Origin of the sequence: Octadecabacter ascidiaceicola, from assembly GCF_900185015.1 — a bacterium.
In the GTDB taxonomy this organism is placed as follows: domain Bacteria; phylum Pseudomonadota; class Alphaproteobacteria; order Rhodobacterales; family Rhodobacteraceae; genus Octadecabacter; species Octadecabacter ascidiaceicola.
In genome coordinates this window covers 1-56,040 of sequence record NZ_FXYD01000002.1, presented here as the reverse complement: position 1 = coordinate 56,040, position 56,040 = coordinate 1, and the positions used below count along the sequence as shown (strand labels likewise).

59 protein-coding genes, 2 pseudogenes and 1 riboswitch (1 of these 62 only partly in view) are annotated in these 56,040 nt (G+C 54.3%); of the genes and pseudogenes, 47 read left to right on the top strand and 14 right to left on the bottom strand.

The window, feature by feature from the left end:
• On the bottom strand, nucleotides 1–586 hold the 5' portion of the coding sequence (locus OCA8868_RS05575) for a lipid A-modifier LpxR family protein (RefSeq protein ID WP_093996159.1). Its footprint begins 326 nt before the window's first position; only the first 586 of its 912 coding nucleotides appear in the window; it begins with the start codon at nucleotides 584–586; its stop codon lies off the left edge, out of view.
• A gap of 1,540 nt (nucleotides 587–2,126) precedes the next feature.
• Between OCA8868_RS05575 and dctP the strand changes: the two genes are divergently transcribed.
• From dctP to OCA8868_RS17010, 8 genes and pseudogenes are all read left to right on the top strand, one after another.
• Nucleotides 2,127–3,125: a TRAP transporter substrate-binding protein DctP gene (dctP, locus tag OCA8868_RS05565; RefSeq protein ID WP_093995600.1), complete on the top strand. Its 999-nt coding sequence runs from the start codon at nucleotides 2,127–2,129 to the stop codon at nucleotides 3,123–3,125.
• Between the two features lie 81 nt (nucleotides 3,126–3,206).
• Nucleotides 3,207–3,821: a TRAP transporter small permease gene (locus tag OCA8868_RS05560; protein WP_093995599.1), complete on the top strand. Its 615-nt coding sequence runs from the start codon at nucleotides 3,207–3,209 to the stop codon at nucleotides 3,819–3,821.
• The gene (locus OCA8868_RS05555) at nucleotides 3,818–5,110 is read left to right on the top strand and encodes a TRAP transporter large permease (protein WP_093995598.1); all 1,293 of its coding nucleotides are present in this window, start codon (nucleotides 3,818–3,820) and stop codon (nucleotides 5,108–5,110) included. Before OCA8868_RS05560 ends, OCA8868_RS05555 begins: the two co-directional genes overlap by 4 nt.
• Before the next feature lie 466 nt (nucleotides 5,111–5,576).
• Nucleotides 5,577–5,684, top strand: coding sequence for an adenine nucleotide alpha hydrolase family protein (locus tag OCA8868_RS16785; protein WP_245848062.1), 108 nt, complete (start codon nucleotides 5,577–5,579; stop codon nucleotides 5,682–5,684).
• A gap of 742 nt (nucleotides 5,685–6,426) precedes the next feature.
• Nucleotides 6,427–7,386: a dihydrodipicolinate synthase family protein gene (locus OCA8868_RS05545; RefSeq protein ID WP_093995597.1), complete on the top strand. Its 960-nt coding sequence runs from the start codon at nucleotides 6,427–6,429 to the stop codon at nucleotides 7,384–7,386.
• A complete protein-coding gene (locus OCA8868_RS05540; protein ID WP_093995596.1) occupies nucleotides 7,377–8,309 on the top strand; it encodes a 4-hydroxyproline epimerase in 933 nt (310 codons plus the stop codon). Before OCA8868_RS05545 ends, OCA8868_RS05540 begins: the two co-directional genes overlap by 10 nt.
• A 58-nt stretch (nucleotides 8,310–8,367) precedes the next feature.
• A complete protein-coding gene (locus tag OCA8868_RS05535) occupies nucleotides 8,368–9,606 on the top strand; it encodes an NAD(P)/FAD-dependent oxidoreductase (protein WP_093995595.1) in 1,239 nt (412 codons plus the stop codon).
• Nucleotides 9,603–10,643 (top strand): annotated as a pseudogene (locus OCA8868_RS17010) (proline racemase family protein). The gene OCA8868_RS05535 and the pseudogene OCA8868_RS17010 overlap by 4 nt, the downstream one beginning before the upstream one ends.
• Before the next feature lie 2 nt (nucleotides 10,644–10,645).
• Here the strand turns inward: OCA8868_RS17010 and OCA8868_RS05525 are convergent.
• The gene (locus OCA8868_RS05525) at nucleotides 10,646–11,665 is read right to left on the bottom strand and encodes an Ldh family oxidoreductase (RefSeq protein WP_093995594.1); all 1,020 of its coding nucleotides are present in this window, start codon (nucleotides 11,663–11,665) and stop codon (nucleotides 10,646–10,648) included.
• 154 nt (nucleotides 11,666–11,819) lie between these two features.
• Here OCA8868_RS05525 and OCA8868_RS05520 point away from each other — a divergent pair, with 154 nt between their 5' ends.
• The 3 genes and pseudogenes from OCA8868_RS05520 to OCA8868_RS05510 all read left to right on the top strand — a co-directional run.
• On the top strand, nucleotides 11,820–12,500 hold the full coding sequence (locus OCA8868_RS05520) for a GntR family transcriptional regulator (protein WP_093995593.1): 681 nt from the start codon (nucleotides 11,820–11,822) through the stop codon (nucleotides 12,498–12,500).
• Nucleotides 12,501–12,590: 90 nt separating this feature from the next.
• Entirely contained in the window at nucleotides 12,591–14,105 is a 1,515-nt protein-coding gene (locus OCA8868_RS05515) for an aldehyde dehydrogenase (NADP(+)) (protein ID WP_093995592.1), read from the top strand.
• 323 nt (nucleotides 14,106–14,428) lie between these two features.
• A pseudogene (locus tag OCA8868_RS05510) lies at nucleotides 14,429–14,827 on the top strand (transposase); the annotation flags it as partial.
• A gap of 194 nt (nucleotides 14,828–15,021) precedes the next feature.
• Here OCA8868_RS05510 and OCA8868_RS05505 read toward each other — a convergent pair.
• Nucleotides 15,022–15,453, bottom strand: a complete 432-nt coding sequence (locus OCA8868_RS05505; protein ID WP_093995591.1) for a glyoxalase superfamily protein — start codon at nucleotides 15,451–15,453, stop codon at nucleotides 15,022–15,024.
• Between the two features lie 114 nt (nucleotides 15,454–15,567).
• Between OCA8868_RS05505 and OCA8868_RS05500 the strand changes: the two genes are divergently transcribed.
• Nucleotides 15,568–16,374 (top strand): hypothetical protein, encoded by an 807-nt coding sequence (locus tag OCA8868_RS05500; RefSeq protein WP_093995590.1) that lies wholly within the window; start codon nucleotides 15,568–15,570, stop codon nucleotides 16,372–16,374.
• 62 nt (nucleotides 16,375–16,436) lie between these two features.
• On the opposite strand, the gene OCA8868_RS05495 is transcribed toward OCA8868_RS05500, so the two are convergent.
• Nucleotides 16,437–17,300, bottom strand: coding sequence for an IS1595 family transposase (locus OCA8868_RS05495; RefSeq protein WP_093995589.1), 864 nt, complete (start codon nucleotides 17,298–17,300; stop codon nucleotides 16,437–16,439).
• A complete protein-coding gene (locus OCA8868_RS05490; protein WP_370737985.1) occupies nucleotides 17,297–18,007 on the bottom strand; it encodes an MATE family efflux transporter in 711 nt (236 codons plus the stop codon). The genes OCA8868_RS05495 and OCA8868_RS05490 overlap by 4 nt, the downstream gene beginning before the upstream one ends.
• On the opposite strand from OCA8868_RS05490, the gene OCA8868_RS17005 reads away from it, so the two are divergent.
• From OCA8868_RS17005 to OCA8868_RS05430, 14 genes are all read left to right on the top strand, one after another.
• Nucleotides 17,891–18,343 carry an SRPBCC domain-containing protein gene (locus OCA8868_RS17005; protein ID WP_370737984.1) on the top strand — a complete coding sequence of 151 codons (453 nt, stop codon included), beginning with the start codon at nucleotides 17,891–17,893 and terminating at the stop codon, nucleotides 18,341–18,343. The two genes, OCA8868_RS05490 and OCA8868_RS17005, sit on opposite strands and share 117 nt — an antisense overlap.
• 12 nt (nucleotides 18,344–18,355) lie before the next feature.
• Nucleotides 18,356–18,718: an ArsR/SmtB family transcription factor gene (locus tag OCA8868_RS05485; protein ID WP_093995587.1), complete on the top strand. Its 363-nt coding sequence runs from the start codon at nucleotides 18,356–18,358 to the stop codon at nucleotides 18,716–18,718.
• Nucleotides 18,715–18,882, top strand: coding sequence for a hypothetical protein (locus tag OCA8868_RS16610; protein ID WP_179214790.1), 168 nt, complete (start codon nucleotides 18,715–18,717; stop codon nucleotides 18,880–18,882). The genes OCA8868_RS05485 and OCA8868_RS16610 overlap by 4 nt, the downstream gene beginning before the upstream one ends.
• A gap of 9 nt (nucleotides 18,883–18,891) precedes the next feature.
• Nucleotides 18,892–18,995, top strand: a riboswitch (TPP riboswitch).
• A gap of 56 nt (nucleotides 18,996–19,051) precedes the next feature.
• A complete protein-coding gene (gene thiD, locus OCA8868_RS05480) occupies nucleotides 19,052–19,831 on the top strand; it encodes a bifunctional hydroxymethylpyrimidine kinase/phosphomethylpyrimidine kinase (protein ID WP_093995586.1) in 780 nt (259 codons plus the stop codon).
• Entirely contained in the window at nucleotides 19,828–20,808 is a 981-nt protein-coding gene (locus OCA8868_RS05475; protein ID WP_093995585.1) for an FAD-dependent oxidoreductase, read from the top strand. The genes thiD and OCA8868_RS05475 overlap by 4 nt, the downstream gene beginning before the upstream one ends.
• A complete protein-coding gene (gene thiS / locus OCA8868_RS05470) occupies nucleotides 20,786–20,983 on the top strand; it encodes a sulfur carrier protein ThiS (RefSeq protein ID WP_093995584.1) in 198 nt (65 codons plus the stop codon). The genes OCA8868_RS05475 and thiS overlap by 23 nt, the downstream gene beginning before the upstream one ends.
• 1 nt (nucleotide 20,984) lies before the next feature.
• The gene (locus OCA8868_RS05465) at nucleotides 20,985–21,755 is read left to right on the top strand and encodes a thiazole synthase (protein WP_093995583.1); all 771 of its coding nucleotides are present in this window, start codon (nucleotides 20,985–20,987) and stop codon (nucleotides 21,753–21,755) included.
• Entirely contained in the window at nucleotides 21,752–22,348 is a 597-nt protein-coding gene (locus OCA8868_RS05460; RefSeq protein ID WP_093995582.1) for a thiamine phosphate synthase, read from the top strand. The genes OCA8868_RS05465 and OCA8868_RS05460 overlap by 4 nt, the downstream gene beginning before the upstream one ends.
• On the top strand, nucleotides 22,345–23,301 hold the full coding sequence (locus OCA8868_RS05455; protein WP_093995581.1) for a HesA/MoeB/ThiF family protein: 957 nt from the start codon (nucleotides 22,345–22,347) through the stop codon (nucleotides 23,299–23,301). The genes OCA8868_RS05460 and OCA8868_RS05455 overlap by 4 nt, the downstream gene beginning before the upstream one ends.
• A 10-nt stretch (nucleotides 23,302–23,311) precedes the next feature.
• On the top strand, nucleotides 23,312–24,247 hold the full coding sequence (locus tag OCA8868_RS05450; RefSeq protein WP_093995580.1) for an ABC transporter substrate-binding protein: 936 nt from the start codon (nucleotides 23,312–23,314) through the stop codon (nucleotides 24,245–24,247).
• Nucleotides 24,244–24,912, top strand: a complete 669-nt coding sequence (tenA, locus tag OCA8868_RS05445) for a thiaminase II (protein ID WP_093995579.1) — start codon at nucleotides 24,244–24,246, stop codon at nucleotides 24,910–24,912. The genes OCA8868_RS05450 and tenA overlap by 4 nt, the downstream gene beginning before the upstream one ends.
• Complete coding sequence (locus OCA8868_RS05440; protein ID WP_370737983.1) at nucleotides 24,909–25,610, top strand: ABC transporter ATP-binding protein; 702 nt, start codon at nucleotides 24,909–24,911, stop codon at nucleotides 25,608–25,610. The genes tenA and OCA8868_RS05440 overlap by 4 nt, the downstream gene beginning before the upstream one ends.
• Complete coding sequence (locus OCA8868_RS05435; protein ID WP_093995577.1) at nucleotides 25,607–26,260, top strand: TenA family protein; 654 nt, start codon at nucleotides 25,607–25,609, stop codon at nucleotides 26,258–26,260. Before OCA8868_RS05440 ends, OCA8868_RS05435 begins: the two co-directional genes overlap by 4 nt.
• Nucleotides 26,257–27,000, top strand: a complete 744-nt coding sequence (locus OCA8868_RS05430; RefSeq protein ID WP_093995576.1) for an ABC transporter permease — start codon at nucleotides 26,257–26,259, stop codon at nucleotides 26,998–27,000. The genes OCA8868_RS05435 and OCA8868_RS05430 overlap by 4 nt, the downstream gene beginning before the upstream one ends.
• A 486-nt stretch (nucleotides 27,001–27,486) precedes the next feature.
• Here OCA8868_RS05430 and OCA8868_RS17000 read toward each other — a convergent pair whose 3' ends face one another.
• From OCA8868_RS17000 to OCA8868_RS05415, 3 genes are all read right to left on the bottom strand, one after another.
• The gene (locus OCA8868_RS17000) at nucleotides 27,487–27,969 is read right to left on the bottom strand and encodes a TniQ family protein (RefSeq protein ID WP_093995575.1); all 483 of its coding nucleotides are present in this window, start codon (nucleotides 27,967–27,969) and stop codon (nucleotides 27,487–27,489) included.
• 515 nt (nucleotides 27,970–28,484) lie between these two features.
• Entirely contained in the window at nucleotides 28,485–29,720 is a 1,236-nt protein-coding gene (locus OCA8868_RS05420; protein ID WP_093995574.1) for an L-rhamnose isomerase, read from the bottom strand.
• 11 nt (nucleotides 29,721–29,731) lie between these two features.
• The gene (locus tag OCA8868_RS05415; protein ID WP_093995573.1) at nucleotides 29,732–31,834 is read right to left on the bottom strand and encodes a bifunctional rhamnulose-1-phosphate aldolase/short-chain dehydrogenase; all 2,103 of its coding nucleotides are present in this window, start codon (nucleotides 31,832–31,834) and stop codon (nucleotides 29,732–29,734) included.
• 184 nt (nucleotides 31,835–32,018) lie between these two features.
• On the opposite strand from OCA8868_RS05415, the gene OCA8868_RS05410 reads away from it, so the two are divergent.
• From OCA8868_RS05410 to OCA8868_RS05380, 7 genes are all read left to right on the top strand, one after another.
• Nucleotides 32,019–32,825 carry a DeoR/GlpR family DNA-binding transcription regulator gene (locus tag OCA8868_RS05410; RefSeq protein ID WP_093995572.1) on the top strand — a complete coding sequence of 269 codons (807 nt, stop codon included), beginning with the start codon at nucleotides 32,019–32,021 and terminating at the stop codon, nucleotides 32,823–32,825.
• Between the two features lie 39 nt (nucleotides 32,826–32,864).
• On the top strand, nucleotides 32,865–33,857 hold the full coding sequence (gene rhaS / locus OCA8868_RS05405) for a rhamnose ABC transporter substrate-binding protein (protein WP_093995571.1): 993 nt from the start codon (nucleotides 32,865–32,867) through the stop codon (nucleotides 33,855–33,857).
• A 71-nt stretch (nucleotides 33,858–33,928) separates the two neighbouring features.
• Entirely contained in the window at nucleotides 33,929–35,452 is a 1,524-nt protein-coding gene (locus tag OCA8868_RS05400; RefSeq protein ID WP_093995570.1) for a sugar ABC transporter ATP-binding protein, read from the top strand.
• Nucleotides 35,449–36,429 (top strand): ABC transporter permease, encoded by a 981-nt coding sequence (locus OCA8868_RS05395; RefSeq protein ID WP_093995569.1) that lies wholly within the window; start codon nucleotides 35,449–35,451, stop codon nucleotides 36,427–36,429. The genes OCA8868_RS05400 and OCA8868_RS05395 overlap by 4 nt, the downstream gene beginning before the upstream one ends.
• Nucleotides 36,426–37,406: an ABC transporter permease gene (locus OCA8868_RS05390; RefSeq protein ID WP_093995568.1), complete on the top strand. Its 981-nt coding sequence runs from the start codon at nucleotides 36,426–36,428 to the stop codon at nucleotides 37,404–37,406. The genes OCA8868_RS05395 and OCA8868_RS05390 overlap by 4 nt, the downstream gene beginning before the upstream one ends.
• Nucleotides 37,406–37,720 carry an L-rhamnose mutarotase gene (rhaM, locus tag OCA8868_RS05385; protein WP_179214788.1) on the top strand — a complete coding sequence of 105 codons (315 nt, stop codon included), beginning with the start codon at nucleotides 37,406–37,408 and terminating at the stop codon, nucleotides 37,718–37,720. Before OCA8868_RS05390 ends, rhaM begins: the two co-directional genes overlap by 1 nt.
• The gene (locus tag OCA8868_RS05380; protein WP_093995567.1) at nucleotides 37,717–39,111 is read left to right on the top strand and encodes an FGGY-family carbohydrate kinase; all 1,395 of its coding nucleotides are present in this window, start codon (nucleotides 37,717–37,719) and stop codon (nucleotides 39,109–39,111) included. Before rhaM ends, OCA8868_RS05380 begins: the two co-directional genes overlap by 4 nt.
• 885 nt (nucleotides 39,112–39,996) lie before the next feature.
• On the opposite strand, the gene OCA8868_RS05375 is transcribed toward OCA8868_RS05380, so the two are convergent.
• Nucleotides 39,997–40,374, bottom strand: coding sequence for a hypothetical protein (locus tag OCA8868_RS05375; RefSeq protein WP_179214787.1), 378 nt, complete (start codon nucleotides 40,372–40,374; stop codon nucleotides 39,997–39,999).
• A 134-nt stretch (nucleotides 40,375–40,508) separates the two neighbouring features.
• Here OCA8868_RS05375 and OCA8868_RS05370 point away from each other — a divergent pair, with 134 nt between their 5' ends.
• The 5 genes from OCA8868_RS05370 to OCA8868_RS16855 all read left to right on the top strand — a co-directional run bounded on the left by OCA8868_RS05370 (nucleotide 40,509) and on the right by OCA8868_RS16855 (nucleotide 44,920).
• Nucleotides 40,509–42,029, top strand: coding sequence for a recombinase family protein (locus tag OCA8868_RS05370; RefSeq protein WP_281253605.1), 1,521 nt, complete (start codon nucleotides 40,509–40,511; stop codon nucleotides 42,027–42,029).
• Entirely contained in the window at nucleotides 42,029–42,928 is a 900-nt protein-coding gene (locus tag OCA8868_RS05365) for a ParB/RepB/Spo0J family partition protein (RefSeq protein ID WP_179214786.1), read from the top strand. Before OCA8868_RS05370 ends, OCA8868_RS05365 begins: the two co-directional genes overlap by 1 nt.
• On the top strand, nucleotides 42,925–43,824 hold the full coding sequence (locus OCA8868_RS05360; RefSeq protein WP_093995564.1) for a plasmid partitioning protein RepB C-terminal domain-containing protein: 900 nt from the start codon (nucleotides 42,925–42,927) through the stop codon (nucleotides 43,822–43,824). The genes OCA8868_RS05365 and OCA8868_RS05360 overlap by 4 nt, the downstream gene beginning before the upstream one ends.
• 527 nt (nucleotides 43,825–44,351) lie before the next feature.
• Nucleotides 44,352–44,711 (top strand): metallophosphoesterase, encoded by a 360-nt coding sequence (locus tag OCA8868_RS16780; protein WP_245848060.1) that lies wholly within the window; start codon nucleotides 44,352–44,354, stop codon nucleotides 44,709–44,711.
• 80 nt (nucleotides 44,712–44,791) lie between these two features.
• On the top strand, nucleotides 44,792–44,920 hold the full coding sequence (locus tag OCA8868_RS16855; protein ID WP_281253593.1) for a hypothetical protein: 129 nt from the start codon (nucleotides 44,792–44,794) through the stop codon (nucleotides 44,918–44,920).
• Nucleotides 44,921–44,930: 10 nt separating this feature from the next.
• On the opposite strand, the gene OCA8868_RS05345 is transcribed toward OCA8868_RS16855, so the two are convergent.
• Together OCA8868_RS05345 and OCA8868_RS05340 are read right to left on the bottom strand one after the other, a co-directional pair.
• The gene (locus OCA8868_RS05345; RefSeq protein ID WP_143849536.1) at nucleotides 44,931–45,713 is read right to left on the bottom strand and encodes a hypothetical protein; all 783 of its coding nucleotides are present in this window, start codon (nucleotides 45,711–45,713) and stop codon (nucleotides 44,931–44,933) included.
• Between the two features lie 495 nt (nucleotides 45,714–46,208).
• A complete protein-coding gene (locus OCA8868_RS05340; protein WP_093995561.1) occupies nucleotides 46,209–47,093 on the bottom strand; it encodes a LysR family transcriptional regulator in 885 nt (294 codons plus the stop codon).
• Nucleotides 47,094–47,219: 126 nt separating this feature from the next.
• Between OCA8868_RS05340 and OCA8868_RS05335 the strand changes: the two genes are divergently transcribed.
• The 3 genes from OCA8868_RS05335 to OCA8868_RS05325 are packed head-to-tail and all read left to right on the top strand — an operon-like array spanning nucleotide 47,220 to nucleotide 48,791.
• Nucleotides 47,220–47,699: an ester cyclase gene (locus OCA8868_RS05335; RefSeq protein ID WP_093995560.1), complete on the top strand. Its 480-nt coding sequence runs from the start codon at nucleotides 47,220–47,222 to the stop codon at nucleotides 47,697–47,699.
• A gap of 23 nt (nucleotides 47,700–47,722) precedes the next feature.
• A complete protein-coding gene (locus OCA8868_RS05330; protein WP_245848059.1) occupies nucleotides 47,723–48,211 on the top strand; it encodes a nuclear transport factor 2 family protein in 489 nt (162 codons plus the stop codon).
• 37 nt (nucleotides 48,212–48,248) lie between these two features.
• Nucleotides 48,249–48,791 (top strand): luciferase domain-containing protein, encoded by a 543-nt coding sequence (locus OCA8868_RS05325; protein ID WP_093995559.1) that lies wholly within the window; start codon nucleotides 48,249–48,251, stop codon nucleotides 48,789–48,791.
• A gap of 93 nt (nucleotides 48,792–48,884) precedes the next feature.
• Here the strand turns inward: OCA8868_RS05325 and OCA8868_RS05320 are convergent, their stop codons facing one another.
• A complete protein-coding gene (locus OCA8868_RS05320; RefSeq protein WP_179214785.1) occupies nucleotides 48,885–49,250 on the bottom strand; it encodes a winged helix-turn-helix transcriptional regulator in 366 nt (121 codons plus the stop codon).
• A gap of 125 nt (nucleotides 49,251–49,375) precedes the next feature.
• Here OCA8868_RS05320 and OCA8868_RS05315 point away from each other — a divergent pair, with 125 nt between their 5' ends.
• From OCA8868_RS05315 to OCA8868_RS05290, 5 genes are all read left to right on the top strand, one after another.
• Nucleotides 49,376–50,017: an NAD(P)H-dependent oxidoreductase gene (locus tag OCA8868_RS05315; RefSeq protein WP_093995557.1), complete on the top strand. Its 642-nt coding sequence runs from the start codon at nucleotides 49,376–49,378 to the stop codon at nucleotides 50,015–50,017.
• A 1-nt stretch (nucleotide 50,018) separates the two neighbouring features.
• The gene (locus OCA8868_RS05310; RefSeq protein WP_093995556.1) at nucleotides 50,019–50,888 is read left to right on the top strand and encodes a DJ-1/PfpI family protein; all 870 of its coding nucleotides are present in this window, start codon (nucleotides 50,019–50,021) and stop codon (nucleotides 50,886–50,888) included.
• A 17-nt stretch (nucleotides 50,889–50,905) separates the two neighbouring features.
• Nucleotides 50,906–51,559 carry a DsbA family oxidoreductase gene (locus OCA8868_RS05305; protein ID WP_093995555.1) on the top strand — a complete coding sequence of 218 codons (654 nt, stop codon included), beginning with the start codon at nucleotides 50,906–50,908 and terminating at the stop codon, nucleotides 51,557–51,559.
• Between the two features lie 410 nt (nucleotides 51,560–51,969).
• Nucleotides 51,970–52,197 (top strand): 3'-5' exonuclease family protein, encoded by a 228-nt coding sequence (locus tag OCA8868_RS05295; protein ID WP_306456108.1) that lies wholly within the window; start codon nucleotides 51,970–51,972, stop codon nucleotides 52,195–52,197.
• 569 nt (nucleotides 52,198–52,766) lie between these two features.
• Entirely contained in the window at nucleotides 52,767–53,033 is a 267-nt protein-coding gene (locus tag OCA8868_RS05290; RefSeq protein ID WP_093995553.1) for a hypothetical protein, read from the top strand.
• Between the two features lie 330 nt (nucleotides 53,034–53,363).
• Here the strand turns inward: OCA8868_RS05290 and OCA8868_RS05280 are convergent, their stop codons facing one another.
• A complete protein-coding gene (locus tag OCA8868_RS05280; protein WP_093995551.1) occupies nucleotides 53,364–54,509 on the bottom strand; it encodes a M24 family metallopeptidase in 1,146 nt (381 codons plus the stop codon).
• A gap of 2 nt (nucleotides 54,510–54,511) precedes the next feature.
• On the bottom strand, nucleotides 54,512–55,660 hold the full coding sequence (locus OCA8868_RS05275) for an amidohydrolase (RefSeq protein ID WP_093995550.1): 1,149 nt from the start codon (nucleotides 55,658–55,660) through the stop codon (nucleotides 54,512–54,514).
• 194 nt (nucleotides 55,661–55,854) lie between these two features.
• On the opposite strand from OCA8868_RS05275, the gene OCA8868_RS16725 reads away from it, so the two are divergent.
• Nucleotides 55,855–56,040, top strand: a 186-nt coding sequence (locus OCA8868_RS16725) for a hypothetical protein (RefSeq protein ID WP_218822670.1), incomplete at its 3' end; no start/stop codon positions are given.

Genomic DNA, 56,040 nt, shown 5'->3' with positions numbered 1-56,040 from the left:
CCGCACCAACACGGACGAAATTCTCAACACCATATTGGGCTTCAACAAAGGGGCGCAGCGTTGTCGTTTCACTTAAGGAAACGGGGTAAGAAATCTCTGCCAAGGCGGTCGGGTAAAATGCATTGTCGACTTGGTTGGCGATAACCGAATTTGAGATGTTCGGAGCACTCACCACATCATGGAACCAATCCTGCATATCGGCCACACCGGTCTGTGGCCCAACGGCCACAACATCAACCCCAAGTGAGACATCAGCACCGCCTCGTGTGAAATGCGTATGGACGCCCGCGGACAGCGTTCCGACATAAGCGCGATCATTCGAACCGGCTCCATTCAATTCCGACGGAGCGATGATTTCGGTGCGCAAACGATATTCAAGCAAAGCGCCCGGCGCGCTCGGCGCGCGGTTTTGCCAGTCAGGGCCGCGTACGATGGAAAATGCATAAGATCCTGACCTCCAGCGATCCTCATTGTCGCCAAAGAAATCATTGGAGAATATGCGGCCATACCCAAGTGTTTCACGCTCCTGTGCAGCGGCAGGTGCAGCGGTTACCAAACTCGCACAAAGAATTCCAATCAAACGCATCGTCTTCCCCAACTTAAGGTTGTTTCGCAGACAGTAAGATAAAAGGCCGCCCATTGGCGACCCCTATCTCATTCAATTGCGACGGTGTAAATTGACCCATAGTTTACCCATTCGATAAGTACTTTTTCAAGCAAATCATAGCCCGATCCGTGACCCATCTTTGAATGTTACTCTTTGGCGTCCATAAAATACACATAGCATGTATATTAAGTCTAAGTACTATTTCTCATGAAATTTGAGCCCTCAGTTTGAGCTGATGGTTGTTTTGATGCCTTACAGCCCACGAAGTCGCCCTATCGCATCACTGAAAGTCAAAGACCGACCGCTGCGAAGTGCTCAGCATCCTGATTTTATGCCTCGAGAACCGGACGCAGGTCTGGCAATACTTCTGCAAAATTGGGGCGTTCCTGACTGTTGCAGCATCAATGCCATTCAATCGGGTATTGCCCGCAACGAATGGCGTGCAGGGATCAATGTATGCTCAATAAATTACAATTGAGCTGTCGAACCCAACAAAAGCAAGGCCAATTTGACAGATGCTCGCGATATCGTACCCGGCAGTATCGACGTCCACAGCTATGAACCTAAGATAGTCGCTTATTGGCACCTAATCTCTGCGTTTCCAAAGTAACCAAGAAAATTATCTTTTCGTCTACTCTTTGCCCGCCATTCACTCGTCGCTCCATAGGTTATGGCCTTCGGAATTGGATGAACGGTGCGTTGACGACCGGCTAGATGTACCGATCCAACAAGACTGGGCCGTTGGTTCGGCTCACAACCGCGCATTCGCTCATTTTTCAATGAATGTCGGTGTACCTCCCGGCGGGCATTCATAACACACCGTCGTTGATAGTTAACTAGATCTTGGGTGGACCTTCAGTATAAACAGGCACCCAGCTTGATTTACATGAAGGGCGGAAACCGGCCGTTTACTGCAGCTGAAACTATTCACTCACATACCAATAAAGCGGACGCAGCAGCATAAATAAATCTAAGTGGAAGTAGAAGACTTCGACGGAGCTTATTTTCGCGCCAAGGTGGACTGAGGATCTGATGAAATCACGGCCGTTCTAGTCGACTTGGAGTGGCCTGAAATCACAACGCAACGCTTTGTGACACCTAGGCTAAGGCAGGCTTATCGATGACCGAGGGTTGGTGCCTTGGTCGCCATAGTCGTGCAATAATTTCGCTAGAGTGAAAACGCATAGCATTGAGTTCTGTCCACCCCTTACCCGTCAGGAACAGCTCGATTCTTGCCGGGACTCTGACTGGTGGTCGGAACCATGGATGGTGTGAGCAGAAAATATTGGATTTTGGATATTAAATACTATAGAAGTACATTTATTGCGTTTTGGAGGAGATTGCATGTTCGGACTCGGTGATTTCTGTTTGAACCGAAATCTGTTGACAATGACGCACCTTGTTTCGCAAGTTTGTCAGAAGTCAAAATCGACGTGTCTTGCCAAAATAGCATCCCCAAAAAAGGAAGCCTAACAAGCGGCTTCCAAACCTACTGCCCTCATAACATGGAGAACTTGAGATGAAGATATTACCGAAAACCTTTGCGGCTGGTGCGATTGGCACCTTGTTGTCAACTGCTGCCTTTGCTGAGGAGATGACGCTGCGTTTTGCAGGCGTATTCCCGATCGACCATCAAGGGACAGTGATGATGGAGCAGGTTGCGGCGGACGTTGCTGCTGCTGATGTGGGCCTGACAATCGAATTGTTCCCCGCCAACCAGCTTGGCTCTGGTGAGGCCCTGTTTGAGGACGTCGCGCGCGGCAACATCGATTTGGCTGCGGCCTTTATCTATGCAGATACAGATCCCCGTCTTGAATTCTTGTCGATGCCGTTCCTCGTGGGCGGTTGGGACGACATGGATAACATCATGCGCAACATGGATTCCGAATATAATACAATCCTGCAGGAAATCACGGATGAGTATGGCGTGAGCGTCTTGGCGCAGAACCCTGAAGGGTTCGTCGGTATCGTCGCGACGCAAGAGCCAACCAACTACAACACATTCGACGACAAAGGCATGAACATCCGTGTTTGGTCTTCGAACGTAGTGAAAACCATGGTCGAAGAGCTGGGCTACCAGGCGACGACAATGGCGTGGGGGGATATCTTCCCGGCGATCCAATCGGGCATCGTGGATGGCGCGATTTGCTGCACCAAGACAGCGACATACTCGATCTTTGCGCAGTCTGATGTTGGTACGCACTTTGTTGAGTACAACTCAATCTCAGAGCTGACGTCATTTTACGCGTCTCAGCGTACTCTCGATGAGCTAAATGACGAGCAGCGCGCGGCCCTTTCGGCAGCGATGACCAAAGCGTCCGATGACTTCTTCACATACAACCGCGAAAACGACGCGAAGTTTGGAGAAATGCTTGTCGAAAGCGGATACACCATTCTGACCTTGACGGATGAAGAACAGGCTGCAATGGCTGCTCACATCCAGGAAACAGTCTGGCCCATGATGGCTGAAACCGTCGGCCAGGATATCATTGATCGTCTGCTGGCGGACAAGAACTGATACCAATAATATCAAGAGGGCCGGCGGATTTGCCGGCCCTCTTTTTGCTAGACCCAATTTATAAATAATCGGGGGGGGGACATGACAGATACACCAGAAGAACGGCCAATTATCGTTGCGAACGAGACGTTGGAAATCGAGCCAAAGATCACCGAGGAATTGCCGAGGTTCATTGGCGCGCCGATGGAATGGATGCTGGCCATCATGAAGTTAATCGTGACGTTTTCCGGTTTCCTGATGGCGCTGACATTCGGCTTGGTCGTGATCATCAGATACGGGTTTGGCGGAGACCTTTTTGCTTACGAAGAGTGGCTCTTGGCCATCAGCATCGTCGGCTTCTTTGCCGGTGCGGTTTTGGCATCAGAACGCAAGATGCACATCAACGCCGACATCTTGAGCATTGTGATCAAGGATCCCAAAAAGATTTGGTGGCGCGAGTTCCTCGTTCTAACGATCGAAGTCTTCGTAATCCTGTTTATCGTTTATGCCTGCTATGTTTCGCTGGCTGACGATTTCTCGTTCCCGCGTTTGCGCGCAACCCCGGTTCTGCGGATTCCCTTCGTGACATGGCGGATCGCGATCATGATCGCCTTTAGCTTCATGGCGATGTTCACGGCCGCATATCTCTATGTGCATATTCGCCAGGGGCTTGGCCTTCCTTTGAAATCCGATTCGGCCAAGGAGGCTGCCAAATGATCATTACTGGAAGTCTACTCATAGTCTGTTTGATGCTGCTGTTGGGCGTTAGCGTTTATGTGGCGTTTGGCTCGGTTCTCATCTTCATCGCCTTGGTCGGGGACCAGTCCGTTTCGGGCTATTTGCCCACAGGGGCGACCGGAGTCCGGTCGCTGGTCCTGCTGGCTATTCCTCTTTTTATGATTGCCGGTGGCATCATGGAGAAAGGCAAGATCGCGGCACCTCTCGTGTCTTTGGCCGAGATGTTCATCGGCCACATCAAAGGTGGGTTGAGCGCGGCGGGCGTGCTGGCCTGTGGGGTCTTCGGCTCCATTTCCGGCAGTGCCAATGCGACACTGACCTGCATCGGCGGCATCATGATGCCCCACCTAAAGGGGGCCAATTACCCACGTGGGCAATCTGCGGCGCTGATCGTATCCGCGAGCCCACTAGGCCTTCTGATCCCGCCCAGTGCATCGCACATTCTGTACGGCTGGGTCGCCCAGCAACACGTACTGAAGTGCTTTCTGTCCACGGTTATCCCCGCGATCATCCTGATTACGTTGTTGATTATCACCAACCAGTTCATGCTGCGTAAATTCGATGACATTCAGGTAAAGGACCGTCCGTCACCGTTCCTCCCGACTTTGGGTATGCAGGGGCGGCTGGCAGGCCCGGCATTGATGATGCCCATTATCATTCTGGGCGGCATTTACGGCGGTATCATGACCCCGACAGAGGCTGCGGGTATTGCTGTTGTTTATGCGATCCCGATTGCGATTTACTTCTATCGCGGCCTGACATGGAAATCTCTGGCGACCACCATCCAGGCTTCCGGAGTGACGATCGGCATGGTTATGGTCATGATCTTCATGGTTCTGATCGTGTCTGACAATCTGATCGCCCAAGGTGCTCCGGCGTTGGCCAAGCAAATGGTCTACTCGGTATCGGATAATCCAATCGTAATCTTGCTGATGATCAACGTTGTGATGATCTTAATCGGAATGCTGATGGATGATATCTCAGGCCTGCTATTGGCAACGCCGATCCTGCTGCCAATCGCACAAAGTGTTGGTGTGGATCCAATCCATTTTGCCGCCATCATCGGCGTCAATCTTGGGATGGCAAACATCACGCCGCCAACCGCGCCGCTGCTCTATCTTGGCGCGCAGGTATGTGATGTTCCTGTGTCAAAGATGCTTTGGCCAACGTTGATCTTCATCGTGTTCGCTTGGTTGCCGACGCTGATGCTTACAACGTTTGTTCCTGAATTGGCCCTGTGGCTGCCGGATTTGCTGCTCAGCCGATAGAAGCGAACTTTTGCTCTAAAAAAGAGGCGCCCCAAAGGTTGGGGCGCCTCTTTTTTTTTACAATGTTGTGCGCGGCGTCACAGACATTCTCAATCCAAACGTCCCCTGCATAAGACGGAATCAATAGGAAGTTGGGTAAGCCCAATAAATTATGGAAGATCATCATGTACGATAATATCGTTGTTGCACTGCCCTTGGAGCATGGGATCAGCCAACTGGCGCTGTCCGCAGCGCGTGCGTTAATCTCCCCTGGCGGACGCATCTCTGCCGTTCATGTCCACGAGCCGCCCAACAGTTCAATTTTAGTTTATTCGAAGAAGAGGTCGTCAAGAAATTGCACCAAGAGGCGCATCAGAAATTGACACAGCGCGTGGCAGAGGAGCCCGGCGTGTCCGCTGTATAACTTGAAGGCCACTCAGCAGGGCGCACGATCACCGAATTTACCAATACTCATGACGCAGGCTGCGTGGTCATCGCATCATACGAACCCGGTATGAAAGAGTTCTTCTTAGGCTCGACTTCCGCACTCGTAGTGCGTCACGCATATTGCGCGGTTCATGTGTTGCGAGTCTGAAAGTTCGAAAACGAAGCCGATTGGATAGAAATGGCGTCTGGCGGATCTGGGGTCTACAAAGTTCATTCTAGGGATGTCGCTAGGGTTGCTGGACCTACTGCTTGGGTGATGGGTAAAGTGACTGGTTGCATGTGTGAATTCGCGACTGTGGTCAAACTAAAATCACAAAGGCCGGCGAACTTTGCCGGCTTTTGGTTCCTCTGGGTTTTGCCTTTCGCGCGCAACCGCATGCCCAAAGTCAAACGTAGGGCAGGATAGATAATGCGATAACAAGTGCCATTCCGGCAGCAATGAAGAATACGAACTTGGCGTTTTCGCGACGATCTTGGGTCATTCTCTTTGTCTCCAGTTGGGATTGGATATTGTATTTACATGGCGACATGTATTCCTACTCCCGCAGAAGCAAAATAATAGATATTGCAACTTTGATATGCACAGAGGTCATGACTTGCATAGATCCGGGTGCGGTACAGTCACAAACTCAGGGCGACGCAACCTAGCTTGCAGTGGTATGCTGACTACCTCCTAAGTCACTATTTCTCAAATTTTGCATATTGGATTTTGGATACATTACATGTATCAATGAGGAGAAGTCAGCACTTCAGAGCAAAGCGAATCAATAAGAGCGGGAATTCAGATATCCAAGATGGGTGCTACGTACACTCGTATTTCTGAGGCTCTAAATCTGATGCTGAAAATTTGAAGAAACACAGGTCTACGACCACAAGAATCAGGAGACGATATGTCAACGAACATCTTTACGGGAACAATGCCCGCCCTCATGACGCCGTGCAAAACAGACCGGACACCGGATTTCGACGCCCTCGTTAAAAAGGGCAAGGAAATGGTCGAGGCCGGAATGTCGGCCGTGGTTTACTGTGGCTCGATGGGAGATTGGCCTCTTTTGTCCGACGAAGAGCGGATGACTGGAGTTGAGCGTCTGGTGGAAGCTGGCTTGCCCGTTGTAGTGGGGACCGGGGCGATCAACTCGAAATCTGCCGTGGCACATGCGGCCCACGCCCAGAAGGTTGGCGCAGCGGGGCTGATGGTGATCCCGCGTGTGTTGTCACGCGGGTCTTCCATCGAAGCGCAGAAGAACCATTTCGAGGCTATTTTGACAGCTGCGCCAGACGTACCGGCGGTCATCTACAACAGCCCGGTCTACGGCTTCGCCACGCGCGCCGATCTGTTCCTCGCGTTACGCGCCGAGCATCCCAATCTGATTGGGTTTAAAGAATTTGGCGGAAAGAGCGATCTGCGTTACGCAGCAGAGCATATTACGTCGAAGGACGATCAGATTACTCTGATGGTTGGCGTGGACACAGAAGTTTATCATGGTTTTGTCAACTGTGGCGCCACCGGATCAATTACAGGTATTGGTACTGCCCTGCCCAAGGAAGCCCTTCTGCTGGCCGCTTTGTCGCAGAAAGCTGCTGAAGGCAATGCGGAAGCTCGACTGCGCGCCCAAGAACTGGAGGAAGCTTTTGGTGTTTTGGCCAGCTTCGACGAAGGCACCGACCTTGTTCTTTACTACAAGTATCTGCTCGTCCTGAATGGCGAGGAGGAATACCGTCTGCACTTCAACGCAACTGATGAGCTTAATGACGCACAGCGCAACTATTGCGAACAGCAATATGCGCTCTTCAACGCATGGTTTGCGGATTGGTCAAAGCAGGGCGGGATCATCTCTGAATGCATGTAATCGACAGCCATACTGGAGGAATGCCCACACGGGTGATCCTTGATGGCGGTCCGGATCTTGGATCTGGGTCCTTGGCCAAACGTACACTGCGTTTGGCCAAGGATCACGAGGCGTTCTACAAATCGGTTCTGCTGGAACCACGCGGCCAGCCGGGCATGGTCGGGGCTCTTCTGGTTGAACCCGTTGATCCTAGCTGTGTCATCGGTGTGATCTATTTTGATGCCGAAGCGGTCTTGGGCATGTGCGGGCACGGTACCATCGGCCTGGCGGTGACGTTGGCCGAAGAGGGTCGGATCGAGGTGGGAACGCATCGGATAGAAACCCCTGCTGGGATTGTGACCGTCGAACTTCATGATACCAACACTGTCTCAGTGACCAATATTGAAAGCCGCCGAGTGGCCGCAGACGTATCGGTCGAGGTTGAAGGGTATGGAAGGGTAACCGGGGATCTGGCTTATGGAGGCAATTGGTTCTTTATTGCAGACGCTGAGCCAATCGAGGTTTCGACGGCAAATATTCAACGCCTGAAGGATTTATCCATAGCAATCCGCAAGACATGCAATGAGCGAGGAATTGGGGGGCCTCAGGGGCAGCCAGTGGATCACGTTATCCTGAGCGGCCCATCCCCGAACAGCGACTGCCTGAGGCGCAATTTCGTTCTGTGCCCGGATGGTGAATATGACCGGTCTCCTTGTGGCACGGGCAGCTCTGCGTTTGCGGCATGCCTGGCGGCACGGGGGCAACTGGACCCAGGTCAGCAGATTACTCTGAAGAGCGTGATTGGAAGCGCATATCGCTTGTCATATCAGCGGGGATCCGAAGGCGGCATCATTCCGACGTTGACCGGCGAGGCGCATATCATGGCCAAAAGCACTCTGATCTTTGCAACCGATGATCCGTTCAGGGCGGGCATCGTTCTGTAACACCCGTCGGGGCGGACTCTTCGCCTCGATGCCTAACAATCGAGCATAGGCGTTTCTCATGCCACAGAAAATTGTTGTTGTTGGTGCAGGCGTGGTTGGTATCAGCATAGCGCTGGAACTGCTCCGGCAGGGTCATTGCGTGCAGGTGATTGATCGCAAGGGCGTGGCCGCCGAAGCCTCGCGGGGCAATGCTGGGGCTTTTGCATTCTCCGATATCGTGCCCTTGGCCACTCCCGGAATCATGCTAAAGGCACCCAAATGGCTGCTGGACCCATCGGGACCACTGTCGTTGCCGCCCAGTTATGCCCACAGGATCGCGCCCTGGATGTTGCGGTTCTGGCGGGCCAGTTGGCAGGATAGGTATGAGCATTCCATCGTTGCACAAACCGCGCTGATGGGCCTTTCACGCAAGGCACTGGAACGGCAGATTGCAGGGGTTGATGGCGAAAGTCTCATTCGGCGGGAAGGGCAATTGCAACTGTTTGAAGGTGCGCGCGAGTATAAGGCCAGTTTGAAGACGTGGAATTTACGCCGCACCCATGGAATTGAATTTGAATTGCTGGAAAGTGCTAGGGCCATTGCCGAGATTCAGCCGGGTATTGATCCGCGGTTCACCCATGCAGGCTACACGCCACAGTGGATGAATGTGGTTGACCCCAAAACCTGGGTCGAACATCTGGCACAGACCTTTGTGGCACAGGGCGGTGCCATTGAAAAAGGTGATATCCGTGCGCTGGAAAACACAGCGGATGGTGTGTTGCTGACCACCTCTGATGGCGAAACCGTCGCAAGCAAGATTGTTGTGGCGTGTGGGGCCTGGTCGCATCATCTCGCACGCACTCTGGGGGACCGCATCCCGCTTGAGACCGAGCGCGGGTACAACACCACATTGCCGGATGCAGCCTTTGACCTGCGTACGCATCTTACCTTTGGCGGGCATGGCTTTGTTGTCAGCCGCATCAATGATGGTGTGCGTGTCGGCGGCGCTGTTGAGTTGGGCGGGCTGAAGATGGCCCCGAATTACAAACGCGCCGATATCCTGCTCAGGAAAGCGGCACGCTTCTTGCCAGACCTCAAGACCGAAGGTGGCAAGCAATGGATGGGATTTCGTCCCTCGATGCCGGACAGCCTACCGGTCATCGGAATATCGCAACGTGCTGGCAACGTAATCTATGCCTTTGGCCACGGGCATCTGGGCCTAACTCAAGCAGCGGGGACCGCCGAGTTGGTGGGGTCGATCATCAACGAGAAGGCTCCATCAATTTCGATTGCACCCTATGCTCCAACGCGTTTTTGAAGGAATCACCGACGCGTATCAGGAAAATCATACATGTTATCTCGGCCCACGCAGAGGGTGAGGTCGGCGATGTGACTATGGTTGCGTTGCGCCGCCGCCCGGCGAAACCTTGTGGAAACGACTTAGCTTTGTCGCCCGGGATGAGACTCTGCGAAGCTTTGTGCTCAATGAACCGCGCGGCGGGGTGTTTCGCCATGTGAACCTGCTGGTGCCGCCCAAACATCCCCAAGCCGATGCCGCCTTTATCATCATGGAGCCGGAAGATACGCGGCCAATGTCGGGATCAAATTCGATTTGTGTCTCGACAGTTCTGCTTGATGCCGGGCTGGTTGAAATGCACGAGCCCGTAACGGAGCTTCAGCTGGAGGCCCCCGGCGGGCTGGTCATGGTACGGGCCGAGTGCAGAGGTGGCAAAGCTGAACGGGTTTTTGTGCAGAACCTACCCAGTTTTGCCGACAAGTTCGATGTGCCGCTGGAGCTGCCGGGATTGGGCACCCTGACCATCGCGATACCGCCGATGGCGGGGCCAGTTTCGTGGTGGTTGATGCCGCATCCGCGGGGTTAGAGATTGTCGAGGCAGAGGCCAAAGACATTGCTCGCTGCGGCGTAGCGATCAGCGATGCGGCAAATGAGCAGTTTGGGTTTACCCACCCCGGGTTTCCCGATTGGGGTCACATCTCATTCTGTGCGTTTTGTGGTGTGTTGAGCCAGCCAGGAACCGGCCGACAGGGAAATCAACTGTGGCCATCCAGCCGGGCAAGATGGATCGCCTGCCAACCGGTACTGCAGAGTCTGCCCGCATGGCGTTGATGGCGGCCAAAGGACAGATGCAATTTGGTCAAACGTTCAAGGCGGTATCGATCATCGGATCATGTTTCATAGGGCATATCGTTTATCAGGCGCAGGTGTGAGAACGCTCCGCCATCATTCCTGAAATCAGCGGGCGGGGCTGGATCACCGGCCCGCACCAACATATGTTGGACCTGTCCGACCCATGGCCTGGCGGATCTCGTCTGAGCGATACCTGGGGCGCCTAAGCTCAGTCGTCGCGCAGGGATAGCAGTTCGTTGTACAGAGCCTCGGGAATCTCGACATATCCACGCTTTAAATTGCGCGCCCGGGCAGCAAAACGTCGTTGCGAGGGCAGGCGTGCGCCCTGATCAATGATGTCAGCGAACAGTCGTTCCGCCCGCGCGTCGTTTTCTGCGACCTTACCGTTGCTGAACTGCACCGGGTCAAAGGCCAGAATGATCTCACCATGGTATGGTGCGCCCGCCGCACCACCTGCAAATTCCATGCTTTCAAGGCTGGTCATATCATCAATCAACGGGCCCGCCAGCAATTCGATCATAACGGATAAGGCAGATCCTTTGTAGCCACCAAAGGTCAGCATCGCGCCATCCAGTGCAGACTGCGGATCAGTTGTAGGATTTCCATCCCTGTCGATTGCCACACCTGCTGGCAGTGGTTTGCCCGCACGTTTATAAAGCTCAATCTCACCTCGCGCAAAACCGCTAGTGGCAAAATCAAACGTGAACGGGTCCTGACCCGAGCGCGGCCAGGAAAAGGCCAATGGGTTGGTGCCGAGGCTGCCGCGCGTCCCACCGGCTGGCGCGACCCAGGAATGACTCGGAACCATGGCCATCGCCGCCAGACCGGCAGCGGAAAGCCTTTCGACTTCAGGCCAAAGCGCTGAAAAGTGAAAACAGTTGTTGATGGCCATAGCGGCGATCCCGTGATGGCGGGATTTCTCAACCAGTGCCGGCAGGGCCTTTTCAAACGCCAACAGAGATATGCCACCTCGTGCATCCACTTTGACCACCGCATTGTCCGAATGTGCGACATGAGGCAGTGCGTGGCCGTCTACCTTGCCCGCTAGCATCGTCTGCGCACACATGATCAGCCGAAACAGGCCATGGGACTGACAATCGTCCAACTGACAGGCATAGAGCATTTCAGTGATAGCAGCAGCGTGGGCGCGCCCGTAGCCAACATGGCTCAAGATCGATAGACTCAGGGTTTTGATTTCTGACAGGCTTATCTGTTTTGAACTTGTCATGCTGATTATCCTTGCCTGGTGTCAATATGGATATTGGATGCAATGATTCATTGTACGAGTTCAACCAATTTCCATGCACAAAATAACTTCAATATTGATATACACAGTGGACCTAGGATACTTTGCATCCAAAATACAATTGAAAGACAGCATCATGGCAGCCAGTCGGGCATTCAAGAAACTGAGCTTACCAGAAATGATTTCTGATGATCTGCGAGATCGAATTCTAAGTGGTGATATCGCGGAAGGGGAAGCTATTCGGCAAGAGTTGCTTGCTGAAGAATACGAGGTCTCTCGTATGCCGGTGCGCGAGGCGCTTAAGCGGCTCAGTGCTGAAGGGCTGATCTCGTGGGAAAACAATATAGGCGGTTCAGTCGTTAAACACTCGTTGCGCGAAATCGGTGAGATATTCGATCTGCGGGCTCTGATCGAAGCCGACCTGTTTCGCCGCGCAATCCCAAACATGACGTCTGTTGATTTTGAACGATGTGAAAAAATTCTGGCGGATATGGAAGGATCCTACGCATCGGATGATGTAGGCCAATGGGGGCAGCTCAACCATGATTATCATGCGGCCCTATATGCTGCCGCCGACCGGCGATTGACCGACGATTTGCTGGCACGGATAAGTATACATTCCGACCGCTATGTCCGCATTCATCTGAGCGTGATGAAACAACGCGACCCCGCCCGCAAAGAGCATCGAAAGTTGCTGGCATATGCCATAGAAGGCGACGTGGTGAGCGCAGGCGAACTGCTTGAAAAGCACATTTCTCGAACCAAGAACGAATTGCTGGAAATGGTGGCAGCTCAAAGAAGCCAAAACGGAGCGTAGCGGAACGACGCACGCGATACGGCCTTGCACTTTGAGATATTATATTGGATACAATATCCATAACTAGCTCTTTCTGGAAGCGAGACCGAGATGAACTTTACGCCACACGGGAAACATCTGATTGCAGGAAACTGGACATCGGGCGACGCAATTTTTTCGTCCAGCCCAGCCCATGGCCCCAGCCACGACTACGCCGTCGGGCGCGTTGAGGATGTGGATGCCGCAGTTCAGGCCGCCGAAGACGCGTTTTGGGACTATGGCTACTCTTCCCGTGAAGTCCGCGCAGAATTCTTGAACACCATCGCTGACGAGATCGAGGCACGCGCCGCCGCCATCACTGAAATCGGCACGCAGGAAACCGGTCTTCCCGAAGCCCGCTTGCAAGGGGAACGGGGGCGCACAACAGGGCAACTACGCCTGTTTGCTTCTCACATTCTGGCAGGGGACTATCTGGATCGCCGCCACGACGGCGCACTGCCGGACCGACAGCCTCTGCCGCGCCCGGACTTGAAGATGGTCCAACGCCCGATCGGCCCGGTTGCCGTGTTCGGGGCCTCGAACTTTCCATTGGCGTTTTCCACAGCCGGTGGTGACACAGCCGCAGCACTTGCCGCTGGATGCCCCGTTGTTGTCAAAGGCCATTCGGCCCATCCGGGCACCGGCGAGATTATCGCCGAAGCCATTGCAGCTGCCATCCGAAAGTGCAACCTGCAACCGGGTGTCTTCAGCATGATCCAGGGCGGCAATCGCGCGGTTGGCGCAGCTCTTGTTCAGCATCCATTGATCAAGGCTGTTGGATTCACCGGCTCTCTGGCAGGCGGACGCGCTTTGTTCGATCTATGCGCTTCGCGCCCGGAACCCATTCCGTTTTTTGGGGAGCTCGGGTCGGTCAATCCGATGTTCATCCTGAATAACGCCCTACACGCACGCGGAGAAGCCATCGGTAAGGGCTGGGCCGCTTCGCTTAGCATGGGTGCCGGACAATTTTGCACCAATCCCGGAATCGCGGTTGTTTGTGCAGGTGAGGCTGGTGAAGCATTTGCAACAGCTGCGTGTCAGGCGTTAGGCGATGTTACAGCGCAAACTATGCTGACAGACGGAATTGCATCAGCCTATCGTGATGGTCAACGGCAGATAGCTGAAACCAGCGGCGTGCAGGAATTGCTTGTGTCGATGTGTGACCAGCGCGACGCAACGCCTTACCTGTACCGTACAACAGCCAAGAACTGGTTGAACAACCACGCGCTGGCAGAAGAAGTGTTTGGTCCGTTGGGCCTCATCGTCGAAGCAGAAAACGAAGCCGAGATGCGAAAAATCGCTCTGAGCTTGCAAGGACAATTGACCTGCACACTGCATATGGACGACTCTGATCTGCCAGCAGCAGCGGCATTGATGCCGATCTTTGAGCGAAAGGCCGGGCGTATTCTTGCAAACGGCTTCCCGACCGGGGTCGAGGTGAGCGACACAATGGTTCACGGCGGGCCCTACCCTGCATCGACAAACTTCGGCGCGACTTCCGTTGGAACTTTATCGATCCGCCGCTTCCTGCGTCCGGTCTGCTACCAGAACCTGCCAGCAGAATTGGTACCTGAACGCCAAGCCTAACCGGTTTCTTCCCGAATACCCGGAAACTATGCCATCCAGACCGGTTGAGGTGATAATGAAGTGGCCGCGTTGCTTGCACCGCGCGGCCACTTCTCCATTGTCGGCCCGCAAATTGCTAAGTTTCGCAGACTTGGCTTGAGTTCGCAGCCTGAACGCAGGCGGACATCCCGCCAAAGAAACATTCGTGTGCGGCTCTGGATCCAAAGGGTGGCTTGAATCACACTGGGATCCAAGCGTCCGAACGGCTTATTTTGTTGAAAAACTCTTCTTGATCGATGGGGCATCCGCTGATTCAATTCCAATATTGGTTGGGAGATTTAGGGATGCTGGGACCAAAGCAGGAAGCACAGGCGGTGCTGTTCTATGAGTTCTCTCTGGAAGATCTTGTCCCGCAAGATCACCTGATACGGCCGATTGATCGGTTCGTCGATTTGAACGGTATCCGCCAGTACTTAAGTCAGTTTTATAGCCACACGGGCCGCCCTTCCATCGATCCCGAGTTACTGATCTGCATGCTTTTGGTGGGCTACTGTTTTGGCATCCGGTCCGAACGTCGCTTGTGTGAAGAGGTTCATCTCAACCAGGCATATCGCTGGTTCTGCCGTCTTGATTTGAGTGATCGCGTGCCTGACCATTCGACGTTTTCCAAGAACAGGTACGGGCGCTTCCGAGAGAGTGATCTGCTGCGACATCTGTTCGAGACGACAGTTGCGCAGTGTATTTAGGAAGGATTGGTCAGCGGCCAACGCATGGCGATTGACCCTGCGTTTGTTCCTCCCGCGCAGTGAACCAGCAAGACCGAGAGTGTTACAAGGATAACCCCGAAAAGCCTAAAATAGATCTAGATGTCTGACCCGGCGCCTGATTTGCAAGCGCCGGGTACATTTTGCGTAAAGTGACAGAGCAGCTGCCCGCCCTACCCAAGGTCGATTTGAAGGTGCGGCTCCCAGTCGCTGGTGCGTTCCACTGAATGCCCCTTCGGACCAACCGTACCACGTATCCGTTTTCGAAAATTCGAGAAGCTCTCGAAAGAAACAACATCAACCGGTTCATTCAAATCCAGCTCGACCCGAAACCATCCCGGCTTGAGTTGCCGTACACTGACAACCGTCGCAGAAAAAAACTGTGACAGATAGGTTCCGCTTACCTTCTCGCCGACACTCCATCCCTTTGGTGCGCCGTTTCCGATCGCTGCCAGCATGGTATTCCAATCGCGAAAGCCATGTTGATGGGCAACCTGTTCCAGCGATTGGGCATGTCCAATGGCGGTTCCATTTGAACCTTTCGCCAAGCGAAGCTTTTTTGCCAGGTCCTTTGCCTGAGCAACAGTCGGATATTGTTCAGTCATCGTGCCACTCCTTTCTCGGTGTGGAAAACTCCAAGCAATAGGTCGTTTCTTTTGGGGCCTATCCCCTCAACATACGTATGGACTCAAGGAAAGGAATCGTGAGATGAGTGACGAATGGGAAATGACGTTCAGCCTGTCAATCAAAGGAGCGCGGGGGGATTCTCTCGCGCTTGGACTAAGGCAAAAAACCATAAGCTTGTCGCCACTTTGGTCGGAGGGCTTGTAATGGTCCCCGTCATCGTAGAGAAAATTACAGTTCCTCTAGATATATTTGAGTTTTTTGGATGGCTGGCAATGTCGGCACCAAACTGGCCTTCACAAACGTGGTTCCCTTGGGCTGCTGTAGTTTTGAATATCTTAGCTTGTGTCTTTTTATTTCGAATAATGTTCGCACGTGAGCATCGAGAACTTACATTGAGTGATCGAGTGGCAAATAATGAAAGACAAATGCTTGATGCAAAGTTAGAGAAATACAACGAGAATCTTGAACGCGTATTTAGCTATGTTACGATAGCCCATGAGATTGACGCCCTTCGAGATTTTGAAATGCGTTTATTCCAACACCGAAACCATATTTATAACATCACAAGGAAGGGCGACTTGGCTTTCAGAGATGCACGAATGTCTGATCTTGAGGCGAAAATCTCCTCAAACTCTGGGTTTGTGGCCATAGCGCGGTCTGACTTGGAAAAGGTGTCTGGCTGGACAGACGAAGAAAAGATTATCGTAGACTTTAGCAAGGTAGAGAGTGAAGTTTTGGATGAAAAGTTTGTAAATTGGAATGCTAGGGTCAATCACCTAATGAGGGTTGTATCAAGAAGAAGATTGGAACTGTCTGGTTTAGCAAGAGATGGCCGCAAAAATTTGATTGGAGATACCGAAGGTGCCGAATCTGAAAACCGCCCGAAAAGGCAAGATTGAAGAGTTCATTAAAGAACACGAGGCCGATCCAGACGGCGACCTCGACAAGCTTGATGCGCTGATTAAGCGTCCAACTCAGGGAAGCGAGAAAGCAACTCAGCCAACATCGATTCCGGCTTCATCCGACGATTAAAGCGGTATTCACATTCCTTGGCGTACTTCCAGAGGTGCTTGTCTGAAACATAAATGTGAGTGCCAGCGATGGTGCGCTTGAGTTGAGCAAAGAACCCTTCGATTGAGTTTGTCGTCTCGCCAGCATCACCGACATACTGGCCTTGTGAGTGGTTCACTGTCTTGTGGTCATAGGCACCTGCAAGAGAGTTGTACCCGCGATGCTCGTCCGTATTGACGACAGACCCGAACTCGACGTGATCCACAACGTGACGGGCCAGTGTGCCGCCCTTACGATCTGGTATGACCTCAGTGACCAACTCACCGTCGCGCTCTAGCATTCCCAGCACAACAGCCTTGCCCTTGCCGACCTGCGCACCCTTTTCATAGCCGCCTACGAAGGTCTCATCGACTTCTACCGTGCCACTTAGCATTCCGTCACCATCAATTCCGGCCATATGTTCGCGGATGAGGTGCGCCATGCGCCACGCGGTCTTGTAGGTGACGCCAAGTTGACGCTGCAATTCCTTCGCAGCCACTCCGTTGCGTGTCGTGGTGAAAAGAAAGATTGCGTAGAACCAAAGCTGCAACGGTGTGCGGCTCTTTTCAAAGATTGAACCCACCATTGGGTGGATGTGGTGGCCGCACCACTGGCAGGAAAACGCCTTCTCTGACTTGAGTGGATACCACTTAGCCGCACGCTCACACTTAGGGCATTCATGCCCCTGACCGAAGCGGACGTTGAACAAATGCTCAAGGCAAGCTTCGTCTGTAGGGAACTGCTGAAAGAACTGGCGTACATTTGTCTGTTTCATGCATTATAGATAGGTTTTGCCTTACCGTATGTCAAGGGGATACACCCCTTTCTTTTTGCAGTCGTCAAAAGCACGCCAAAGGTGAGCACCAGCAAGGCCACTTCTGCAATTGGACCTGCAAACCAAATGCCGCTTTCTCCAAACCAAATTGGCAGCAAGAAGGTCAGCGGAATTGCAAACAAATAGGTCTTGCTTAACCCAAGAACCGCCGCTTTCGCCGCCGATCCAATGGCCTGAAAATAGGTGGCAACCATCATCAACGGTCCGGCAAGGAAAAACGCGATGGTCAAAACAGGCAGGATACGCGTGACTTCGGATATGACAGGTTCGCTGTCTACAAAGGCACGCGCGATTTGACCAGGGGGTATCATCAAAACGGCTTGCATGGCGGCGCAATACAGCAACGCAATCCCGAGCGCCATCTTCAGACTCGCATCAGAGCGCGACCACAAATTCGCCCCATAATTGTTCCCGGTGATCGTCTGCATCGCAAAGGACAACCCCAATAGCGGAAGGAAGACAAAAGTCATAACTCGGGTGATGATGCCATAGGCCGTAATCGTGTCGGCATAGCCAGGCTGCCCAACCCATTGCAGCGAGATGATGATGGCGGCAGACCCAAGCGCAACCCCGAACAGGTCTACGATGCGCTTACTGGCCAAATCAAATTGTGGTGGAGCAACGAGGTTTCCTTTGAACGCGACCATTTCACGATTGGGTTCGGAGAGACCAAGAAATCGTTTCGCACTGCAACCCCAGACTATAACGAAGCTGGATACGAGATTGTCTGGAAATGTACACAAGCCAATCTGTTGCACCCAGAAGTCCAGACACCTAACGAGTGGGTTGGCACAAATATCATCTGGGCGATTGAGCCGCATCCCTCTGGCGCAAAAATCACTATGACCCATGATGGGCTGAATGAAGCTCTGGAGTGTTTCGATATCTGCGCGCAAGGCTGGGATTTCTTTTTCCTCGACAGCTTGAAAGGCTATCTTGCCACCGGACAGGGAAAGCCCTTTACTTCTCTGCAGGCTGTATAAGGCGAACCTCAGATGCAACTCACCCAACCGGATCAAGCGCAACAACAGGCAGTTTTCAGAGCCGTGTCCGACCCGACCCGACGATCAATTCTTGTCCAGCTTTCGGAGGAGGATATGACAATCGGTGACATTGTAGAGCAATACAGTGTCACGCGAACAGCCATCAAAAAGCATCTCACTATTCTTGAGGAAGGTGGGTTGATCTCGGTCCGGAAGATTGGCCGAGAGCGTCTTAATTCTCTTGAGCCTTTGGGGCTCAAGAGAATCGACAATTGGCTCCGGCATTTCCACGAGTTCTGGGAAGAGCGCCTGAACAAGTTGAAAGAGGTTGTCGAGGCCGAAGAAAAGGCAAGGCCAGAAAGAAAGTCGAAATGACGCGCCAAACAATCGTCAGCTCAGTGTTCATCAAATCCGAACCGCAAAACGTATGGCTCTTCCTTGTCGACAAAGACAAGTTGGGGGAATGGTACCACCCTGCTTCGAATGATCTGGTAGTGGGTCAAGACTATCCGTTTGACGCGTCTGTGCGATCAAGTTAATCGTACTTTCAATATCTGTTGGGGTGCCCATATCCGGGCTGAGATGCACAAGCTGCAAACCCATTGAACCTGAACCGGTTAGGACCGGCGGAGGGAACAGCTTGCGGACCTTGCACCCGTTATGGCCTGCGCCCTTTACCATCCTGCCCCCTAAACCAAGGGCCACGACATGGCAGCTAAGGCGTTAACGATTGCTGGGTCCGACTCTAGTGGTGGGGCTGGCATTCAGGCGGACCTCAAGGCGTTTTCGGCGATGGGTGTATATGCTGCTTCGGTTGTGACGGCGGTTACCGCACAGAACACGAAAGCTGTTACAGCCATCCATCCGATCCCGGAAGACGTCGTTGCGGCGCAGATCAAGGCCGTTCTGGATGACATCCAGATTGACGCGATCAAGATCGGGATGCTGGGGACACCGTCGCTGATTGCAGCGGTGGCGGATGCGCTGGCGGGCTATGATGGGCCAGTTGTACTTGATCCAGTGATGGTTGCTAAATCAGGTGATACGCTGCTGGCCGATAGCGCGATAAATACTTTGAAATCGTCGCTTTTCGCACGCGCGACCCTGCTTACACCTAACCTACCCGAAGCGGCGAAACTGGTTGGCGAGGGCAGCACGCAGTCACAGGCGAACGCCCTTCTGGAACTTGGCGTCGGTGCGGTTTTGATGAAAGGCGGACATGCAGACGGAGAGACTTGCACCGATCATCTTGTCTCGCAAACGGGAACACAGGACTTTTCGGCCCCACGTGTGAACACTCGCAACACCCACGGCACAGGATGTTCCTATTCTTCGGCCATCGCTGCGGGCTTGGCGCAGGGAATGGCTTTGAACGATGCGGTATCGCGTGCCCACACGTGGCTATACCACGCGATCTTGCATGCGGATAAATTGCACGTTGGACAAGGCCATGGGCCTGTTCACCACTTTCACGCGCTTTGGAAATGAGCGGCCCTTTCACCATCATTGGTGGCGGTGTGTGTGGCCTTGCCATGGCTGCCGAACTGTCGTCACGCAGCGCGCAGGTCACGGTCATTGATCTCAAAAGCGCGCCTGGCGATCATGCCTGTTCTTGGTGGGCCGGCGGCATGCTGGCGCCCGATTGCGAAGGGGTGAGCGCAGAGCCCGAGATCGTGAGCCAAGGCCGCAAAGCCGCAAGATGGTGGGAAAGCCAAGGAGGCACCGTGCATCACGAGGGCACGCTTGTTGTCGCGCTTAGTCGCGATCAAAGCGATCTGGCAACCTTTGCACGCCGTGCGCCGACCGCGACATCTCTGTCCAAAACGCAGATCGCTGACCAAGAGCCGCATCTGGCTGAACGCTATTCCAAGGCGCTGTTTTTGGCAGATGAGGGGCATCTTGACCCCCGCGCGACTCTCACTGCTCTGCATGCCAGGTTAAAACAAAGAGGCGTGCGTTTTGGCACTGATATTGCGGGCCGGGTGATTGACTGCCGTGGCCTTGCTGCCCGTGACACCCTCACAGATTTGCGCGGCGTGAAAGGCGAGATGCTTGTGGTGCGCTGCCCTGACATTACACTTTCGCGCCCCGTCCGGCTGCTACATCCGCGGTTCCCACTGTATATCGTGCCTCGCGGCGACGGTGTTTTCATGCTGGGTGCCACCCAGATTGAAACGGGCGAGCGCACCCGCGCCACCCTGCGGTCCGCAATGGAACTGATGTATGCGGCCTACGCCCTGCACCCGGCGTTTGGCGAGGCAGAGCTGCTGGAGATCGGCGTCGATGCACGGCCCGCCTTTCCAGACAACCAGCCACGTATTCGGCGGATTGGGGATGTGATTTACGCAAATGGCCTGTTTCGGCACGGTTTTCTGCTTGCGCCTGCATTGGCGCAGATGACGGCGGATTTGGTGCTGAACGGCAAGATACCGGAGGTTTGGTATGAAGATCATCGTGAACGGTGAGACACTTGAGATCGGCGCGTCCACGCTAGCGGCGCTGCTGGAGGACCTTGGAAAGGGCGAGGCCAAGGTGGCCACTTCGGTCAACGAGGCGTTTGTGCCCAAGCATCAGCGCACAGATCACAGCTTGCACGAGGGGGATCGCGTCGAAATCGTCGCCCCCCGACAAGGAGGATAGAATGCCTACATTTTATGGCACCGAAGTGACATCCCGACTAATGCTGGGCACCGCGCAATACCCGTCGCCTGCAATTCTGGCGGATGCGTTTCGCCTTTCCGGTGCGGGGATCGCGACGGTGTCTGTGCGGCGCGAAGCTGGTGGCGATCAGGCGGGGCAGGATTTCTGGGCGTTGATCCGCGATCTGGGCGTTGCGGTGCTTCCCAACACGGCAGGTTGCTATTCCGTGCGCGAGGCCATCACCACGGCACAGATGGCGCGGGAGCTGTTCGACACCAACTGGATCAAGCTTGAGGTCATCGGCCACGCCGATACCTTACAACCTGATCCCTTCGGTCTGATCGAAGCCGCGGCACAACTGGCGGGGGACGGATTTGAGGTTTTCCCCTACTGCACCGAAGATCTAGTGCTGTGCGAACGGCTGGTTGAGGTTGGCTGCAAAGTTTTGATGCCATGGGGCGCGCCCATCGGCACAGGGCTGGGCCTAAATAACATCTACGGGTTGCGCAGCTTGCGGGCGCATTTTCCCGACATTCCTTTGGTCGTCGATGCGGGTCTCGGCCTGCCGTCCCAAGCCGCCCACGCGATGGAGCTGGGCTATGACGCCGTCTTGTTGAACACCGCCGTTGCAAAGGCGGGCGATCCTGCTGCGATGGCGCAGGCCTTTGGCCTTGCCGTAGAAGCTGGCGCGCTGGCCGCCCGCGCCGACCCGATGGACGCGCGCGATATGGCGGCCCCGTCGACACCCGTCTTTGGAAAGGCCATGCTATGACGTTACCGCGTTTTTACCCGATTTTTGACGATGTGGCGTGGCTGCGGCGCATGCTGCCTTTGGGGGTAAAGCTGGTGCAAATGCGCCTCAAAGACAAAACCCAAGACGAACTGCGCGCTCAGTTGACCAAAGCCCGTGATCTATGCACGGTCCATGAGGCGGTGCTGGTGGTCAATGATCACTGGCAGCTGGCAATCGAGCTGGGCTGCGACTGGGTCCATCTGGGCCAAGAAGACCTTGATGAGGCGGATGTTGCGGCGATCCGTGCAGCAGGTCTCAAGCTTGGTATCTCGACCCATGATAAGGCCGAACTGGCCCGCACGCTGGCGTTGGCACCTGACTATATCGCGCTTGGACCGATCTATCCGACGATCCTGAAAAAGATGAAATGGCATCAGCAGGGTATTGAGAAACTCAGCGTGTGGAAAGATCGTGTGGGTGATATCCCTCTTGTCGCCATTGGCGGAATGAGAACGGACCGCGCACATGGGGCTTTTGATGCCGGGGCGGATGTTGTCTCGGCAGTTACAGATATTACGCTGCACGACGATCCTGAGGGCCGCGTTAAGGAGTGGCTTGAGGTCTGCGGATGAGCCGTTATACCCGCCAAACGGCAGTCTTGGGGGAAGGCGTGCAAGCCCGCCTTTCAAGCGCGTCAGCACTTGTCATCGGCGGCGGCGGTCTGGCGGCGCCTGTAATGCAATACCTCGTGGGCGCGGGCGTCGGACATATCCGACTTGCGGATGCAGATGTCATAAGCCTGTCCAACCTGCACCGCCAAACGCTGTTCCGGGAGGCGGATATCGGCTTGCCAAAGGTCGAAGTGATTGCCACGGCGATGTCCGCATTGAACCCTGACACCACAGTTGAACCCATTCACCAGCGCGTCGATCCAGCGAACATTACAGCCCTTAGTCAGGGCATGACGCTGATCCTTGATTGTGCAGACAGTTTCGCGGTCAGCTATATTGGGTCCGATCATTGCCTTGCAACTGGCCAACCGCTGATCAGCGCCAGCGTGGTCGGTCGCGACGGATATGTCGGTGGCTTTTGCGGCGGCAAACCTGGTCTGCGTGCTGTTTTTCCAGATCTGCCGGACCAGCTTGGGTCTTGTGATACGGATGGCGTGCTGGGGCCAAGTGTCGGTGTGATCGGTAGTCTTCAGGCGCAGATGGCAATGGCGGTCCTGACAGGCGATATGCAAGGTTTGGGGCAGCTTGTGACCTATGATGCCGCCACGCTACGGTTTGGCGGGTTCCGCTTTGACACGGCTGCTGATCCCGTGCCGAACCCCGCCTTCATTACCCCACGCGACATTGCCGGAACCGATTTTCTGATCGACCTGCGCGCGCAGGGTGAGCCGGGCCCTGACCTGACGCACGCAACACGCCATGTCGTTTCCGATTTTGGACCAGATGGCCCCACACCACACGAAAACCAACGCGCCGTTCTGGCATGTCGATCGGGCCTTCGTGCCTGGCAGGCAGCGGACCGGCTTTCACAACACTGGCAGGGCGAGATCAAACTCCTCGCGCTCGGAGGGTAAGGAGACCCATATGAAACACCTCATCACCGCCGCGGCACTACTGGTCGCGACACCGGCCTTGGCCCAAGACAAGATGACCTTGCTTTTGGACTGGTTTATCAACCCCGATCACGGGCCAATCATCGTGGCCGAAGAGCTGGGCTATTTCGCCGAGCAAGGGCTTGAAGTTGAGATTATCGCCCCCGCCGATCCGTCCGCCCCACCTAAACTGGTCGCAGCTGGTCAAGGTGATATTGCCGTCAGCTATCAACCAAGTCAGCATTTGCATGTCGCAGAAGGTCTGCCACTTATTCGGGTCGGCACTTTAATAGCGACGCCGCTGAACTGTCTATTGGTACTCAAAGACGGCCCTATTCAAGAGATCAGCCAACTGAAAGGCGGCACAATCGGCTTTTCCGTGGCCGGTGTCGAAGAAGCCGTTTTATCTGCGATGTTGGGCCGCCACGGTGTTGCGCTGGATGATGTCGAGATGGTCAATGTGAACTTCTCGCTCAGCCCGTCTCTGATGTCGGGACAGGTCGATGCGGTTATCGGTGCTTACCGGAATTTTGAGTTGAACCAGATGGAAATTGAGGGCGTCGAAGGGCGCTGTTTCTATGTTGAAGAAGAAGGTGTGCCGACCTACGACGAATTGATCTATGTGGCCAACCCTGACCGGATGGATACGGATCAAGTCCGCCGTTTCTTACGTGCGACAGAACTGGCGACACAATACATCGTCAATAACCCGGAAGCATCATGGGCGCTTTTCAAAGGCTACGCACCTGAACTGGACGATGCACTGAACGCAAAGGCATGGGTTGATACGCTTCCCCGTTTCGCCTTGCGTCCCGAAGCGTTGGATGAAGGTCGCTACACACGGTTCGAAGCCTTCCTGTCCGAGAGCGGTCTTGTAGAGGGCACGCGCTCCGTCTCGGCGCTTGCCGTGGATCTGGGTGCGGAATGAAGTACGGCAACACATTTGCGGTCTGGCGGGATAACGCCCCCGCCTGGCCAGCATATTCGCTCCATAAATTCGTGCGGGGTTTGGGTGACGGGACCCTGCCGCACGACGCCTTCTTGCATTACCTCAAACAGGATTATGTCTTTCTGATCCACTTTTCGCGAGCTTGGGCTTTAGCCATCACCAAGGCCGATACGGTTGAGGAAATGCGCTTGGCCGCGGGCACTGTGAACGGGCTGATCAACGAGGAAATCGCGCTACACATCAAGACCTGCGCGGAAGCTGGTATTGATGAGGCTACACTGTTTGCCACGCAAGAACGCCAAGAAAATCTAGCCTACACTCGCTATGTTCTGGACGCGGGTCATTCCGGCGATCTCTTGGATTTGCTGGCTGCTTTGGCACCCTGTGTCATGGGTTATGGTGAAATTGGCAGCCATTTAGCAGCAACCAAGACCTCTGACAGCTACGCAGAGTGGATCAACACTTATGCAAGCGCCGAGTATCAGCAGGTTTGCCACGATGTAGGCGTGCTCATTGACGGGGCCATTGCGCGGCGTTTGGGCAACGATCCGATGGCCAGCCCGCGTTGGGCCGCACTTCAGGCGCGGTTTGCGATGGCCACACAGTTGGAAATTGGGTTTTGGGACATGGGGCTAAATCCGTGAACCAACCACAGCGGATGACAGGATCAGCGGCGATTGATGGGACGGCGATCTTTTCACAGCTCGATTTGACCCTGACACCGGACAGCTGGACCTGCCTGCTGGGGGCAAGTGGGGTGGGAAAATCCACCGTGTTGCGCCTCTTTGCCGGTCTGGCAGAGGGTGTTACCTTTACTGGAGACCTTAGCGTTCCCGGTCGCGTTGCGATGATGGCGCAGCAGGATTTGTTGCTGCCTTGGTTGAACGTATTGGACAACGTATTGGTCGGCGCACGCCTGCGGGGGGACCGTCCAGACAAGGGCCGCGCACGTGATAGACTGGCGCAGGTTGGATTGGCTGATCATGCTGACAAATTTCCCTCGGCCCTGTCAGGTGGTCAACGCCAACGCGTTGCTTTAGCGCGCACTTTGATGGAAGACCGCGCGGTTGTCTTGTTGGATGAACCATTCTCGGCGCTCGACGCTTTGACCCGTGCACAAATGCAGGAACTGACTGCTGAGTTGTTGAGTGGCCACACCGTGTTGCTGGTCACGCATGACCCGAATGAGGCGGCGCGATTGGGCCAGACAATCCTTATCATGACGCCGTCAGGGCTTGTCAACGTAACCGCCCCCACAACTCCGATCCCGCGCGAAATAAGCGCACCAGATGTGCTGCGAGCGCAGACAGATCTTTTTGACCAACTTCGGAGACCGACATGAGTGCCAGCCAATATCTACAATCGCTTGCCGCTGAAGACTGGAAGGTCGCAACGCACCACGCATTCACCGATGCCTTGGCGGATGGCACACTAAGCCAAGAAAAGATGGCAGGTTATCTGCAACAGGATTATCTCTTTGTCGAAGGTTTTGTGCGGCTCCTTGGATCTGCCGTAGTGCACGCGCCCACTTTAGCAGACGCGGTTCCCGCAGCGCAGTTTTTGGGTTTGATTTGTGGTCCCGAAAACACTTATTTTCTGCGCTCATTTGAGGCGCTTGAGGTCACATCAACCGCCAAGCCCGCGCCTGAAACGCGCGCCCTCCAAGAACTGATGGATCAAGCACGGCAATCTGGGCGTTATGAGATCATGCTTTCGGTCCTCGTGGTTGCGGAATGGATTTACCTTGATTGGGCTACGCCGTTTGACGACCGCGCAGATGATTTGCCGTTTTGGTTCGGTGAGTGGGTTACTCTTCACTCAGGCGAAGGCTTTACGCAGGTCGTCGCCTATTTGCGTGGCCAGCTCGATATTGTTTGGGAAACGCTGGATGATACCGCGCGCGCAGAGGTATCCGCGACCTTCACGCAAGCGGTGCGCTTAGAACGTGCGTTCTTTGATGCATCCTGGGCTGGCTTTACGGTCGCCAAGTGACCGGTTGGCGCGCAGGCATTGCAGCAACCTGTCTGGTGCTGGCACTGTGGCAGGTGGTGATCTGGAGCACGGGTGTCGCACGCTTCATTCTGCCGCCGCCCGCGTTGGCCGTGCAAACAATTTGGGAAAGCCGCGCGCTGTTGGCAGAACACGCTGTCATCACGATGGCCGAAGTGCTTATCGGCCTCGCATTGGGCGCAGCACTTGGGTTTATCTCTGCCATCTCGCTGGTCGCATGGCCAACCGCCCGCGCGCTTGTGCGGCCCATTTTGGTGTTCAGCCAAGCGGTGCCAGTCTTTGCACTCGCACCACTTTTGACACTTTGGTTGGGCTTTGGGCTTTGGTCCAAGATCACGATGGCCCTGATCATCATCTACTTTCCAGTGACCTCGTCCTTTTTTGACGCGCTTATGCGGACGAACCGTGATTGGATCGGTTTGGCTAAGGTGATGGGGGCAAGTCCAGCGCGCATCATGTGGCATATCCGAGTGCCCGCTGCCTTGCCCGGCTTCGCATCTGGCCTGCGGTTGGCGGCTGTTTATGCACCGATTGGTGCGATCATTGGGGAATGGGTCGGGGCCTCGAAAGGCTTGGGTTACCTGATGCTTTTGGCCAATGGCCGCGCCAAAACCGATCTGATGTTTGCTGCCCTGATCGTGCTCGCGGTTTTGACTATCCTGCTGCACACAGCTGTGAATAAAGTGTGCGAAAAGACACTAGATCGGCCGGAAGGGTCTTGATTGGCTCACACTGAAAGCCGCTTTCATTGACTGGTCTAATTACAAATGCAGCATCAGCGAAGATGGAAAAGCCAAAAACACCTCTGTCCGCGACTTGCTTGTCCGACCTTACTGCGGCGAAGGTACGGTCTCTGTTCTGACCAAAATGACGGCCGCGAATGACCGGTACGGTGACTTGCGCTGCGATGCAACTATGAACTCGCCGCGAGTGCGCGGCAAATGCTGCATGAGCAATAGCTGCAACTGCAAAAGCCAGCTTGGTCTCGCAACTTTCGAGCCAAGGCATGGCGCGGCGAAAGGACTGTCTCGGTTCTTGTCAGAACGACGCTTGCGAACGACCGGTCTGGCGACATCTTCTGCAACGCAGCGTTTTACGTGCTGCAACTGCAACCGAAAGCTGCGTCGGCAACAAAGCCAAACGTCAATGTCGACAAAGTCCGCGCAGCAGCCTTTGAGGAACCCTGAGACGAAGGTCCGCTGTATCCACTAACTTTGGTCCGGCCTTTGCCATTCAAGTGCCCCGTTTTTGGCCATGCGTCGGACATCTGTGATGCGCAGTAGAACAGCATCAAAGAATGGTACGAGTAATAGACCGTGCTTTGGACACGTGCGTACGAAGTCCAAATACCAAAACACGCGAGGTGCGGCGAAGTACAATTCACGATCGATAGAACTATCCAATATGCATATAAGGCAAATATGCTGCGTTTGGATTTTGATGTCTTTGTTGGGGAACACCTGCCCGCCTAAACTTCTTGCCGCCCGTGTCATGGTGATTGGAGTGAACCTTTCCAATTCAGAGCGATCCGTCCCTGTGAGATCAGACAAACGGCTAGGTGTATCCTGGTCCCCTTGCCCCAATTTCAGGGCCGACAGGCCGGTTAAAGCGCCGAATGACCACAGACTATTACAACCGTTCAAAGCTGCTATTCGGGAGGCATATGTCACCGCTGGCTCATGCTCTCCCATAGGAAGAGTTAGCCCCAGTCGTCCATTATTCACGACGTCACCCACGCTTTCTTAGGGCCCTTCTGTTTGATCAGTTTGCCCTAAAGAACGACCCGCGTGTTGCCGGCCGCTCAACTGGATTGACGATCACTGCAGTGCAGCCCGTCAAACCGAACCTTCGCTGGAGTAGCAAAATTCAGGAGTTCAACAGGCTTCGAGCGCCCGCGCTTTCCGCGGACAGTTTACTCTAGCCATTACGGCACGAACACTGAGGCTCAAGACCCATAGATCGTCCTGAGGCTGTCCGGGCTGCCTAATTCAAGCTCCCAAGCAATCAGGGAACGTGACGAGCGGGCATTTCTGGCTGACCGGGGACCAGATGAACCTGCTACGACAGTCATGTTCTAGATATGTGGCCTGACCCAACATCACAGCCGAACCAAAATCATGATTGACCACAGAAGTTCTCACGCGGTTACGAATGCCACTTACATTGCGCATGCCAACGCGTTTTCGACGCGAAACTGATCATTCCATCACCGCCCGGAAACAGATCCCTGATAGTCTTCGAGTTGATTGATCAGATGCAGACCTGATGGGCAACTCATCCGCGCGCAGAACTCATCCCAAACCTGTCCAAACGGGAGGTCTTTCAATTCTTCTGTGACAACAAAGCGCTCGGTGAAATCCAAAGCGTCTTCTGCAGGCCGAAGTCGGTCAAGCGGCATGAGCAAGGCACGCAATAGCGCCTTTTGCATGTTGCGCGTCCCGATGACCCATGCCGCCGTGCGGCTGATCGTGGCGTCGAAGAAATCGAGGCCAATGTACGTCCGGTCCAGCAAGTCAGAGGCCACCAGCTCCTGCGCAATCTGCAGCACATCATCACTTTGCAGGATCACATGGTCACTGTCCCAACGCATGGGGCGAGAGACGTGCAGCAGGATTTCATCTACAAACAGCGATGCCGCACTCAACTTATCGGCCACGTTTTCGGTCGGATGGAAATGGCCCATATCGAGGCACAGCACGGTGTCGTTCTTCATGGAATAGCCCATGTAGAATTCATGGCTGCCGACTGTGCAGGCTTCCACCCCGATGCCAAAGAGCTTACTTTCGACGGCGTCCCGCATGTGGGCCCTGTCCTGTGACGGGTCGATCATCTGATCAATGGACGCTTCAAGACGGCGACGAGCGGCCATGCGATCAACGGGCGTGTCCTTATACCCGTCCGGCACCCATATGTTGTTCACGCAAATTGTGCCCAACTCCGCCCCCATCCGAGCGGCAATTTCGCGGGTCCGCTGTCCGTGTTCGACCCAGAAGTCACGGATGCCTTGATCGGGGTGCGAGAGCGTCAGGTTATCGTCAGCTTTGGCATGGGCGAAGAAGGTTGGGTTAAAATCAAGCCCGAGTCCCTGCTCCTTGGCCCAATCGACCCAGGGCGCGAAATGCTTGTATTCTATCTCGTCCCTGTCGGGGGTCTCGTCAGTGTCCAGATACATGGCGTGCAGGTTCAGACGGTGCGACCCTGGGATCATAGAATAGGCAAATTCAAGATCGGCCCGCAATTCGTCGGGGGTGCGGGCACGGCCGGGGTGGTTTCCCGTGGCTTGAATGCCGCCACCAGACGCTCCTGTTTTCTGCTCAAACCCCACAACATCATCGCCTTGCCAGCAATGCATGGAAATTGGGATGGTTTTCAGGCGCTCGATGGCGGTTTCGGTGTCGATACCCCAATCCGCGAATTGGGCCTTTGCGCTGTCATAGCTCATTCCGCCCCCTCCTAACGCGTGAATGCCTGAACGTTGCCAGCGTCCACGTTGATGATGTTGCCTGTGGACTTTGCCGACGTATCAGCGGCGAAGAAATAAGCGGCCTCGGCGATGTCTTCGGGCAGGACGGAGCGTTTGAGCATGGACCGCTTGCGATACATTTCTTCCAGCCCGTCTTTATCGGTGCCGTAGGTGCCTGCGCGCTGTTCCAGCCAGTCGCCTTCCCAGATCTTGGAGCCGCGCAACACTGCGTCAGGGTTCACCACATTGACGCGTATGCCGACCTCCGCACCCTCCAAAGCCAAACAGCGCGCAAGGTGGATCTCAGACGCCTTGGCCGTGCAATAGGCGGACGCATTGAGCGATGCTGCTAGCCCGTTTTTGGACGCCACGAAGATGATCGCGCCACCCATGTCTTGTACCCGCATCACTTTGAACGCTTCGCGGCTGACCAGGAAATAGCCGGTGCTGAGGATGTCCATGTTCTTGTTCCACAGATCGAGGCTGGTGTCCTCAACCGGTGCCGAGGAGGCGATCCCTGCATTGGAAACAAGAATATCGACGCCGCCGAACTCCACCGCGATCTCGGCATAGGCGGTTGTGACCGCGTTTTCATTGGTCACGTCCATGTTCACTTGACGCACGACGTCAGACCCAAACTGCCCTGACAGAATATCCAATGTTGAGGCCAGTGCTTCGTCATTGATGTCGGCCAACATCACGCAGGCCCCGTCCTGCAAGTAGCGTTCAGCGGTGGCGGACCCGATGCCCCCGGCACCGCCTGTTACAAGCGCCACACGGCCAGCCAATGATTTGGGCTTAGGCATGCGCTGCAACTTGGCCTCTTCCAGAAGCCAATATTCAATGTCGAATGCCTCTTGTTCGGGCAGGCCCTGATATTCGCTGACAGCGGATGCGCCGCGCATCACGTTGATCGCGTTGACGTAGAATTCGCCGCTGATCCGCGCCGTCGCTTTGTCCTTGGCAAAGGTGATCATGCCCACGCCGGGCACCAGATAGACCACGGCATTGGGATCACGCAGGGCGGGGCTGTTGCCGTGTTTGCAGCGCTCGTAGTAGGCGGTGTAGTCGTCGCGATAATCTGCAATCTGCTCGGGAAGACCCTCCAACACCTCGTTTATGTTGTTCTTTGCAGGATCGAAATTAACCACGAGAGGGCGAATTTTCGTCCGCAGGAAATGGTCTGGGCAAGATGTGCCCAAGGCCGCCAGCGGCTCCATGCTTTTTGCATTTACGAACTCCAGCACCGCATCGCTGTCGTTGAAATGCCCAACCATATGCTGATTGCCACTGACGAAACCACGGATCGCGGGCATCAAGCGCGCGGCGACAGCGCGGCGAGCGGCTTGGTCGAGGCTTTGGTGCTTTGCGCCCCCGAAGGCAAGTGAGCTTCCCGTTTCTTGTGCCAACCATTCTGTGGCCACGTTGATCACGTCGATGGTCGTATCGTAGCAGTCTTTCGCCGTATCGCCCCACGTGAAAAGACCGTGGCTTGCCAGAACAACTCCGTCAGCCTCGGGATTCTCAAGGCAGAATTTCTCAAGCCAAAGCCCCAATTCATAGCCGGGCCGCTTCCACGTCAGCCAGCCGATCCGGTCGCCGAACACCTTTTTGGTCAGTTCTTCAGAATTGGCCGAGGCCGCGATTGCGATGATCGCATCCGCATGAACGTGATCCACATGGGTGCGCGGTACATAGGCGTGCAGAGGCGTATCGATAGAGGCCGCGCGCGGGTTCAGGTTGAACGTACAATGGGGCAGGTAACCCACCATCTCGTCCTCAAATTCCACCCCGCGATAGAGCCCCTTCAGCGCACGCAGCTTATCCATATACAGGGTCGAAAAGCCGTCCATCTTGATCGACCCGATGTCGCCGCCCGATCCCTTGACCCATAAAACTTCGGCCTGCTCACCGGTCAAAGGGTCCGTTTCCATCACTTTAGCGGATGTGTTTCCGCCGCCATAATTGGTCACCCGCTTGTCCGAACCAAGGATGTTGGAGCGGTAAAGCAGCAGTTCCGATTCGCTCATTCCGGCCGCATCCACGTCGGACCAACGGTTTTCAAGCAGCTGCTTTTCGGCGGTTTTCAACATCTTTTCCTCCCTGCAGGCGCACGACCGCGCCCTCTGACTATGACAGTAAGCTGCGTATACAGGGGCATGTTGTCAATCACAAACGATCACATTCAATCATACTACGATGCAAAATGAGTGTTTGTGATTGAAAATGATTGACAGGTGACCCGAATCTGAACAACGATGATCGTGGGAGGACAAAATGCACGAGACTGAGCGCCACAGGATAATTCTATCTGCAGTACAGGACAGACCTGTCGTGACCGTCGTGGACCTTTGCGGTTTGACAGGTGTTTCCGAGGCGACGATCCGGCGGGACATCTCCACCCTTCACATGCAAAATAAGCTGCGCCGCGTGCGTGGTGGAGCCAAAGCCATCACGCCCCCGCAGTTCGTGGGCCTCGCAGGCCGGCCGTTTGCGGTGAACGAAATCCTGCGCAGCCGCGAAAAACAGGCGATTGCCCGCGCTGCGGTTGAACTTTGCGAGGATGGCGACCCGATTATCATCAACGGCGGTACGACCACTTTCCAAATGGTGCATCCGCTGGCGTCCCGCCAATGCCAGATCTTCACCAACAGCTTTCCGATTGCAGAACATCTGCTGAAGCATTCCAAGAACACGATCATATTGTCAGGTGGTGCAATCTATCGCGAGCAGAACATCATTCTGTCGCCCTTTGATAATGACGTGACCCGCAACTTTTATGCGCGCCGGATGTTCATGGGCGCGCAGGGCCTTGGACCGTTGGGGTTGATGGAGGCGGACCCTCTCCTCATCCAGGCCGAACAAAAACTGATCGGCCAGGCAGATGAACTTGTGGTGCTCGTGGACAGTTCCAAATTCGAACAGCGATCGAGCCTTGTGCTGTGCCCGTTGTCGCGGATCGACACGGTCATCACCGACGATGGCATATCCGACAAGGCGGCTGCCATGCTGGATGCCGCAGAAATTACCCTGATCGTCGCCGAAACGGGCGCCGGACAGGCTGAGGATGAGGCGGCCTCTTAACCGCTCAACGACCAAACGTACTTTCAGGGAGGAACCAAAATGAAACGTCGTACTTTCACTTCACTTGTCGCAGGCCTCAGCATGGCTGCGGGCATGATGGGTACAACAGCAATGGCGCAAGATGACATGCGCATCGCGATTGTCGTCAAGGCCCTTGGCATCGGCTTCTTTGAAGCTGCCGCAGAAGGCGCCGAGGAAGCCGCAGCAGAGCTGGGCAACGTCGAGATCATCTACACCGGCCCGACAGACACAACCGCCGAAGGCCAGATTGAGGTGATCAACAGCCTCATCGCGCAAGGTGTCGATGCCATTGCGATCTCTGCCAATGATCCCGATGCGGTAGTCCCCGCGCTCAAACGTGCCATGGACCGAGGCATCACCGTCATCAGCTGGGACTCTGGCGTTGCCGAAGAGGGTCGGATGATGCACCTCAACCCGTCCTCAACGCCCTTGATTGGTAATACAATCATCAAGCTAGCAGCCGACCACATGCCTGATGGTGGCGAAGTCGCGATCCTGTCGGCCACGACCACGTCGACCAACCAAAACGCTTGGATTGCTGCGGCAGAAGAGGTTCTGCCAAACTACCCCGGCATCGACCTGGTGGCCACGGTTTATGGCGATGACCTGTCGGACAAGTCCTACCGCGAAGCCCAAGGCCTGATGGCAACCCACCCAGACCTCGGGGCGATCATCGCGCCGACGACCGTGGGCATCCTCGCCGCCTGTCAGGCCGTGTCGGACGCTGGCAAAATTGGTGAGATCAACGTCACAGGCCTTGGCCTACCGTCAGAAATGGCAGGCTGCGTGGAAAGCGGCGCGACCGAAAGCTTCGCTATCTGGAACCCGATTGATCTGGGCTACTCGGCGACGATGATCGCCCATTCCCTCGCCACTGGAACCGACCCGAGCGGAGAAATACCGATGGGCCGGATGGGGTCTATCACGCTTGATGACACTGGCAGCGCCGCCATGGCAGACCCGTTCACCTATGACAGCTCCAACATCGACCAGTTCAAAGACATCTTCTGATGTCAACGGGTCTGGCGCGGCTTGCCTGCGCCAGACCCACTCTCTCCCCATTTTTGAATTCCGACCTGCACATGAGGCCCGACGTGTCCCCATCTGACGCCCCCATTCTGTCCCTTTCAAAGGTGACAAAAACCTTTCCCGGGGTGCGCGCACTGTCCGAGGTTTCCCTGGATCTTTATGCGGGTAAGGTCACTGCTCTTGTCGGTGAAAACGGCGCGGGAAAGTCAACAGTTGTGAAAACGCTGACTGGCATCTATCAGCCCGACGGCGGAGAAATCCGCGTAGATGGCGCGCCCGTTCAGTTCCCCGCCCCGCAAACGGCTGAAAATGCAGGTGTCACGGCAATCCATCAGGAAACCGTGTTGTTTGACGAACTCAGCGTGGCCGAAAACATTTTTCTGGGCCACGCGCCGAAAGGTAAATTCGGCCTGATTGACACCCGCGCCATGCGCAAGGGCGCGCAAGAGATACTGGACGGGCTGGGCGCGAAGATTGATCCAAGCGCCACGCTCAAGGAGCTGGGCACCGCCAACAAACACCTGGTCGCCATATCCCGCGCCCTGTCCGTCGACGCGCGCGTGGTGATCATGGACGAACCCACCGCCGCCCTGAGCCACGCCGAAATCGACGAGCTTTATGAGCTGGTAGATGGCCTGAAGGCCCAAGGCAAAGCGATCCTGTTCATCAGCCACAAATTTGATGAGATTTTCCGCATCGCCGACAATTACACCGTCTTCCGTGACGGCCAGATGGTGGGCGACGGCGCGATTGCCGATGTGACCGAAGCCGAATTGGTCAAAATGATGGTTGGCCGTGATGTCAGCCAGATCTTCCCCGAACGCGACCGCAATTTAGGGGCCGAAGTGCTGTCGGTCACCGGCTATGACCACCCCACAGAATTTGCCGATATCGGCTTCACGCTCAAACGGGGTGAAATCCTTGGCTTCTATGGCCTCGTGGGCGCGGGCCGGTCGGAATTTATGCAGGCGTTGTTTGGCACCACGAAACCTTCCGCTGGATCGGTGCGTGTGAACGGGGCCGAAGCGAGCATCCGTTCACCCGCCGATGCGGTATCCAATGGTATTGTTTACGTGCCAGAAGACCGCGGTAATCAAGGTGCGATCGTCGATCTCCCCATTTTTCAGAATGTGACCCTACCTTCCCTAAAACAGACTTCCCGCAAGGGGTTTCTGAAAATGGCGGAAGAATTCAAACTGGCACGGGAATACACTGAACGGTTGGATCTGCGGGCCGCATCGCTTGATACCCATGTGGGCAGCCTGTCGGGCGGCAACCAACAAAAGGTCGTCATCGCAAAATGGCTAGCGACCGAACCCAAGGTGATCATACTGGACGAGCCCACTAAGGGCATCGACATCGGATCAAAAGCCGCCGTGCACGAATTTATGGCCGAACTGGCTGCCCAAGGATTGGCGGTGATCATGGTCAGCTCTGAAATACCCGAAATTGTTGGCATGGCTGACCGCGTGATCATTATGCGCGAAGGCCGGATTGCCGCCGAATTGAGCCGCGAAGATATCAGCCCTGAAGTGCTGGTCAGCCACGCGGCAGGTGTCACGGAGATTCACGCATGACCAAACTCATTGCCTCTCGCGAAGCCTTGTTGATGCTGGCGATTGCCGTTCTTTTGGGCATCATTGCATGGCGGTTTCCAGCCTTTGTGGTCCCGTCGAACCTGTTGAGCGTTTTCAATGACACCTCACCGCTGATCCTTTTGGCCATTGGGCAGATGATCGTGATCCTGACCAAGTGCATCGATCTGTCTGTCGCGGCAAACCTTGCGCTGACAGGCATGGTCGTATCGCTGATCAACATCGCCGCTCCTGACCTGCCAGTGATCTTCATAGTGCTCATCGCTATCGGCTTTGGCACCCTATTAGGCATGTTCAATGGCATATTGGTCTGGAAGCTGGCGATCCCACCCATCGTTGTCACACTGGGCACGATGACCATTTTTCGCGGTGTTATCTTCCTTCTGACCGAAGGCAAATGGGTCAACAGCCACGAGATGTCGGATTCCTTCAAATCCATCCCCCGTACGGACCTGCTGGGCCTTCCGATTCTCAGCTGGATCGCCGTCGTCGCTGTGATCGTTTTCACCATCGTCATGACCCGCACATCGCTCGGCCGCGCGTTCTATGCAGCAGGCGGCAACCCCCATGCGGCGACCTATGCGGGCATCAATGTGGGCAAAACGCAGTTCTGGGCCTTCACCATCTCCGGTGCCATCGCCGGACTAACGGGCTACCTTTGGGTCTCGCGCTTTGCAGTGGCCTACGTGGATGTCGCAGGCGGGTTTGAACTGACCGTAGTGGCCGCCTGTGTGATCGGCGGAGTGTCGATCATGGGGGGCATTGGCACCGTTTTTGGGGCCCTGCTGGGCGCGTTGTTTCTTGGCATCATCGCCAATGCCCTGCCGGTCGTGAACATCTCGCCATTCTCGCAAATGGCTATCTCGGGTGGGGCGATCATCATCGCCGTGATCGTCAACGCCCAGGCCAACCGCACGACGGGCCGCATCATCCTTAAGAAAGCGGAGCACGCCGCATGACCACGCGCAGCATCCCCGACCGCCTGCAATCCCCGCTGGAACGAAAACTCAAAAGCTGGGAAAGCCTTCTTTTGCTGGTGGCGATTGGTATCTTTGTCGCTAATTCCTTCGCTTCGCCCTACTTCCTAAACGCATGGAACCTAAGCGATGCGACGTTCAATTTCACCGAAAAATCCATGATCGCTTTTGCCATGGCGTTGTTGATTATCTCGGGCGAGATTGATCTGTCGGTTGCGTCCATCATCGCTCTGGCCTCCACCGCGATGGGGGCAGCGGTTCAAATGGGCGTGGGCACCGAAGGGCTGGTTCTGATCGGGTTGGCAACAGGGCTTGTCTGCGGCGCGTTCAACGGGATTCTTGTCACCGGTCTTGGTCTGCCGTCCATTGTTGTAACCATCGGCACTATGTCACTGTTTCGCGGCATCAGCTTTATCATCCTTGGGGATCAGGCCTATCGCGGTTATCCGCCCGAATTTGCCTTTTTCGGACAGGGCTATGTCTGGTGGGTGATCTCGTTTGAATTCGTGCTGTTTGCGATCATCGCAGTTATCTACGGCGTCATCCTGCACATGACCAACTTTGGCCGCGCGGTCTATGCGATCGGCAACAACCCTACCGGCGCACTGTTTTCCGGCATCCGAGTGGGTCGAGTGAAGTTCATTCTGTTTTTGCTGACGGGGCTCATGTCAGGCATCGCGGCGGTCTGCCTGACCTCACGCCTTGGATCCACACGCCCCTCCATCGCGACAGGATGGGAATTGGAGATCGTTACGATGGTCGTCCTCGGCGGCGTCAACATCCTTGGCGGATCGGGGTCGATTCCCGGTGTTGTTATAGCCGCTTTTGTTATGGGCCTCGTCACGTTTGGCCTTGGCTTGCTCAATGTGCCAGGCATTGTGATGTCCATCGTCATCGGTGGCCTGCTGATCGGCGTTATTGCGCTGCCCCGTCTGTGGAGCATGTGGAGGACCCGTTGATGGAAAAGTATGCCTTCAAAATGCATTTGAACCCAGGGTGCCAGGACGAGTACAAGAAACGTCACGATGAAATCTGGCCAGAGCTTGTTACGCTGCTGCAAGCAGCTGGCGTTTCGGACTATTCGATCCACCTGGATGAAGACACCAACATCCTCTTTGGGGTGCTGTGGCGCAGTGACAACCACACGATGGACAGCCTACGCGATCACCCCATCATGCAGAAATGGTGGGCCCATATGGCCGACATCATGGAAACCAAGCCCGACAATGAACCCATCGCCGTCCCTCTGACACCTGTTTTTCATAAGCCATGACCCATGTAGCCGTCATCGACATCGGCAAGACCAACGCCAAACTCGCGTTGGTCGATATGGACACACTGAACGAATTGGCCGTTGTCAAACGTCCGAATACGGTCCTCCCCAGCCCGCCATGGCCTCATTTCGACGTGGACGGTATCTGGGAGTTCTTGTTGGATGCGATGGCCCAGTTTCACCAAAGCCACGGCATCAACGCCATCTCGATCACCACACACGGCGCCTGTGCTGCCTTGGTCGGTCATGACGGAAGGCTCGCAGCACCTATCCTCGATTATGAACACGACGGGCCGAATGCCGTTGCGGCGGATTATGATGCCATAAGACCGCGATTCGAAGAAACAGGCGCACCGCGCTTGCCCATGGGGCTCAACCTAGGTGCGCAACTTTATTGGCAGTTCCGCGAAGATCGCGAATTGCGGGATCGAACAGCAGCGCTGGTCACCTATCCGCAATACTGGGGCTACCGGATGACGGGTGTCACCGCCTGTGATGTAAGCTCACTTGGGTGTCATACCGACCTTTGGAACCCGCATGAGGGGTCATTCTCAGACCTTGTCCTCGATCTGAACATCGCAGACCTGATCGGTAAACCTCGCAAATGCTCGGACATCCTGGGAACCCTTCTTCCCGGCGTTGTCGTGCGCACAGGCCTTGATCCGGCAACCCCTGTCTATTGTGGAATCCACGACTCAAATGCGTCGCTGCTACCCCATGTTTTGCGGCAATCTGCTCCTTTTTCAGTTGTATCGACGGGCACCTGGGTCATCGCCATGAGCGTCGGAGGCGATCAAGCCCGCCTTGATCCCACACGCGATACCTTGATCAACGTCAATGCTTTAGGTGATCCTGTACCGTCCGCCCGATTCATGGGCGGGCGGGAATATAACACGATCCTTAAAGGCGACGCAGTCGAATACACTGAAGACGACATCATGGCTGTGGCCCAAAACGGTCCGATGCTCTTGCCGTCAATCATCCCAGAGAGCGGGCCGTTTCAAAACCGCCGAGCCGAGTGGGTTGGTACCGAACCACCCATTGGCAGCATCGAACGCACTGTGGCGACGGCCTTTTATCTGGCGCTGATGACGGCCGAATGCTTGGCCCTGACGGGGCACAACGGCCCTGTGATCGTAGAGGGGCCCTTTGCCGGAAACCCAGGCTTTTGTACCATGCTCGGAACGGCAACCAACTGCACGGTCGAGGCGGCGGGCGGGACAACAGGCACCAGCGAAGGGGCAGCCCTTCTTGCTTTGCCCGCAGGTTCACGCGCCCCGTCGATGGATCAGCGACGAACCTATCTTCCGATCAATGACCCACTTTTTAGATATGCTACGTCTTGGAAGTCAAAAGTCGCTGCATATCGAGCAGATGGTGATCTGAAGTAATTCGGTGCTTGCCCGGTCAGGTCGTTTAGAAAATCCGCGGCAACGTTTCTGAATGTCGCCTTTCGGATTGAAGGCTAAGCCTGTTGGCAGATGCAGCGAATGACATGGTGTGTCTGTGGGTGCCGCTCTCCTTTGCCTCTTTTCGTGAAGATGATCGCTCGGCTGTTGGTGTCACGAACGGCCTAGTTCAGATATATCAACCTATCGAGGATCGCGCGACCAAGATTGCCCGATAAGTGATATCTGCGCGCGCTCCAGTCTAAGCACTTCCGGTACATCGGGGATGTTTTCTTATCCAGGGCTGAAAAAGTCGATGCCAAAATCTGTAAAAAAATCGCGTCCTGCATCGGTTAGTCTTAGGTCCACACCTGCTCTCGGTAGATAGCCACGTTCAAAGAGTGCATCGAAGAGTCGTACACCCATGTCGCCCGCGAGATGATTGTAGCAGCTCCGTGCCGTTCGCAGGGCGGAATCTCTCGGCCCGGTTGCACCAAAGGCCTGAACCGTTCTGGTTCGACAATTGAATATGAAAAGGCTCCGGAGCCGATGGGAACACTTAGGGAACAAACAAGCGAGCAAAGCAAGCCCGCGGCAGCGAGGCTGCCTATGGCACTGACATGATGAACTGAAGAAAGTCGTGAATCCAGTAAGTAACTGAAAATATTAAAAACTACCAACCTCAGAAAGGCCAATGGTCATTTGATCTGTGCGGAGTGGTCAAAAAACACCCCTAAGTGGCCGAGTTATGGGGTGTCCTACAAAGGTGTGGATTGCCCCATAGTATTGCCATATCATATTTATAAACCTTTGAATTCGTTGGGCTCATAATTCCACATTGTGGATCAAATTGCCATTAGAGCGCAGATCACAAATTTTAGCCAAGTTTCAGTCAACGCCGGGTCTTCCCTGCCCTTCTATCGTATCGATCGCCTTCAACATGGATTGAAGTTCCGCTCGAACCAAATCAAGACGCATAAAGGCATGCGCCTCCTTACGCCCCGCAAGAGCGAGCACCGCCGAAAGCACTGCATCGGAGTTCCGCATCAGTTCGACTAAGTGTTCACCTGCCGGAGCATGCGTACCTGAAATCCAGTTTCTTGCGGTTCTCTCGCTGACCCCGGTCCATCGCATCGTCGTCTTGGCTGCCTGATGAGTACCACCCAACTCGTCCGTCAGCGCACTCCAAATAGCCTCACGGTATTCTACCTGCGAATTCAACTTACTGTTGTCGTTTTGAAAAGTGTTGCCTGTTTTAGGAAACATGTTGCCGCCCTTCCTCTGTTAAAAATGAAACAAGGAATCGCAGACGATCTGTCCAGATTTTAGAAATTGAACGAAGGAGAACCGAAGCATTGGGTTCGTTAAATAGTGATCAGGGCGGAAGCAGTAACCGGAAGATACGCAAAGCAGCGCAGTATGTCCGCATGTCCACAGATCATCAGCGCTACTCGACCGAAAACCAGTCTGACGCTATTGCGCGTTACGCCGAAGAACGCGGCTATGAAATCATTGAAACCTATTCCGACGCGGGCAAAAGTGGATTGCGGATTACAGGCCGTGATGGTCTGACGCAACTGCTTGAAGACATTCAGGTCGGCCAAACCAACTTCCGAACCGTTCTTGTTTACGATATCAGCCGTTGGGGCCGGTTTCAGGATGCTGACGAAAGCGCCTACTACGAGTACATCTGCAAACGTGCCGGCATCACCGTTGAGTATTGCGCCGAGCAATTTGAGAACGACGGCAGCCCCGTTTCCACGATTGTAAAAGGCGTAAAACGCGCCATGGCGGGCGAGTACAGCCGCGAGCTATCCCAGAAGGTTTTTGCCGGGCAGTCTCGGTTGATCGAAATGGGCTTTCGCCAAGGCGGGCCGCCCGGCTTTGGCTTGCGACGTATGTTGATTGACGAGATGGGCAACCAGAAAGGTGTTCTTGTCAGAGGTGAGCATAAAAGCATTCAAACAGACCGCGTCACGCTTGTCCCGGGCCCAGCCGAAGAAATCGCGGTTGTGAACCAAATCTTCCAAAACTTTGTAGAGGACAATCAATCCGAAGCAACGATCGCAGCCGAGTTAAACGGGAAAGGCATCAAAACCGATCTCAATCGAGACTGGACACCGTCCGTGGTTCGCCAGCTTCTTTCGAACGAAAAGTACATTGGCAACAACATATGGAATCGTAATTCGTTCAAGTTGAAGAAACAGCATGTACGCAACACCCCAGACAACTGGGTTCGATCCGAGGGTGCGTTTGAAGCGATTGTGGATGCTGGACTGTTTGCCGCCGCGAAGGCCATTTTTGCTGCTAGAGCACAACGATACTCTGATGAAGAAATGCTGGATGGTTTGCGAGACGCACTCCAAACACATGGTTTTCTATCTGGCTTCGTCATCAACGAAGCTAGTGCCTTACCGTCCAGCGGCGCGTACCAAAGCAGGTTTGGTAGCTTACTGAGGGCTTACAAACTGGTCGGCTTCACACCCGACAGAGATTATCGATACATCGAGATCAACAAACGTCTGCGGAAGATCCATGCAGAGATTGTCGAAGACACAGTCCATGGTATCGAGCATGTGGGTGGGGACGTTCAGCAAGATGCGAAGACCGGCCTGTTGACCATCAATCATGAATTTTCTGCATCTGTCATCATTCCAAGATGTAAGCAAACCGGTACCGGTGCGTATCGGTGGAACATACGATTGGATACCAGTCTAGTACCGGACATCACGGTCGTCGTGCGCATGGATCAGGCAAACGAAACGCCACTCGATTACTATCTGCTACCAACAGAAGACATGACACTCCCAAAACTGCGACTGTCGGAAAACAACGGTCTATCGCTTGATGCTTACCGATACGATGATCTCACGCATTTTTTCACCATGTGCGAGCGCACTTCAATCTTAGAGGTCGCATGATGTCAGATGCCCCCCAAGAGCATACGGAACTCATTTCCGTTGATACGATCACCGTGGTCAATCCGCGTATTCGCAATCAAAAAGTCTTTGATGAAATCGTCGCAAATATCGCTGAGCTTGGGCTGAAACGCCCAATTACAGTTGCTGCCCGCAAAAATGAAGCAAGCAGTGATTTGACATACGAGTTGGTTTGCGGCCAAGGCCGATTGGAAGCCTTTAAGGTTCTAAAGCAAGAAAAAATCCCAGCTGTCGTCATCACCGCGAGCTCTGAAGATTGTCTTGTGATGAGCTTGGTAGAAAATTTGGCGCGCAGGCAGCATCACTCGCTTGATTTACTGAGAGACATCAAACGCCTCAAAGAAAGTGGATATACCGAGCACGAGATCGCTGCGAAAACACAGCTTTCGGCCAAATATGTGCACGGCGTCATTCGACTGTTGGAAAGCCATGAGCACAGGTTGTTGCGGGCCGTTGAAAGTGGAAAGATCCCTGTGAGTGTCGCCGTTGATATCGCCGATGCTGATGATGTTGGTGTACAGGCAGTCTTGCGCCAAGCCTATGAGAGTAAGGTATTGCGAGGCGGTCGCCTGATGGCCGCAAAACGATTGGTGGAAGCACGCAGGAATTTCGGCAAGGGGCGTGGCACATCAGACAAGCGGACCCGCAAAAACCTCTCAGTCGAAACCTTGCTCAGAACGTATCAGAACGATGTGGAAAAGAAGAAAATCCTACTTCGCAAGGCTGGAGCAACTCGCAGCGAGATGCTGTTCTTGACCCATTCCTTGAAAACGCTGTTTTCAGACGAGAACTTTGTCACCCTGTTGCGCGCCGAAGGTCTATCCAACATTCCCAAAACCATCGCAGATCGATTGACCCGCATTGATGGAGCCATAACATGACATCCGAACGCCAGGAACAGGTAGTTGCAGCCGCATTCGAACGCGATCTGTTACCTATCGCGTTCGATCAAATCGCACCTTTGTATGTGGTTAGCCCCCAAACAAAGGAGACTGTTAAATTCAAACGCATTGTAGCGTCTATTCAAGAGATTGGGCTTGTTGAACCAATTGTGGTTTCCCGCGACGCGAAGGACCCCAAGCAATTTACGCTTCTTGATGGGCATCTTCGCCTTGAAGTATTGAAAGACCAAGGGGCGACGGACACGCAGTGCATCGTATCGACTGACGATGAGGCCTTCACTTACAATAAGAGGATCAGCAGGCTTGCGACCATCCAAGAACACAAGATGATTTTACGCGCCTTGACCCTTGGTGCATCCGAAGAGCGTTTAGCCAAGGCATTGAATGTGAACATCAGAACACTTCAGGAAAAGAGACGCCTGCTCGACGGCATTTGCCCCGAGGCTGCAGAGATGTTGAAGGACAAGCAGGTTGCTTTGACCGGGTTTCAAATCCTCAAGAAGATGAAACCTATGCGCCAGATAGAAGCCGCACAGTTGATGGTAACGATGAACAAATACACCATCAACTACGCCCGGTCTCTGCTGGCTGCCACGCCAGATAACCAGTTGATTGCTGGCGCAACGCCCAAGAAGTTCACGGGCATATCTCGCGAACAGCTAGATCTGATGGAAAAAGAATCTGGCAACCTCGAGCGAGAAGTCCGTTTGGTTGAAGACAGCTATGGCGCTGATCATCTCGATCTCATTTTGGCGCGCGGCTACGTCAGTAGATTGGTGAGCAATGAGCGGGTCACCAGATATCTTGCGTTGCATCATGAAGAATTTCTGCCTGAATTTGAGAAGATCACAGAACGAGAAGCATTCGCGTCCTAAGCTGCGCGATAGGTGAGATTGAATTTGGGGACCCGGACCCATTGAGCCCGGGGACCACAGGAGACGCCGCACCGTGGGGCGGATCAAGTGTGGTGGTGGAAATGGCGGCGATCCCGCTTGGGCCCATCATGCCGGACCAAATGTTCGGTTTCTTATTCCAAACTGTCTGCGCGTGCGTGTCAATTGTGGACGCATGCGTAGACAACCTTTGGCTGAAATCGCGCGCCGTAACGAAGCATGAACGTCGGCTAACGGGTGTTATGTAAAGCGTCTTAAGGTTGAGCAGCGCAGTCAGAACTCCGGCAAACCCATCTGCATCTTTGACATCGAAAATGGATCTCTAATCATAGATAGCCAGACACGTAAAAACCCACCATGACACTCCCATGATGAAATCCCGCAAACATAAAACCCACACTTAGCGCCCGACCTAAAGCGGGCGGCATCGCGCTGATCGCTTATGATGATCATCATCTCCGCATCCATCCGTTGCCGTCCGCTCCATCAACGCACGACGGAGAACACAAATGACCAACTGGTATACGGCCGACACCCATTTCGGGCATGAGAATGTCATTGGCTTCTGCAATCGCCCCTTTCGCAGCGCAGGTCAAATGGATGCCACTATGATCGAAAACCTATGGTCAAAGGTACGTCCTGACGACGATCTCTGGATTGTCGGTGACTTTGCTTTTGGTTCCAAAACCAAAGAGTCATCCTATTTGGCCGAAGTTTTCGGCCAACTGCCCGGTACCCGCAAACACCTGATCGTCGGCAACCATGATTTAGAGCCGACGCTGGCCTTGCCTTGGGGTAGCATCCACACCTCGCCGAAGTCCGGGATGGCCCAAAGAGACAGGCGCATACGCTCTGCCATTACCCAATGATCACATGGAACCACGCCCGCAGAGATGCGCTTCAGCTCTTCGCGCATGTCCATAACAATTGGAAAGGCTCGAGCAATAGCGTGAATGTCGGTATCGATGTCTGGGATTTCATGCCTGTGCGGTTTGAAGATATTGCCCGCCGCGCACGATCTATGCCCGTCAACAAGCACTGGGCCGACGTTGAGCATAACGCAAAGGAATTGGAATGATCCTGTATTCCTAACTTAACATTTCTGGCAGGATCTTCCCGCTTTCGTAAATCGTGCCCACGCACCCATGAGGCATTTCAATAGGCACGACTCCAAGCTTTCTCATCCTGGCCATCACTGACCTGGGCGTGGCGCCCTGCATCTCAGCGAGCCGTTTTGCCGGAGTAAATCGGTTTAGAAACATTCTGTAATCTTCCGGCAGAACAACCGCCGCCGCTTTACGCGTCACAGGATTGCGTGAAGCAGTGGCCTTCAGATATCCAGCCTCAATGAGGAACTTCACTGCTGGATCATTGAGGCTCAGAAGCTGTTTAAGCTTCGCCTTTGTGAAGCCTTCCACACCAACCCCAACCAGTTTGCCTGCGAGCTCCGAGACACTAACCCGCACGGCCATGTAACCCACCGCGCTCAGGTCTTGTGCGTTGATCTCCAACTGATCACGCACAATCATAACCTCATGCTGTTGCAGGCGAAGAACACCCGATCTAATGAGACGGATCAGAGACCGAAAACCGCGCGCAGCCATGCCCATTGAAAGCGTTAGATCGCGCAGCGACTGGCCACCGCCACTCGGAAGGTCAGTGACGACTTCCAATGCGATAGCGTCCGCCTCAGGGTCAGCTTCACGAACAGAGGCTAGGATCTTGGCATTGCGCAGATCAACAGGATTGATGTCGGCCTCCGACATGATGCGCACATCGTCTGCGAAGACATGCTCATATCCCCCTCCATCGGGCAATGATGTCTGACCGACACCAGACCCGCTTCGACCCAGTTGGAAAGACGGGGGCAAAAACAGGAACTTGGATCTTTGTTTTTACTTCTTGCATTGAAGAGCTCTCATACCTCTTGTGGCGACACTAGAAGGAGCACACCCCAACCCATTAATTTCAATAAAAAAATTCTATTGTTGATCTGGCAGCGCGTCCTTCAACCGACTTTTGTAAGTCCAGCGGTCACTCGATCAAGGTAGCAAGCGGCATACGTTTTGCATCATCTTGTTGACCAAATAGCTTGGTTCCCAAGATGCAGTTTGCGAAAAACACAATCCTACCCTTCTTCTCAATTAGCCTTGGGCCAGACTGCACACAGATCAGAAACAAATTGCACGCATATTGCTAGCGCAGCATTCCTTCGCAGGCGAGGCGTTTTCATCCTTGCAAGGTAGCGCGTGCCGTCAATCCGGTCATTAAATGGAATCTTTCGGACTGGAAATGGAAGTGTGACTTGGTGGGATTGCCCTGATGTCGGATTCGGGTAGCTCCCGCTAGGTGTAAAAAATGCGGAGCTAGTGCTTTGCTTGTTGCAAAGCACTCAAAGCAAGGTGCACAAGCCCATTCTTTGGCACGTTGGCAGGCCATTCAGCATAGACACTGATGCGGCGAAGCTCCCAGTTGGGCAACACGTAATCCATGACGCTGCTTTCAATGTCAGGCTTTACAAGGAATTCGGGGACGATGGCCAGTCCAGCTCCGGCCTTTGCGAGGCGGTGCAAAGCCTGGGCATCGTTTGTGAACATGTGCGGGGTTGGCTTGATCTTAATCGTCTCGCCGCCCTTATGCCTGAAACTCAAAGGAGTGTTCTGAACGGGTGCAAGCACTAGCCATTCCCAATCTGTGAGCGTCGAAGGGTCTCTGCCAATTGTCCTCTTCGCTAGATAGTCCTTGGACGCAACCAAAACCCGTCGTACCTCAAACAAAGTACGCGTCGTCGCAGAGTTCTTTGATTGCGGGCCCATGCGAATGGCCAGGTCAAATCGATCGTCAATCAGCGCCCGCCGCGTGTCAGAAAAATCGACGGTCAATGTGATACGCGGAAAGGCCAAAGAGAAAGCGGCAATGTGATCTGTGATGCGAGACGACGACAGGACTGATGGGAGCGTGATGCGCAGCTCTCCGCTCGGTTCGCCTGCGGTCGCAGAAAGATCCTGCAATTCACCTTCTACCGCGTCCAGCATGTTGCGCGTCGCCGTCAGCAACCTTTGACCTTCGTTTGTGAGCGTCAATTTTCTGGTCGAGCGATAGATCAATGCGACGCCAAGATGTTCTTCCAATTGTGAAACATGATGACTGACCACTGACGGCGAAAGGTTCAATTCGCGTGCTGCGCCTCTGAACGACCCATGGTCAATTGTTTTGGCAAAGATTGCCATCTGTCTGAGGCGATCGATCATTACGCAAAAAATCCGAACAGTTAAATTTGATAAAGCTATCTTATAGATTAATCAAAACATGTACATCCTACTCGAACAGAGCGCCGCGAATGCCTGGCGTCATATCGTTCAAAAGGAAACCTTCCGATGGAAAAATCTCGTGCCATTTTCGCTGCTGCGGCAATCGCCGCCGCATCAATTGCGTCCTCAGCGACGGCGGATAACGCCGAAACCGTTCGAGCTTTCTATGACCTTCTCAGCAACCCAGGTTCGGAAACCCACTCGGCCGCATTTGTAGCAGCGACCGCAGATACATGGGAAAGCGTCGGTGACTATTCTGGCGACAACAAATCGCGCGAGGCGTTCCTTGGTCAGGTTGGCGGCTTTGCCCAGCTACTGCCTGATCTGAACTGGGCGATTCAATCCATGCATGAAAGCGGTGACTTCGTTACCGTGCGCAGCCGCGCAACAGGTACGCCCGTTGCTCCGTTTTTCGGTGTCGACGGTGAGGGCCGCAGCTTTGACATCATGACCATCGATATCCACGAACTCGCCGACGGCAAGATCGTCCGCTCCTACCATGTCGAAGACTGGGCGGGTGCGTTGCAGCAACTTTCCGGCAAGTAACACTCAACAAAAGGATTTTTGAAATGAACAGAAGACAAGCTTTGAAAGCTTCCATTGTAGCCGCGACCGGCGCGTCGATTGCGTCCGTCGCCTTGGCGGATGATGAAGACCAGTCCGAGGCAAGCCTGCAGACGGTTATGAGCCTGATGGGCGCTATGGGCAGCGGTGATATGGCCGCAATGGCCGATCTGATGGCCGACGATATGGTCTGGCACAACGAAGGCGATCCGAACATTCCATGGATCGGACCATGGGAAGGCAAAGAAGCGATCTTTGGTTTCTTGGGTGTATTCAGTGAAAACTTCCAGACAACCAAATGGGAAAACACTGATGTGTTGGCATCTGGCGATACCGTCGCGATCTTTGGCGAAATGAACGGCATCACCACGAAATCCGGCAAAGAGATCGGCGATTTCACCTTCGCATTGCGGGCCAAAGTGCGTGACGGTCAGGTCGTGCTTTGGAACTGGTTCGAAGATAGCTACGCCGTCAGCCAAGCTTACAACGGCTGATGTCGGGCACGACCGCCGCCAAAGGAAGGGACCTTAAATGTTGAGATACTCGATAAAACGTATGTCTTTGACGATGGCTGCCTTTTTGGCTTTCACTTCCCCGTCGCTCGCACAGGTAATGGACCTTCCAATGCGGGAAACGGATCGGCCGAGAACAACAGACAGCGTACCCCATGTACAGCTGGGGGTCGAGCCGGTTCCAGAACTTGTGCAAGACATGCTGGATCACGTTGAAACGTTTCCAGGCGTCCGCTTGGGAGCCACCCGGGTGTCCCTTCCGGGCGCTATTGGGTTTCAACTGGATGCCGATCTGCCGTTGGCCAACCCGCAAGCCATTGTCGGCGGGGGTGAATTTGCGCATGTCCATCCCGATGGCAGTTTGCACGCCTCGCTAGACCCCGCCGTCGCGCGTGAAGCGGTCCGCCAGGGTTGGGCCATACCGCATCCTTGGGCTGATCAAAGACCAGGGTGGGAAGGGTTTGTGATGATCTACACGCCGCTGACCAAGCAAGAGCTCGATGTCGTTTTGCAACTGATCGAAAACTCATATGCCTATGTGACGGGGCAGTCGGCGACCTAAGAATTCCATTCTAACTGGGCCGCTCAAGTTATCGGAGAACACACAAGCTAACGTCCGAATCTGACCTCGCTCTTTGGGGCGGGGTCGACTGGGCTAGGCCGTTGCATCCGCATCATAACTTGCACGTGCGGCATCAATCTTGGCAAGATTGTCCAAGGCCCAATACCCCAATGAACTGACGGGTTCGCGAAACGACTCCCCCATCTCGGTCAGGTTATATTCGACCTTTGGCGGTATCGTAGGATGATAAGTTCGGTTCACAAGACCGTCGCGCTCCAACTCTTTCAAGGTCCGGCTGAGCATACGTTGCGAGATTCCGAGGTTGCGTTTGAGTTCATTGAACCGCAGCGTTCCGTATTCGGCCAATGAGATCACGACAAGCACGCTCCACCGATCACCGACGCGCGACAGAACTTCGTTGATGCGGTGGCAGTCCGGGCAGCGGTCGTCATCTAGCATGGTGGTTCCCTTTTTGTGACTGAGGCTCAAACATGTGCCTTCTTGTGGTAATCTTTGGTGTCGATTAGATCGTCAGTTACAAATGTATACTGGCCCGAAAGGGTCCTGACAATAGGATCAAATCTATGACCGCCAAGCCACTTAACGACCTTTTGAACTGGCGCTATGCCACAAAAAAGATGGACCCTTCAAAAGCCGTCCCACAGGAAAAGGTCGATGCGATCATCGAGGCGATCCGTATGGCGCCGACATCCAGTGGCACGCAGCCGTTTGAAATGTTCGTCGTGTCCAATCCCGACGTTCGGAGCAAAATTGCTGAGGCGGCCGGTGGACAGGCTCAGATCACAGATGGGTCTCATGTGTTGGTTTTTGCGGCTTGGGATAACTACACCGCCGAACGCATCGACGAGGTTGTTAGTCTCAATGTCGAGGCGCGTGGCGACCTGCCAATGCTGCACGCTTATTATGACAACCTGAAGTCCAACTACCTGCCGCGCGATGCTGAGACGAACTACGCCCACGCCGCGCGCCAAGCCTATATCGCGCTTGGCATCGCGCTGGTCGCCGCGGCCGAGCAAGAGGTCGACAGCACGCCAATGGAAGGCTTTGACCCCGATGCGGTCGATGCGATCCTAGGTTTGAAAGAGCGCGGTTTGCGGTCAGTTGTCTTGATGCCTTTGGGCTACCGTGATCCGGCTGGCGATTGGTTGCTGCCAATGGATAAAGTCCGCAAATCCCACGACGCCATCATCACGGAGGTCAACTAATATGGGCATTCTTCGCAAACTTTTCCGTGCGCAACCGCAACCCACAGCCGACGGCGCCTTTAGCCCGTCCCCCTTGGCAATCAAACTGGGCACGTCGTCCACCACGGATTATGACGGCGGTGCATATGCAAAAACATACACGGGCAAAAAGAACCGCGTGCTGATGGTCTGCACTGAACAACGCAATATGACGATGGCCAACGGCAAGAAGTTCTCGACGGGGAACCACCCTGTCGAGATGGGTCTGCCGATGTTGCATCTGATGAATGCAGGATTCGAGATTGACGTTGTAACACCAACTGGCGCGCCCGTTGCAATCGAGGAATGGGCGATGCCTGCGGATGACGCGGATATTCAGAAACTGTACAATGACTTTGCTGACGCTTTTCAGAACCCAGGTAGCCTCGCCGATTTCGCCGGAATCTCCATGACTGACGACACGCTTTATGCAGCGGTCTTCATTCCGGGCGGTCACGGCGCGATGCTTGGGCTGCCGGACAATGCGGACCTTGGCAAAGTACTACACTGGGCGCACAATACGGGCCTTCATACCCTCGCGCTTTGCCATGGGCCTGCTGCGCTCTTGGCTGCCAAAAACGATGCAGGCTTTTTGTATGAGGGCTATAAGATCACAGTGTTTCCCGATGCAGTGGACAAACAAACGCCGATGATTGGTTATTTACCCGGGCCGATGCCGTGGTGGGTTTGCGAAAAACTGAACGGATTGGGCGTGGAAACTATCAACAAAAAGGCCGACAGTTCGACCCATGTTGACCGCCGTCTCGTGACGGGTGCAAGCCCGCAGGCTGCCAATACCTTCGGCAGGCTCGCCGCAGAAACATTGCTAAAACGGGCTGACGCGAACTCTTAAAACGAAAGGCACACAGCATGACTGACACAAACTCCCAGCTTCGCATCGATATTGTCTCGGACGTAATGTGCCCTTGGTGTATCATCGGATATCGCCAACTTGCTGTGGCTCTTGAGGCAAGCGATGTGGATCATGAAATCCATTGGCATCCGTTTGAGCTAAACCCGAACATGCCGCCCGAAGGGCAGGATATCGGCGAGCATCTGGCCGAAAAATACGGAACGACGCCTGAACAATCGGAAGCCAATCGCGCGATGATGACCGCGCGCGGCAAAGAACTGGGGTTTGAGTTCAACTTTGCCGACGGTTTCCGTATGCACAACACGTTCAACACCCACCAGTTGCTGCATTGGGCCAATGAGGTTGGCCGCAAGAACGACCTCAAGCAGGCGCTGTTCGCCGCACATTTCACTGATGGGCGGAACTTGTCTGACGACGCCGAACTGGTCGAAATTGCGGGCGAAATCGGATTGGATCAAGTGGAGGCAAAAGCCGTTCTTGACGACCAAAGGTTTGCAAATGCTGTTCGTCAGCAGCAGCAGTTCTGGATGCAGCAAGGGATCAACGGAGTACCGGCTATGGTCTTTGATCGGCAGCATTTGGTGACGGGCGCGCAGGGTGCCGAAGCTTATGAAAGCATCCTGACACAACTAAAGGACATACGCGTCTGATTTTCGCAAACATAGCGATCCAAATGTGCGCCAATCGCCAATCCGCAAAGAGGCCGGATTGTTCCGGTAAGGCTTTGGTGTCGTGATCTGGACAGTCCTTAATGTGATCTTTGCGCGTGTCGTTTCCGCTGCTGCTTTAATGAATGACCGTTTCTTCCGCTGCGCAGCGGCAAACGCTGGTTGCTCACGCCGCATTTTTATGCTGCAAGCGCACGCAGCATGAAATCACAAGGATCGGGATGGGCTATCTTCCGCCCTTCGCTACAATCTTTACCAATGACCGCGATCGTGTGCCGCATGGTCTGGAAAAGAAGTCCGGCTGCTTTGCTGACTATTCAACATAGCCGTTACGATGAAAAAGCCTTTGATGCAGCGTGTCGACTTGCAGGACTTCAAGTTTTGAAGTCGGTGTGGTCAGACAGCGTTTTGACCGCTCGCCAAACCTGGCCGGAGTTACGGGCAATGGTGGGCATGGTCTGGCCAATCTCAAAAAAGTGCTAGGGCTTCAATTCAAACACCATGATGCCGGAGAAGATGCACGTGCTGCTGCCGAAGTTACTTTGAAAGCAGAAGCATCAATGGGGCGAAAAATCAGGTTGTTGAATGCTTCGCAGCAGCTGGTCTTTGATTTTCAGTGATGCGAGAGGGCAACCTCGCGGGTCGCGGGGCATCAAAACAGTCCTCAACTCAAGCCTAGGGCTTAATTTGCAAGAGAAACCGTACTTAGACTTAATGTACATGCTATGTGTATTTTATGGTCGCGAAAGAGTAACATCTAAGAATAGGTCACGGTCAAGACTATGATTTACATACAAAAAATATCACCCAGATGGGCAAACTATGGATCATTTTACATCTGAAAGGACAGGCAATTCAGGGCCACTTTGGGTGAAAAGTCTGCCACTTTTCAGGTCTATTTCTTCCATTGACGCCTAAGTTGTTGAAATCATTAAGTGTGAAATGTGCCGATCTGCGAAGGTCGGCGCAATCTTTTGGGGTGATACAAACCCCGGCCTCCACTTGACGCCACCGAGAAAAATTATGTTTGTCTTTGGTATGAAAACGCATCGCCATATCCGGCTCATACGAGCTTCTTGATCTGCTTCCCCATCGGAAGCGGTATCGTTCATGCGATCTTCTGATGTGTTGTTCCTGTTGTCGCATGCTGCCGATTCCTGCCCTTCAAGTTGGATTTGGACGACACACCATGAAACGTATCAAGATTATCGATGTCCCCCACTATGAAACCGATCCGAAAATAATCGTTGAGCAGCTCACCGACTTTCTGAAAACATTCCGCAAAAACAAACTGGCCGCAGATTTGATCGGTGATGATGAGCGGTCGGCTGAATTCGACGTTTCCGACTTTGATGTTTTTGCAAGCGAGCTGTCTGAGGGCGACGCCATTTCTCATCGCGATAACCACCAATATAGGCGGTGTCGCACCGCAGCCCATCTTTGCCGACATCGCTAGTTCAAAGGAACTCCACAACACGAGTTACCCGGAACTCACCAACATCCAGCTAGCAACGCCGTTTTTCTTGTTTCGCGCATCAGCAGAATATTCGAGCTCAAATCCATCGTTCGCAGCGATGCAGGTCGGCCCAAACCGGCCATTCATCGGGTCGTCAGCGCCGCAATGCAGCGTTCGCCGAACCGGGCTTTCGCTGCGAGCGCGAAATCCAAGGGTGGTTGAACTTACAGATCCCGGGACAAAGCGGCCTATTGTTGCCGCTGTCCAAATGGCTACTTTTGCGATCAAAACAATATCTCGGAACCCAAAGAAGGACATTCGTTCAACGGATTACAAGATGAGCTGATCAATGGTCTTTGGATGATCGGTCACCGGCTCGTAGCCGTCTTGCGTGATGATAAAGCTGTCACCGATTTGGGCGCGGAAGGTATCAGTCGTCACAGAACCATCCACTGCCAGCACCATGCCAGGCTGGAGGATAGTTGTGTCTCCAGTGACCAGTTGCGGGGTTTCCAGAAAGCTGAAACCTGTCGCACGACCGCAACGGAACGGATACTCGTATCCGGCACCTTGAATGACTTCAGAGTAAGCGGCGTGAACGCTTTCGGCTGTCACACCGGGGCGTAATGCATCAAGGGCGGCTTGCTGGCTGGCCAATGCGACTTCGTAAACCGCAGCTTGCGACTGGTCCACCATCTCGCCGATCCAAAACGTTCGATCAAAACCAAGCTTGAACCGGTGAAAATTGGTCATGCCGCAAAAACAGAGAAACACTGGCTCGCCGCGGCGCATGATGCGTGTGGAGGCACGGTGGTGAGTTTTGGTGATCGTCTCGCCAGAGGCCATGATTTGTAGGAAATGCGTATTCGGCGACATATCGGCGTCGTCATAATGCGCCCTCAAAAGTTCTGCCGCTTTGCGCGTGCCCGCTTGCGACGTGGCAAGGGCAATTTCGTATTCTGGCACACCATCTCCGATGGCAGAGCGGCCCGCGTACATCATGGCGTTTGCGACCTGACCTGCATGGCGGGCAAGCTGTAGCTCTTGGGTCGATTTGATCATCCGCATCTCGGAAAGGATCGGTGTTACTGAGCTGAGGCTTTGTGTGCCGACCAGTTCATCAACATATCTGCGCACAAGGGCGGGCATGTGATCCGGCTCTATCCCGATACGCTTCGCCCCTTTGACCGCGGCAGGTATTTCAGCTCGCCATTCCGCCCCCATACCATCATTCCACGCCGCAATCTTGTCCACGCGCGCCGCAGTTTGAGCCGTGTTGAGGTCAATTGTAGGCGTGATCAATAGGCTAGGACCGTCGCGTGACACTATCAGTATGGTCGGACGGCCAAATTCCATATGCAAGTAGTCGTAATAGCCTGTGAGGTAATAAACATTGTCGTCATCGGTGATGAGGGCGACGTCGATGCCTTTTTTGCCCATTTCGGCGCGAAGAGTGTTCATACGGGTTTCAAACATGACTACTCACTCTCGCTTTTGGTCACCGGCAGGCGGTCACGCACAAGTTTCGTCCAAAAGGCGGCACCAATAGGCAATAGATCATCGTTGAAATCATAATCGTCCGAATGCAGCGGCTGGCCACAAGGCCCCTTTTGCCCGTTGCCCATCAGCAAGAAACACCCCGGCACAGCGGCCGAAAAATGGGCAAAGTCCTCTGAGAAACTCATGGGTTCGCGATTGCCCTCTGCCTCCAGTCCAATCGAAAGAGCCGCGTCTACAACAGCTTGGGTTGGCTCGGGGGCATTGATCGTCTCGATGAATTCTGTGTTGAATTTCACGTATACCTTTACACCGTGAGCGGCCCCAATACCTTCCGCAAGCTGGCGCATCAGGCGCGCGACTTCCTCTCGATCTGCAGGCATCCGTGCGCGCACATCACCTTTAAGGGTTGCGGTACCAGGTAAGACATTGCGTTGCCCATCGGTCAGGAACTCCGTCACCGAAACAACAACGCCCGCACCCGGTGCAAGCTTTCGCGAAACGATGGTTTGGAGAGCCTGCACGATCTCTGCCCCGATGGTGATAGCATCACGCCCCACCTGCGGCATTGACGCATGACCGCTTTGTCCTTCGATCAGTATTTCGAACAGGCTTTCGCTTGAACAGATTTGGCCGGGCCGGGTGGATACCTGCCCAACAGGCGCGCCCGGAAGATTATGTATCGCATAGATTTCTTCAACGGGATATCGCTCCAATAGGCCCTCGGAGATCATTGCCTGCGCGCCCAAGCCGTGTTCTTCGTTAGGCTGGAAGATGAACAGCACCGTACCGTCGAATTCGACTTCTTCTGCAAGCGCTGCCGCCGCGCCTAAGAGCATTGTCATATGGCCGTCATGCCCACAGGCGTGCATCACTCCAGCTGTTTGCGACACATAGTCATGGCAGCTTGCCTCATGAATCGGTAGCGCGTCCATGTCGGCCCGCAGACCGATGGCACGATTGCCTGCCCCGCGTTTAAGTACGCCAACAACACCCGCGCCGATATGCGTCTCTATTCCCAGATCCTCGAGGATGCCCGCAACCCTTGCCTTTGTGCTTTCCTCAGCAAACCCAAGTTCTGGCATTCTGTGAAACTCGTGGCGCAGGGCAATCAAGTCTATTGGCGGCATTAGCTGTCTCCCTTAATGGTGTCCAAAGATGTTAACTTGTAAAGTCAGGCATGCAGGCAAGAAAACGACCTTTCAAAGGAAAGTTTACAACGTTTTACTTAGAGCAAAAGGAAGAGAAGCCGGTAACCGGACATGAACGGAGAAAGTGAGTTCTTTCCAGGTTCGGTAAAATCTGTCTAGCAAAGGCATACTGAATGTCTGCTTCTAAAATTCAGGCAGTACTCGTTGCACCTGCAGCGAAAGTCCGGTTTCCGTCGATTCTGTTGAAAAACAATGTGTTGCGAGCGCAGAAAGTACGATTCTCAACACAGCGCGAGCGCCTTTCTGATCAGGCTTTGCACGCTTGCTGCGGTGCAGGAAAGATCTTCGCTAGTTTGCGG

Bases quoted from the DNA above. Each gene is read 5' to 3' on its own strand.
- dctP (WP_093995600.1), top strand. From the start codon at position 2,127: ATGAAGATATTACCGAAAACCTTTGCGGCTGGTGCGATTGGCACCTTG.
- OCA8868_RS05560 (WP_093995599.1), top strand. From the start codon at position 3,207: ATGACAGATACACCAGAAGAACGGCCAATTATCGTTGCGAACGAGACG.
- OCA8868_RS05555 (WP_093995598.1), top strand. From the start codon at position 3,818: ATGATCATTACTGGAAGTCTACTCATAGTCTGTTTGATGCTGCTGTTG.
- OCA8868_RS05545 (WP_093995597.1), top strand. From the start codon at position 6,427: ATGTCAACGAACATCTTTACGGGAACAATGCCCGCCCTCATGACGCCG.
- OCA8868_RS05540 (WP_093995596.1), top strand. From the start codon at position 7,377: ATGCATGTAATCGACAGCCATACTGGAGGAATGCCCACACGGGTGATC.
- OCA8868_RS05535 (WP_093995595.1), top strand. From the start codon at position 8,368: ATGCCACAGAAAATTGTTGTTGTTGGTGCAGGCGTGGTTGGTATCAGC.
- OCA8868_RS05525 (WP_093995594.1), bottom strand. From the start codon at position 11,665: ATGACAAGTTCAAAACAGATAAGCCTGTCAGAAATCAAAACCCTGAGT.
- OCA8868_RS05520 (WP_093995593.1), top strand. From the start codon at position 11,820: ATGGCAGCCAGTCGGGCATTCAAGAAACTGAGCTTACCAGAAATGATT.
- OCA8868_RS05515 (WP_093995592.1), top strand. From the start codon at position 12,591: ATGAACTTTACGCCACACGGGAAACATCTGATTGCAGGAAACTGGACA.
- OCA8868_RS05505 (WP_093995591.1), bottom strand. From the start codon at position 15,453: ATGACTGAACAATATCCGACTGTTGCTCAGGCAAAGGACCTGGCAAAA.
- OCA8868_RS05500 (WP_093995590.1), top strand. From the start codon at position 15,568: ATGGGAAATGACGTTCAGCCTGTCAATCAAAGGAGCGCGGGGGGATTC.
- OCA8868_RS05495 (WP_093995589.1), bottom strand. From the start codon at position 17,300: ATGAAACAGACAAATGTACGCCAGTTCTTTCAGCAGTTCCCTACAGAC.
- OCA8868_RS05490 (WP_370737985.1), bottom strand. From the start codon at position 18,007: ATGGTCGCGTTCAAAGGAAACCTCGTTGCTCCACCACAATTTGATTTG.
- OCA8868_RS05485 (WP_093995587.1), top strand. From the start codon at position 18,356: ATGCAACTCACCCAACCGGATCAAGCGCAACAACAGGCAGTTTTCAGA.
- OCA8868_RS16610 (WP_179214790.1), top strand. From the start codon at position 18,715: ATGACGCGCCAAACAATCGTCAGCTCAGTGTTCATCAAATCCGAACCG.
- thiD (WP_093995586.1), top strand. From the start codon at position 19,052: ATGGCAGCTAAGGCGTTAACGATTGCTGGGTCCGACTCTAGTGGTGGG.
- OCA8868_RS05475 (WP_093995585.1), top strand. From the start codon at position 19,828: ATGAGCGGCCCTTTCACCATCATTGGTGGCGGTGTGTGTGGCCTTGCC.
- thiS (WP_093995584.1), top strand. From the start codon at position 20,786: ATGAAGATCATCGTGAACGGTGAGACACTTGAGATCGGCGCGTCCACG.
- OCA8868_RS05465 (WP_093995583.1), top strand. From the start codon at position 20,985: ATGCCTACATTTTATGGCACCGAAGTGACATCCCGACTAATGCTGGGC.
- OCA8868_RS05460 (WP_093995582.1), top strand. From the start codon at position 21,752: ATGACGTTACCGCGTTTTTACCCGATTTTTGACGATGTGGCGTGGCTG.
- OCA8868_RS05455 (WP_093995581.1), top strand. From the start codon at position 22,345: ATGAGCCGTTATACCCGCCAAACGGCAGTCTTGGGGGAAGGCGTGCAA.
- OCA8868_RS05450 (WP_093995580.1), top strand. From the start codon at position 23,312: ATGAAACACCTCATCACCGCCGCGGCACTACTGGTCGCGACACCGGCC.
- tenA (WP_093995579.1), top strand. From the start codon at position 24,244: ATGAAGTACGGCAACACATTTGCGGTCTGGCGGGATAACGCCCCCGCC.
- OCA8868_RS05435 (WP_093995577.1), top strand. From the start codon at position 25,607: ATGAGTGCCAGCCAATATCTACAATCGCTTGCCGCTGAAGACTGGAAG.
- OCA8868_RS17000 (WP_093995575.1), bottom strand. From the start codon at position 27,969: ATGGGAGAGCATGAGCCAGCGGTGACATATGCCTCCCGAATAGCAGCT.
- OCA8868_RS05420 (WP_093995574.1), bottom strand. From the start codon at position 29,720: ATGAGCTATGACAGCGCAAAGGCCCAATTCGCGGATTGGGGTATCGAC.
- OCA8868_RS05415 (WP_093995573.1), bottom strand. From the start codon at position 31,834: ATGTTGAAAACCGCCGAAAAGCAGCTGCTTGAAAACCGTTGGTCCGAC.
- OCA8868_RS05410 (WP_093995572.1), top strand. From the start codon at position 32,019: ATGCACGAGACTGAGCGCCACAGGATAATTCTATCTGCAGTACAGGAC.
- rhaS (WP_093995571.1), top strand. From the start codon at position 32,865: ATGAAACGTCGTACTTTCACTTCACTTGTCGCAGGCCTCAGCATGGCT.
- OCA8868_RS05400 (WP_093995570.1), top strand. From the start codon at position 33,929: ATGAGGCCCGACGTGTCCCCATCTGACGCCCCCATTCTGTCCCTTTCA.
- OCA8868_RS05395 (WP_093995569.1), top strand. From the start codon at position 35,449: ATGACCAAACTCATTGCCTCTCGCGAAGCCTTGTTGATGCTGGCGATT.
- OCA8868_RS05390 (WP_093995568.1), top strand. From the start codon at position 36,426: ATGACCACGCGCAGCATCCCCGACCGCCTGCAATCCCCGCTGGAACGA.
- rhaM (WP_179214788.1), top strand. From the start codon at position 37,406: ATGGAAAAGTATGCCTTCAAAATGCATTTGAACCCAGGGTGCCAGGAC.
- OCA8868_RS05380 (WP_093995567.1), top strand. From the start codon at position 37,717: ATGACCCATGTAGCCGTCATCGACATCGGCAAGACCAACGCCAAACTC.
- OCA8868_RS05375 (WP_179214787.1), bottom strand. From the start codon at position 40,374: ATGTTTCCTAAAACAGGCAACACTTTTCAAAACGACAACAGTAAGTTG.
- OCA8868_RS05365 (WP_179214786.1), top strand. From the start codon at position 42,029: ATGTCAGATGCCCCCCAAGAGCATACGGAACTCATTTCCGTTGATACG.
- OCA8868_RS05360 (WP_093995564.1), top strand. From the start codon at position 42,925: ATGACATCCGAACGCCAGGAACAGGTAGTTGCAGCCGCATTCGAACGC.
- OCA8868_RS16780 (WP_245848060.1), top strand. From the start codon at position 44,352: ATGACCAACTGGTATACGGCCGACACCCATTTCGGGCATGAGAATGTC.
- OCA8868_RS05340 (WP_093995561.1), bottom strand. From the start codon at position 47,093: ATGATCGATCGCCTCAGACAGATGGCAATCTTTGCCAAAACAATTGAC.
- OCA8868_RS05335 (WP_093995560.1), top strand. From the start codon at position 47,220: ATGGAAAAATCTCGTGCCATTTTCGCTGCTGCGGCAATCGCCGCCGCA.
- OCA8868_RS05330 (WP_245848059.1), top strand. From the start codon at position 47,723: ATGAACAGAAGACAAGCTTTGAAAGCTTCCATTGTAGCCGCGACCGGC.
- OCA8868_RS05325 (WP_093995559.1), top strand. From the start codon at position 48,249: ATGTTGAGATACTCGATAAAACGTATGTCTTTGACGATGGCTGCCTTT.
- OCA8868_RS05320 (WP_179214785.1), bottom strand. From the start codon at position 49,250: ATGCTAGATGACGACCGCTGCCCGGACTGCCACCGCATCAACGAAGTT.
- OCA8868_RS05315 (WP_093995557.1), top strand. From the start codon at position 49,376: ATGACCGCCAAGCCACTTAACGACCTTTTGAACTGGCGCTATGCCACA.
- OCA8868_RS05310 (WP_093995556.1), top strand. From the start codon at position 50,019: ATGGGCATTCTTCGCAAACTTTTCCGTGCGCAACCGCAACCCACAGCC.
- OCA8868_RS05305 (WP_093995555.1), top strand. From the start codon at position 50,906: ATGACTGACACAAACTCCCAGCTTCGCATCGATATTGTCTCGGACGTA.
- OCA8868_RS05290 (WP_093995553.1), top strand. From the start codon at position 52,767: ATGAAACGTATCAAGATTATCGATGTCCCCCACTATGAAACCGATCCG.
- OCA8868_RS05280 (WP_093995551.1), bottom strand. From the start codon at position 54,509: ATGTTTGAAACCCGTATGAACACTCTTCGCGCCGAAATGGGCAAAAAA.
- OCA8868_RS05275 (WP_093995550.1), bottom strand. From the start codon at position 55,660: ATGCCGCCAATAGACTTGATTGCCCTGCGCCACGAGTTTCACAGAATG.